Source organism: Pantoea sp. GM_Pan_4 (assembly GCF_026541005.1).
In the GTDB taxonomy this organism is placed as follows: Bacteria; Pseudomonadota; Gammaproteobacteria; order Enterobacterales; family Enterobacteriaceae; genus Pantoea; species Pantoea dispersa.
This window is the reverse complement of record NZ_JALNUZ010000003.1, coordinates 106557-164227: the sequence shown is the minus strand read 5'-3', so window position 1 is coordinate 164227 and position 57671 is coordinate 106557. Positions and strand designations below refer to the sequence as shown.

The window sequence follows — 57671 nt, the reverse complement described above, 5'->3', positions numbered from 1 at the left end:
TAATGAAAATGCTGGCACATCAGACTGCCACACCGGTTTCACCTGCATCCACGTGCCATTACGCCCTTGAGGTGAACGGTGCGACTCACCCCATCAGCAGCTATCGCGATACCTCGCTGCTGCTGGTGCTGCGTAATCAACTCCAGCTTAACGGACCCAAATATGGCTGCGGCCTGGGCGAATGCGGCGCCTGCACCGTGCTGATCGATGGCGTTGCCGCGCGCGCCTGCGTGATCCCGGCGTATGGCGTGCGTCAGCGCGCTATCACCACGCTGGAAGGGCTGGGCAACCGCGAAGCACTGCACCCGGTGCAGCAGGCGTTTATCGAGGCGCAGGCCGCACAATGCGGTTACTGCCTTAACGGCATGATCATGACCACCGCCGCGCTGCTGCGCGCTCAGCCCTGCCCTGATGACCGGCAGATACGTGCGGCGCTGAGCGGTAACCTGTGCCGCTGTGGCACCCATCAGGAGATCCTGTGCGCAGTGAAGCGCGCCATTACCTTATGCCTGCAGCAGGCGGAGGCGGCATCATGAGTACGGCTAACGTCCCCACGCAGCAGCAGTTGCTGGCAGCCAGCGACATCCTGTTAATTGTCGATGAGATTCAGCCGCCGCCCGGGCTGGTACCCAAAGGCCAGACGCCGACGCTGAAAGCCAAAGAGCGGGCACTGTTTCTGGCTATTGACGGTTCCGGCAGCGTCTGGGCCTTCAATGGCCATGTCGATCTCGGCACCGGGGTGAAAACCGCGCTGACGCAAATCGTCGCCGAAGAGCTCAGTCTGCGCATGGATCAGGTGCAAATGGTGCTGGGCGATACGCTGCGCGTGCCCAACCAGGGCGCCACCATCGCCAGCGCCACCTTGCAAATTTCTGCCGTACCACTACGTAAAGCGGCTGCAACGGCGCGCCAGTGGCTGTTACAACAGGCCGCCGCGCGCTGGCAGCTGCCGGTGGAGAGCATCACGCTGGACAGCGGTTTCCTGCAGCACCCCGGCGGTGAGCAATTGTCATTTGCCGAACTGGTGCAGCAGCAGCGCAGCATCGTGCCGATTGATCATCAGGTAACACTCAAGCCCGCCAGTGAATATCGCTTAGTTGGTACCAGCTCGGCGCGGGTAGATATTCCCGCCAAAGCCACCGGCGAACTGACGTGGGTGCATGACCTGCGCGTGCCCGGTATGCTGCACGGCCGGGTCATCCGTCCACCGTATGCGGGCTATGACACCGGCAGCTTTGTCGGCACCTCATTGCTCAGCATTGACGAAAGCTCGATCGCGCATCTCGAAGGCATCGTGAAAGTGGTGCAGATCGCGGATTTTGTCGGCGTGGTAGCCGAGCGCGAGGAGCAGGCCATCGCCGCGATGGACGCATTACAGGTGCGCTGGAAGCCGTGGGAACACAGCCTGCCGGACCTGCGCGATATCGAACAGGCTATTCGTGATAATCCCCGCACTTCGCGCGTGGTGCATGACAGCGGTGAGGTGGATGCCGCGCTGGCGAATGTCGCGCAGCGTTTTACCCGCAGCTATGTCTGGCCGTATCAGCTGCATGCGTCGATTGGCCCTTCCTGTGCGGTGGCCGACTATCAGCCTGATTCGCTGCAGGTGTGGAGCGGTACGCAGAATCCGCACCTGCTGCGCGCCGATCTGGCATGGCTGCTGGAGAGGCCGGAAGAGACCATTGAAGTGAACCGCATGGAAGCCGCCGGTTGCTACGGTCGCAACTGCGCCGATGACGTGGCCGCCGATGCGGCGCTGTTGTCGCGCGCAGTAGGCCAGCCGGTGCGGGTACAGCTGACGCGCGCCCAGGAACACGTGTGGGAGCCGAAAGGCACTGCACAGCTGATGGAGGTGGACGGCGGGCTGGACGCGCAGGGCAATCCGCAGGTGTATGATTTCACTACGTCTTATCCGTCCAACGGCGCACCCACCCTTGCGCTGCTGCTGACCGGCCGCGTCGATCCGGTGGCGCTGGCGTATGAAATGGGCGATCGCACCTCCATTCCACCTTACGATTTTCCCCATCTGCGCGTCACCATTGAGGACATGGCGCCGATTGTGCGCGCCTCGTGGATGCGCGGCGTTTCGGCCCTGCCCAACACCTTTGCCCATGAATCCTATATGGATGAGCTGGCCCACGCGGCAGGCGTCGATCCGGTGGAGTACCGGCTGCGCTACATTCAGGACGATCGCGCCGCCGAGCTAATGCGCTCCACCGCTGCACGTGCAGACTGGACGCCGCGCACCGCCATTCAGCAGACCGCCAGCGAACCCGGCATTTTGCGCGGACGCGGTTTTGCCTACGCACGCTATATTCACAGCAAATTTCCCGGCTTCGGCGCCGCCTGGGCTGCCTGGGTCGCGGATGTCGCGATTGATAAGCAGAGCGGCGAGATCGCCGTTACGCGCATCACCGTGGGCCATGATGCCGGCATGATGATCAACCCGGAAGGGGTAAAGCATCAGATTCACGGCAATGTCATTCAGTCCACCAGCCGGGTGCTCAAAGAACAGGTGACGATTGAAAGCAACCTGATCGCCAGCCAGGAATGGGGCAGCTACCCGATCCTGACGTTTCCGGAAGTGCCGGATATCGACGTGATGATGGTGCCGCGCCCGCACGAACCGCCGCTGGGCGCGGGGGAATCCGCGTCGGTGCCCAGCGCCGCGGCCATCGCTAACGCGGTGTTTGATGCCACCGGTATCCGTTTTCGCGAATTGCCCATTACCGCTGACAAACTGCGTCAGGCGCTGAACGGCCCCGATCCGCAGCCGGAGCCACAGCTGGCGGCACCGGTCAGCACCGCCCGCCGCCGCAGCCGAAAATGGGCGCTGGGTGGCGTAACAGGATTGCTCGGTCTCGCCGCTGGCGTGGCGATTAACGCGCTGCCGTGGCGCGCACCGATTGCGCCCGTGACACCCCCGGCCGCCGGAAGCTGGTCGGCAGAGATGCTGGAACGTGGCCGTCAGGTGGCCGCCGCCGGTGACTGCGCGGTATGCCATACCACGGAAGGCGGCGCGACCAATGCTGGCGGCCTGAAGATGGAGACACCGTTTGGCACGCTGTACACCACCAACATCACGCCGGATAAACAGACCGGCATCGGTAGCTGGTCATTTAACGCCTTCGATCGCGCCATGCGCCAGGGCATCAGCCGCGACGGCCATCATCTCTATCCGGCGTTTCCCTACACCAGCTTTCGCCAGCTGAGCGAAGGTGATATGCAGGCGCTGTACGCCTGGCTGATGTCGCAGCCGGCGGTACAGCAGGCACCAGCAGAAAACCAGATGCGCTTTCCCTATAACCTGCGCTTCCTGATGGCGGGCTGGAACGCGCTCTACCTCGGGCGCGGCGAATACCAGCCTGACCCCCGCAAAAGCGCCGAATGGAATCGCGGTGCCTATCTGGTGAACGGAGCCGGACACTGCGGTGCCTGCCACTCGCCGCGTAATCTGCTGGGCGCGGAAAAACGCGGGGACAATTTCCTCGCCGGTGGCTGGGTGGACGGCTGGGAAGCGCCCGCTCTCAATCAGCTGAATAAAGCCCCGCAGCCGTGGACCGCGCAGTCGCTGTATAACTACCTGCGTAGTGGTTACGATGCGCAGCACGGCGTTGCCGCCGGACCGATGGCACCGGTAGTAAGCCATCTCGCCACCCTGCCGGAAGCCGATGTGCGCGCCATGGCCAGTTATCTGGCGGATATCAATGGTCAGGCAGCGCGCCCTGTCGCTGCGCCGGCGGCAAAACCGGCATGGAACACTGCCGCAGGGGAACGGCTGTTTAAAGGCGCCTGTCAGGCCTGCCACAGCGCCAGCGAGGGCGGACCGCAGTTGTTTGGCGTCAGCCCATCGATGGCCAACAGCAGCAGCATAACCAGCGCGACGGCGGATAATCTGTTACAGGTGGTGCTGCACGGTATCGACAAACCGGCAACCGATGCGCTCGGTTATATGCCCGGCTTTGCCGCCAGTTTGTCGGATAAGCAGGTTGCGGATATTGCTGCCTGGCTGCGCCAGCGCTACGCGCCTGATGAACCGGCGTGGCAAGATCTGACTGAAAAGGTGGCGCAGGTACGCGCTAATCCCGGCAGCCACTGACCCAGTCAGGGGTGCTGCCGGTCAGCGGCTTGCATCGGATCGCGGCAGATCCGCGTCGCGGATCGTGCCCTGATGGGCCGGCAGAGTGATGAGAATGGCCGGGTCGAGCAGCGCGCGGGCACCGCTGTCGCCCTGCAGTTGAGCGAGCGCCGCGCCATAGTGCGCGGCAAATCCCACCGGGTGGCCCGGCTGGTTTTGCCAGCTGAGCCGCACCTGCGGCGCACCGTTGCGCAGCGCCTGCGCCACGCATTGATGATCCTCCGCCCTCACCCACGCCATATCACCCGGTACGATCAGCCAGCCATGCCAGTGGGCGGTGGCCCGCACGCCAGCGGCAATGCTTTCACCGCTACCGGCGCTGGCAATAGTGCAGGTCGCGACGCCGCACTGCTGTGCCAGCTGTTGAATAGCGCGATCTTCCGGCCGGATAATAAGGAGAAGCGGCAAACCGCTGCGCTGCGCCTGCTGCAGCGTCAGCTTCAGCAGCGGCTGAGGCACGCCATTATCGTCAGGATACGGTGCCAGCAGTTTATGCCCGGTACCGCCGGCCTGACGAAAGCGGCTGCCGAGACCGGCAGCAAGGATGAGAATGCCTGGCGTCTGCATACAAGGATTGCTTCCGGAAGTTGGGGCGCACAGTATGGCGCGCCCCGGCCGGGTTAGCGACGGTTTTTCCACACCGTCTGGATGTTACAGAACTCGTGGACGCCGAAGCTGGAGAGTTCGCGGCCATAACCACTCTTCTTCACGCCACCGATAGCGACGCGCGGATCTGAGGCGCCGTTGCCGTTGATAAACACCGCGCCGGTTTCCAGCTGCTCTGCCAGTTCCTGCGCCAGCGCTTCATTGCCGCTCCACACGGTAGCGCTCAGGCCAAACTCGCTGTCATTCGCCAGCTGCAGTGCATGTTGCGCATCGCGCGCGACGGTGATCGCCGCCACCGGCCCGAAGATCTCCTGACGAAAAGCGGTCATCGCGGGCGTGACGTCGGCAAGAATGGTTGGCGCATAATAGTTGCCGACTCCCTCGATCTTGTGGCCGCCCAGCACCAGACGTGCACCCTGCTGCAGGGTTTCCTGCACCTGATGATCCAGTTCATCACGCAGATCGTAGCGTGCCATCGGACCGATATAAGTCTCTTCCTGCAGCGGATCGCCCACTTTCAGTGCCTGCACGGCTGCGCTGAAACGCGCCTCAAACGCCTCTGCGATGCTCTCTTCAATGATGAAGCGTTTGGCTGCCATACACACCTGCCCGCTGTTCTGGTAGCGTCCTGTGACCGCTGAGGCCACTGCCGCATCCAGATCGGCATCGGCCAGCACGATAAAAGGATCGGCACCGCCTAACTCCAGCACGGTTTTTTTCAGTACCGCACCGGCCTGAGCGGCGATCGCGCCACCCGCGCGCACGCTTCCGGTTACGGCGATAGCCGCGACGCGCGGATCTTTAATGGCGGCAGAAACACCGTCGTTATCGACGTTGATCACATTGAATGCACCGCGCGGCAAATCGGTTGCGGCAAACAGCTCCTGCATCAGCAAGGCGCAGCCCATGACGCTCGGAGCGTGTTTCAACAGGTAGGTATTGCCCGCCAGCAGCATGCTGACTGCGCCACGCAGAACCTGCCAGTAGGGAAAATTCCACGGCATCACCGCCAGGATCACACCGAGTGGACGAAACGATTGCCATGCCTGCTGGTTTTCCACCAGCGTGGGCTGATCGGCCAGCATTGCCGGTCCGTGTTCGGCATACCAGTCACACAGGCTGGCGCATTTCAGGACTTCGGCACGCGCCTGCGCAATGGGTTTACCCATTTCCAGCGTAGCGAGCGTAGCCAGTTGCTCCTGACGCTGGCGCAGCTGCTCACCCAGCTGACGCAGTACCTTCACGCGCTGTGCCATCTCTGTGTTACGCCACTGCGCAAAGGCGCTGGCGCTTTGCTGTAAAGCCGTTTCCAGCTCGGCTGCACTCTGCAGGGGATAAGTGGCAATGATTTCGCCGCTGGTGGGATTACGTGAAATAACGTGATCAGTCATAAGATGCCTTCGTCAGATAATCGGGTTGATCAGAGTGGGATCTACCTTACGCCAGCCATCAGGTGATGAAAAATGAATAGATGAGAGCAAGTTGTTCACCTGAAATGAATTGAGAGACAGCGCAGGCTGAAGATTTTCACTTTCCACCCTCACAGGGTAATTTAAAGACGTAAGCGAATATTCTGCAGGTTACGCTTATCAGCATCAGTCGCCTCAACGGGTTATCCACTTATACAGTGATTAGATCTTAAAGAAAGATCATAAAGAGATCTAAAAGAGATCCTAAGAGATCCCCGATCGCGGCAGGCCGCACCCGACAAGGGCTGAGAAGGTGATCGTGTTCACTATAATCAGTAAAGTATCCACTATAGTCAGTACTTTATTCACTATAGACAGTAGAATGTTCACTATAAACAGTGTTAATGTTCACTGTAATCAGATACCGATCCTTTTCATCCACAGAATGAAGATCTCAGGCTATGGCAGATAAAGAGAGTGAAAACAAGGCGTTACTTGAACCTTTTCTGTCGGTGACGAAAAACAGTGGTGAAGTTATTCAGCTTCATCCCAATAAAAATAACACCGTACAACCGGTCGCACTGATGCGCCTGGGTCTGTTTGTTCCTACCCTGAAGTCAACGGCGCGCGGGAAATCCGGCGCGATGGCTTCAACCGATGCCACCAAAGAGCTCAAAAACCTGTCGCTGGTGAAAGCGGAAGGCTATGAAAAGATTACCATCACCGGCGCACGGCTGGATATGGATAATGATTTCAAAACCTGGGCCGGCATCATTCAGTCTTTTTCGCGTTATCCGTCGAAGGGCGACACCGTCACGCTGCCGTTTATCGACTTCGTCAAGATGTGTGGTATTCCCTCAGCCAACTCGTCCGCGGCGCTGCGTAAGCGTCTTGACGCCTCGCTGCGACGTATCGCAACCAATACCCTGTCGTTTGAGGGGAATGGTAAAGCCTACCACACGCACCTGGTGCAGTCGGCTTACTACGATCGTGAGAAAGATCTGGTGCGTATTCAGGCCGATCCTAAGCTGTTTGAGCTGTATAACTTCGACCACAAGGTGCTGCTGCAGCTGCGTGCTATCTCGCGCCTCAAGCGTAAGGAGTCGGCGCAGGCGCTGTATACCTACCTGGAAAGCCTGCCCACTAATCCGGCGCCTATCTCCCTGGCGCGCTTACGTATGCGTCTTAATCTCGGTTCAAAAACCACCACGCAAAACCATGTGGTGCGGCGCGCCATGGAGCAGCTGAAAGAGATTGGCTATCTGGATTACTCCGAAGTGAAACGGGGCCGTTCGGTATTTTTCATCATCCACAGCCGGACACCCAAACTCGATGGTATCAGCAATCTGGAAAGTATCGATTCGCTGGAAGACCTCGATTTCGAAGACTGACTTCACCCATTCACTGTAATCAGTCAGCCCTCTTCCCGCAGTGTCACTGAGCCTAAAAGTGACACTGCCGCTTTCCCCTCATTCACTGTAATCAGCGCAACCTGAATTGTTCACTGTAATCGGTAGCATTCACTGTAATCAGTAGTCGCTGCCGGTATTGCCTGTTCCGTAAAAATCCTCCAACCTTCCTTTTCATGCCTAACAGCGCTTTTATTGATAGTGGGTACTTACCAGGTGGGTTGACAGACATCTTGTCTGTGCCTTAAGAGCCAGGCTGGCTGATTACAGTGAATGTCTGGTCTGCAGGGCGATTCTGCTGACCACAGTGAACACGTAAGCATACGAGCTAACTGATTACAGTGAACGCTTTATCGTATCTCACTGAAAATTAAACGTAATAAGCGATATACAGTAATACATTCACTGTATTCAGTAATTATGCTGTAAAAGTAACCAGTAAAAGTGACAGGGTTGGTCACTATCACTGATTACAGTGAATCGTGGGAGGGATTACCGATTATAGTGAACGTCATTTCATGACGAAACGGCTCTCTGGGTCGTCTGACTTTTACTGATTACAGTGAACGTTCTCAACACTCCCCTATCCTCACCGCAGGCACTGGCCTGCAAGGGAAGGAAAGCCAGCTACTGACTACAGTGAACGTTATCGAGCTGAGGCTAAGCGGGCATGTACTGATTACAGTGAACGTGTTCGTCAGGTACTGCTGCTTCAAAACACATCGCGGGCGAACCCGGCTACTGATTACAGTGAATGTTGTTAGCTGAGTGCACTTCTCTGTGCCGCACGACCCTACCTCGTTCTGGCGCGATAAAGATGATCGGGTTTACTGATTACAGTGAATGCTTTGTGAGGCAGCTCAGCAAGTCAGGCTTAAACACGCTTTTCCTTTTACTGACTACAGTGAATGCGCCGCAGCGATCAGGTTATGAATATCTGATAAGGGTCACATTACTGATTACAGTGAACATTGACGAAAAGGCATTCATAGTTTACTGACTACAGTGAATGTGGGTGGCATCGACGTCGCAGTTTACTGATTACAGTGAATCTTATACCTGCATCAATCGATGCGCTGGCAGATTGCCGCCAGTAAGGCGGCCCTTAACATGGCACTGCACGGCGCTCGCCGCGGCGCAGCCCAATCTTCCTGCAGGCAATACTCGCCAGCCCGCAATCGCACACCGCGTAATTCTCATCGTGTGCAGCTTCTCCCCTTCTCACTGGCTGGCAGCACCCTCTCACACCGTGCATTGCAGGCAGTCAGTGAGGGAAGAATGTAGTGGGCTTGTGCTGACTACAGTGAATCTGACCATTTGGTGAGCGGATGATGCGCGGAATCACTGACTACAGTGAACATTTACTTTTGCGCACTTGCTCACCTGGCGTCGGTAGCGCTGTCCCTGCGCTAAAGAGTTACTGATTACAGTGAATCTTCCGGCAGGGTTACTGATTGCAGTGAATGTTACGCTGAGTACAGTAAACGCATTCCATTTCTTTACGCCACCCGCTGATTACAGTGAACGTGCGGGCTGCTCTGTCAGGTAACGGCGCGCAGTATTTCACCGTAATCGCCCGCTTCTGCCAGACATGCCGGTTACTGATTACAGTGAACAGTGGCAGAGGGCCGCCCTTACGCCGAGCACATTTTCATCAGTTGATGGGTAATCAACCAGCGCGCGCTACTGACTCCAGTGAACGTCTGGTTTAAGCCTCTCTTGCAAAAGGTCTTTTTACAACGCGAGCCGATGATGAACAGATGAGATAGATTTGCCTCATGTGCAGGATTTCGGTATAAAGTCATAAATCCTACATGTGTGGAGCAAGTATGGCTAACGATGAGAAGCAAGTTCTGAAAGTCGCTCAACGCTCAGAAAGAATGCTGATGAGCCTGACGGAGCAGATTCAGGCGCAAAAAGAAGAGTTGCACGAGAATACTTTTTACCAGGTTTATGCCAAAGCGGCGTTAGCCAAGTTGCCCAAGCTAACGCGCGCCAGTGTCGATTACGCGGTTAACGAGATGGAAGAAAACGGCTATCCGTTTGATAAGCGTGCGGCCGGCAGTTCCACCAAGTACGCGATGTCGATCCAAAATATTATCGACATCTACCATCATCGCGGCGTCCCGAAATACCGCGATCGCCATACTGAAGCGTTTACGCTTTTTGTCGGTAACCTGAAAGGCGGCGTGTCTAAAACTGTTTCAACAGTATCGCTGGCGCACGCGCTGCGCGCGCATCCGCACCTGCTGTTCGAAGATTTACGCATCCTGGTTATCGATCTCGATCCGCAGTCTTCGGCCACCATGTTCCTGAATCATGAACGTTCGGTCGGTTTGGTTGAAGCCACCGCGGCTCAGGCGATGCTGCAAAACGTCAGCCGCGACGAGCTGAAAAGCGAATTTATTGTGCCGTCGATTATTCCTGGCGTTGACGTACTGCCCGCCTCAATCGATGACGCTTTCATTGCTTCACGCTGGGAAGAGCTGTGTGCGGAGCATCTGCCGCAGCAAAACGTGCATGCGGTGCTGTATGAAAACGTGGTGGCTAAGCTGAAAAAAGACTACGACTTTATCTTTATTGACAGCGGCCCACATCTGGATGCCTTCCTGAAAAACGCCATTGCCGCTTCCGATTTGCTGATGACGCCGGTGCCGCCGGCACAGGTTGATTTCCACTCCACGCTGAAGTATCTGACGCGCCTGCCCGAGCTTATCGACATCATCGAAGAGTCGGGAGCCACCTGCAGGTTGCAGGGCAACATTGGCTTTATGTCCAAGCTGTCGAATAAAGCGGACCACAAGATGTGTCACAGCCTGGCGAAAGAGATATTTGGCGGCGATATGCTGGATGCGGCGCTGCCTCGGCTGGATGGCTTTGAACGCTGCGGTGAATCGTTCGATACGGTTATCTCCGCTAACCCATCTACCTATGTTGGCAGCAGCGAAGCCCTGAAAAACGCGCGTTCGGCGGCAGAAGACTTTGCCAAAGCCGTCTTTGATCGTATTGAATTTATCCGCCTGAACTGAGGTTATTATGAGCGCAAAAAGAATCACTATTGGCCGCACCTTCAGCCAGAGCCCGTTACAAAATGAACCCAGCGAGGATGGTCACTCCCAGACGTTTATCCTTTCCACCGGTAAACGCGCCCTGTTCACGCTGGAACACATCACGGCTAAAGAGATAGAAGAACGTACGTACGTGGTGATGGAAACCAACGGCCGTGACCAGTCCGGTCTCACGCCAGAGTCACTGCGCGATATCATCCGTACCATTAAACTGCAGCAGTTCTTCCCGGCCATCGGCGTGAAGCGTGGCGATCGGATTGAAATCCTCGATGGTTCGCGTCGTCGGGCGGCCGCGCTGCACTGTAAAACCGGGCTGGATGTGCTGGTTACCGACGTTGCCATCTCTGCCGAAGAAGCCCGTCGTCTGGCGCAGGATATCCAGACCGCGCGTGAGCATAATCTGCGTGAAGTCGGCATGCGTTTGATGTCACTGAAAGACAGCGGCCTGTCGCAAAAAGAGATTGCGCAAAGTGAAGGGCTGTCACAGGCAAAAGTGACCCGCGCGCTGCAGGCTGCCAGTGTGCCGCTGGAGCTGGTCACCCTGTTCCCGAACCATTCAGAGTTGACCTATCCTGACTACAAAACGCTGTTGCAGGCCTACGAAAAACTGCAGGAAACCGGTCAGACGGTAGACGCTCTGATTGAAACCATCGGTATGGATGTGGACAGCGTCTGTGCGCGTGAAGGCCTGGCGGAAGATGAAGTCAAGAATGGCATCCTGCGGCTGGTCCGTAACGGCAGCCAGACACTGGTGCAGGCGCCGGCTAAAGATAAAGTGGTGGCGACACCGCTGTGGACCTTCGCGGATAAAGACCGTTACGCCCGCAAAAAAACGCGCGGACGCATGTTTAGCTACGAGTTTAACCGTCAGTCCAGAGAGTTACAGGAAGAGCTGGATCGCGTTATCACCGAGACGCTGAATAAGTATCTCAATCAGTAATAGCGCTTCACCTCTGATGATAAGCAATCTGTAGCAGCACAATCCCGTACATCCTGTACCGTGCCGCTACAGATTGTTACCTCACCCACCTGATTTCCCCCCCAAAATTTCATCCTTCGCCAGCATGATTTCAGCGCTAAGTGCATGAAATCAAATCAACCTTAGCCGGAATTTCAGGCTGAAATCGCCAGCTCAGCAATGTAATACGGTGAAACCGCGCCATCGCCGGTTGAAGCTTTGATGATGGCCAGCTTTGCTGGATGCTAAAGCAACAGTGAAACCAGCAGGGAGAATCCTTAACGAGATTTGCCGGAATCAGGTGACATTCGCCATGGCGATTTCACCCCTAACCGTTTGAAAATAGGGTTTTTATCTGCAGGATTTCAGGCTGAAATCGCCCGAATTTCACAGCAAATCTTCATGCTGTCGTGAGAAAACGGGGATTTAGCCAGACGATATTCAATGTGTTATCCACAGAAAACGTGGATAACTTTCACTATAGCCGCTATGCCATAAGCGCCGTCTGGCTGGGCGACTGCCACACTGCATCACGCACGCGCACCGGTTTATGAATCAAACCGAGCGCATAAAAGCGGTCAGCGATAGTTTGCTGTTCTTTGATGACGTGGAAAACCATGGCCCGCGTCTGGTGGCTGCGACGAGATAAGGCACGTTCCACGGCTGCGAACTCCAGCCCCAGTTCCTGCGCCAGCATAGTGGCGGCTTCATGGCGATGATTATCGATAAAGGTCCCGGTTTGCTGCAGGCTCGTTACCAGCTGCTGCACGATATCGTCATGCTGCTGCACATAATCATGGCGCGCCAGATAAAACTGGTGGTTGCGCACCCGGCCTTCGCCCTTCTCCAGCACGCGCAAATCGGCGTTGCTTTCTGCGGCACTCAGCAGCGGATCCCACATCATCCATGCATCGACGGCCAGATAATCGCTGGCTGTGAGCGGATATTTCGGCGGCGTGTACACCACTTTAATTTCATCCAGACCGATGCCGGCTTCCTCCAGCAGCTGCAACAGCAGCCAGTGAACATTCGATCCTTTATTGACCGAGATACGCTTACCCCGCAAATCTGCCAGGCTGTGGATAGTACTGTCGTGTGGCACCACAATCCCGACGCTGCCCGGCGCGGGTGGCTCCCAGGCGATATAAGTCACGGCGTTACCACTGGCCTGAGCGAAAATGGGCGGCACCTCACCGGTGGTGCCAAAATCAATCTCATTATTTTGCAGCGCATACAACAGTTGCGGACCGGCAGGAAACTCGCTCCACACCACGCTGATACCCTGCTGATTGAAGCACTGTTCCAGCGTCTGGCGCGCTTTCAACACGCCAAGATTGCCAAATTTTTGAAAGCCGATGCGCAACTCGCGTTCAGGGCGCGCGGCCCCGCTGGCGTGCACGAAGGCCATGACGGCAGACTTACGCCGCCCTTTTATGATGCCCATCTGTGCCAGATGCGTGCGCAGCGTGTGCCGGCTAATGCCCAGCAGCGTGGCGGCCTGCGTCTGATTGTTGTCCGCAATTTCCAGTGCGTTACTGATCAGACTCTGAATCACCCGATCAAACAGCTGTTGCGGTTCGCGCGTAATCTGCTGGCGCAGGAAACTATCCAGCGTCGAATCGTCCGTTTCGCTGTATCCGCGTTCACTGTAACCTGCCAGCCGCAGCTGCGTCGGCGTCAATGTCTCATCGCGACTGAGCAGCACCGCATTGTGCAGCGTATTCTCCAGCTCACGAATATTGCCGGGCCAGCTGTAGTCGCGCAGGGCTTCCAGCGCGTCAGGCGACAGGCGACGCGCCGGACGGCCAAGGCGGCGTGCGTACAGGGAGAGGAAATGCTGTGCCAGCAGCGGGATGTCCTCGCGACGCTGGCGCAGCGGTGGCAGGGGAACAACGGCGATGTTCAGGCGATAAAACAGATCTTCACGAAAACGCCGTTCGCGAATTGCCTGGGCCAGATCGACATGGGTTGCGGCGATAACGCGCACGTCGATTTTAATGGCCTTGCGTGAACCGACGCGCGTAATTTCACGCTCCTGAAGGACGCGCAGCAGTTTAACCTGCAGCGGCAGGCTCAGTTCACCTATCTCATCCAGCAGCAGCGTGCCGCCCTGCGCCGCTTCAAACCAGCCGGGGTGCGCCTGAGTCGCGCCGGTAAAGGCGCCTTTCTCATGTCCAAACAATTCAGCTTCTGCCAGGCTTTCTGTCAGGGCGCCGCAGTTGACGGCGAGAAACGGGGCATGCCGGCGTGGACTGTGGTGATGCAGATAACGGGCGACCACTTCTTTGCCGGTGCCGGTTTCGCCCACAATCAGCACCGTGGCGTCGGTGGGTGCGAATTTATCCAGCAGCGACTGGAAAGCCAGCGATGCCGGGTCGACCAGGCGAGGTGAATCCGGTTGATTGTAAGGTGTCAGCATGAGATGGCTCCTGTAAAGGTCTGCCATCACGCTAAACCCGGCAAGTGGCAATGAACAGCAGGAAAAAAGCATAAGCAGTTGCATATGCAGCAAATGCTGTTGGCGTTGCGTTGCAATTGCAACAGACATTACGCGCTCTGATGACCTAACTGACTGAAAATGCACAATCTCTGTTTCGTTAAAAGCTGGCATGCTTTTCGCTTACGCCTATATAACCAAATAGAAAGTTAAGAATGAACATTTTCTCATAAAGTTATATAGGATAAGCATAATGGCCGATTCTGCGCACGAGAGCATAAATGTCTTCTGGTTCCTGCCGACGCACGGCGATGGCCGTTACCTGGGTACCACAGAAGGCGGACGCCCGGTTGATTTAGCCTATTTACAGCAGGTCGCGCTGGCCGCCGACAATCTGGGCTTTTACGGCGTCCTCATTCCGACAGGCAAAAGCTGTGAGGATTCCTGGCTGGTGGCTTCCGCGCTGGCACCAATGACGCGCCGGCTGCGCTATCTGGTCGCCGTACGGCCAGGGTTGCAGCCACCCACACTGGCAGCGCGCATGGCCACCACGCTGGATCGTCTGTCGGAAGGCCGTCTGCTGATTAACGTGGTCACCGGCGGCGATCCGGTGGAGAACAAAGGCGACGGTATCTTCCTCAACCACAGTGAACGTTATGAAGTGACTCGCGAGTTTCTGGATGTGTATAGCCGGCTGATGCGCGGCGAAAAAGTGGATTATCAGGGCGAGCATATTCAGGTTGAAGGCGCTGAGGTGCTGTTTCCACCGGTGCAGGAAAACGGTCCACCGCTCTACTTTGGTGGCTCATCGGAGGCAGCAATCGACGTGGCGGCGCAGCAGATTGACACCTATCTCACCTGGGGAGAGCCACCGGCGCAGGTAGCAGAAAAACTGGTGGTCGTGCGTGAGCGCGCTGAGTCACGCGGCCGGAAACTCGAATACGGTATCCGCCTGCATGTGATTGTGCGTGAAACCGAAGAAGAAGCCAGAGCGGCGGCGGATAAACTGATTGCCCATCTGGATGACGACACCATCGCTCAGGCGCAGAAGATTTTTGCCCGCATGGATTCCGCCGGTCAGGCGCGCATGAGTGCGCTGCACAACGGTTCGCGTGATAACCTCTACATTGCGCCGAATCTGTGGGCAGGCGTCGGACTGGTGCGCGGCGGTGCCGGCACCGCGCTGGTGGGCAGCCCGCAGCAGGTCGCTGAACGCATCCGGGAATACCAGGCGCTCGGCGTGACTAACTTCATTCTTTCGGGCTATCCGCATCTGGAAGAGGCCCATCGCGTGGCTGAATTGCTGCTGCCTCTGTTACCGCTGGCCCACGGTCAGCAGCAGCGCGCCCGTACCATTAACACTGGTCCGTTTGGTGAAACCATCGGCGGCGATAAGCGCCCATCGGCGAAACAGACGAGCGCCAGCTGATGCAGGAGAAGGCGATGGCAACAGCGCACATCATTATTGTCGGCGGGGGCTTCAGCGGCACAGCGCTGGCGATGCACCTCGCCCGCACGTCGCTCGCGCCGCTACTGATTACAGTGGTCGAACCGCGCGCCAGCCTCGGCGCCGGTGTTGCCTATTCCACGCCGGAACCGGCACACCGCATCAACGTGCCGGCTGCGCGTATGCAGCTCAGCGGAGAAGAGCAGGGCGCCTTTGATCGCTGGTATCGTCAGCAGCCGGAATGTTCACTGGACTCAGCAGCACACTGCGCCGATGGCGCGGTGTATCCGCAGCGTGCGCTGTTTGGTCGCTATCTGGCGCAGCAGTTTGCCGCCGCCGCTGAGGCGCATCCGCATGTCACTCTGCGTCACGTTCAGGCGCGTGCGCTGGCATGGGAAGGGCAACAACTGCTGTTGAGTAACGGTGAAACCCTGACTGGCGACATCCTGGCACTGGCCATCAGCCATCCACCGCCGTCGCTGCCACGCATGCTACAGCCGTTTGCCGACCATCCGGCGCTGATTGCCAACCCGTGGCAGCCAGGCGTGCTGGATAGCGTTGAGCCTGATGCATCGGTGGCGATTGTCGGCACCGGCCTGAGCATGGCTGATGTGGTGGCTTCGCTGGCGACGCGTCAGCATCAGGGGCCGCTGCTGGCGTTCTCACGGCGCGGACAACTGTCACGCGCCAATCTCAGCGGCGAATGGCCGGAGTGGACACTGGCCACGCAACCTCAGCCCAGCGCGCGTTGCTGGCTGCGGCATATTCGTAATGAAGTCGCTCGCGCCGCCGCGCAGCAGCTGCCGTGGCAGCGTGTGCTTGATGAGGTGCGTGTGCAGGGACAAACCATCTGGCAGTCACTCCCGCTGCCTGAACAGCGACGCTTTGCACGTCATCTGCGTTCATGGTGGGATGTGCATCGCTATCGCATTGCCCCGCAGGTCGCCGCCGTCATCGCCCGGCGACAGCAGCAAGGTAGCCTGCAGGTATTGGCCGCTCGCCTCGTGGCGATTCACGCTCACCCGCAGCAGCTGGAAATCACCCTGCGTCAGCGCGATGGCACCCGGCAAAACCATGTGCTGGATAAACTGATTGTCACGACCGGACCGGGACATGAAGCGCTGACGACCAGCCAGCCGCTGCTGCAATCGCTCAGCGAGCAGGGCCTGATCCGCGCCGATGCGCTCGGCTTCGGCATTGATGTGGATCACCGCTCGCGCACCCTCAACCGGCACGGCCAGCCCAACGCACGCCTGTTTGTCGTGGGCCCGGCGGCGCGCGCCCGATTTGGTGAGCTGATGGGGTTGCCGCAGGTGGCCGATCACGCGGCCGCCGTAGCGGATGAAATTCTTAAGGTATTGCCTGTCGCTCACGCTGAGCGATGTCCCCCTTCCGCCTCCTGAACACTCAACATCCTGAAAATTAACTGACGAACGCCGGGTCGCTGCACGATCACGGCCTCGCTATGGAGATTGCTATGCCATCGCAACGCGAAATACGCCTGAATGCCTTTGATATGAACTGTGTCGGTCACCAGTCGCCCGGACTCTGGGCCCATCCCCGTGACCGCTCATGGCAGTATAAAGATCTGGAATACTGGGTTGATTTGGCGCGCCTGCTGGAGCGCGGCAAGTTTGACGGCCTGTTCATAGCCGATGTGCTCGGCATTTACGATGTGCTGAACGGCAACGGTGACGCGGCGATACGCCAGGCTACTCAGGTGCCGGTGAACGATCCGCTGGCATTGATTACGCCGATGGCGCTGGTCACAGAGCACCTCGGTTTCGGCTTAACCGCCTCGCTGTCGTTTGAGCATCCATATCCGTTCGCGCGCCGTTTGTCGACGCTGGACCATCTGACCAAAGGCCGCATTGGCTGGAACATCGTTACCTCCTATCTGGAGAGCGGCGCGCGCAACATTGGTCATAAAGCGCAAACCGATCATGACAGCCGGTATGACTATGCCGATGAGTACCTGCAGGTGGTCTACAAACTACTGGAAGGTAGCTGGGAGCAGGATGCGGTGCTGCGCGATCGTCAGCGTCGTATTTTTAGCGATCCCGGCAAAATCCATCCGATTAACCATCAGGGTACCTTCTTTAACGTACCGGGCATCCATCTGTGTGAACCCTCGCCGCAGCGCACGCCAGTGCTGTATCAGGCCGGTGCATCGAGCCGCGGCAAACAGTTTGCGGCTGAGCACGCAGAATGTGTGTTTGTCGCCGCGCCGTCCAAAGTGCTGTTGAAGAAAACCGTGGCCGACATCCGGCGTCGTGCTGCCGAAGCCGGTCGCGATCCGCGCAGTATTTTGATCTTCAACCTGCAGACGGTGATTGTCGGTGAAACCGATCGGGCGGCGCAGGCGAAGTGGCAGGAGTATAAAAACTGGGTCAGCTACGAAGGCGCGCTGGCGCTGGTTTCTGGCTGGACCGGCATCGACTTTGGACAATATCAGCCGGACCAGGTGCTGAAATACCTGCACACCAACGCCATTCAGTCAGCAGTTGAAACTTTCTCTACTGCCGATCCCGATCGTCAATGGACGGTGAAAGCCCTGGCTAACTGGGTGGGCATCGGCGGTTTTGGCCCGCTGCTGGTAGGCAGTGCGGCAACGGTGGCGGATGAGCTGCAGAGCTGGGTAGAGGAGACCGACGTGGATGGTTTCAACCTGGCGTATGCGCTGACCCATGAAACCTTTGAGGATGTGGTCGAGCTGCTGATTCCGGAGCTGCAAAAACGCGGCGTTTACAAACAGGATTACGCCGCGGGCACGCTACGCGAAAAGCTGTTTGCCGCCGGGCCGCAGCTCAGTGCGCCGCATCCGGGTGCTGGCTATCGCGTACGCAGCGCGCAGCAGCAGGAGGTTATATGATCGAAATCGAGCGCCTGAGTAAACACTACCGTGCGCCGGACGGTCGCGTCACCGACGTGCTGAAAAACATCACGCTGCAGGTGCCGGAAGCCAGCATCACCGCGGTGGTCGGACCGAGCGGTGCCGGCAAATCTACGCTGGCGAAATGCATCAGCCTGCTGGAGCAGCCGAGCGGCGGCAGCATCCGGGTTAACGGCAGCGATTTATCCCGGCTGGATGGCGAAGCGCTGCGCTGCGCGCGTCGCGCTATCGGCACGGTATTTCAGTCTTCCGCGCTGCTGCAGCGTAAAAGTGCCTGGGAAAATATCGCGCTGCCGCTGCGCTATCTCGGCGTGGTCGAGCGCGATATCCGTGCCCGCGTCGGCGAGCTGCTGGAGAGTGTCGGGCTGAGCCACAAAGCCAGCGCCTTTCCCGCCCAGCTCTCCGGTGGGCAGCGGCAGCGCATCGGTATTGCCCGCGCGCTGGCGCTGCGTCCGTCTGTACTGCTGGCCGACGAAGCCACCTCCGGCCTCGATCCGGAAGCGACGGTCACCATCCTTGAGCTGCTGAAAAAACTGCGTGACGACTACCGGCTGGCAATCGTGCTAATCACCCATGAAATGGATGCCGTACGTCAGGCGGCGGATGCGGTTGCCGAGATTCGCGATGGAGAGATAGTGCAGTATGGCACCGTCAGTGCGCTGCTGGCACAGCCGGACAGCGCGCTCGGCCAGCGGCTGCTGCCGCTGACGGCACAAGTCAGTGATGCTGGACTGGTGCTGCAGCTTAGCTACCGTACCGATGTCGCGGTGGCCAGCGACTGGATTTCGCGCATCAGCCAGCAGTTCGCTTTAAAGGTGGATCTGCTGGGTGCGCATGTCGAGCGGGTCAATGGCATCCAGGCCGGACGGTTGCAGGTGGGCATTCATTTTCAGCAGGAGCAGGTGCCGCTGGCACGGTTGCTGACGCAGCTTGAGCAGTATGGCCTGGCGGCCAGCGTTGCTGTCAGCGTGCCGCCGTTACGGGAGGCGGTATGAGCGTATCCGTGATAAGTCAGGACACGCCCTGGCCTGAAATTCCGGCACTGATGCTGCCGGCGCTGGGTGAAACCGCGCTGATGGTCGGCATCGTGATGCTGTTTGTGGTGAGCCTCGGTGGCGTGGTTGGCGTGGTGCTGTTTAACACCTCGCCGCGCGGCCTGTTTCCGCAGCGCGGCGTGCATCGGGTGCTGAGCTGGATCGTCAATATGGGGCGCTCGTTACCGTTTCTGGTACTGATGGCGGCCATCATTCCGTTTACCTTCTGGCTCACCGGCACCACCATCGGCATTCCGGCGGCGGTGGTACCGATGATCGCCGCCGGGATTCCTTTCTTTGGCCGTCTGGTCGACAACGCATTACGCGAGCTGCCCGGAGAAGTTACCGCCGTGGGGCTGGTGTGCGGCGGTTCGCGCTGGCAGATCATCCGCTCCGCCCAGCTGAGTGAAGCGCTGCCGGCGATTGTCGCAGCCATCACGCTCAACCTGATCTCCATGATTGAGTACTCGGCCATCGCCGGCACCATTGGTGCTGGCGGCATTGGCTACCTGGCGGTGGTGTATGGCTATCAGCGGTTCGATAACCACATCATGATCGCCACCATCATAGTGTTAATTGCACTGATTCAGACCATTCAATTTTTCGGCGACCGGCTGGTTGTGGCCTTGCGCCATCCTCAGGGGACATCGTTATGACAACACAAGAATTTGAGTTACGTAAAACACGCCGCTGGCCGTGGCTGCTGCTGATTATAGTGGTCATTTTGCTGGCCGTCGCTGGCTGGTCCTGGCGCAGCCAGCAGCCGCAGGCGGTGGTGTTTGGCACCACGCTGAAAGTGCATTATGAGCCGGCAATGGCCGGGGAACAGAAGCTGATTGACTATGTGGGTGAGCATATCGCGCCGGACTACGGCCTGAAGCTGGAGGCGGTCGGTGTGCAGGATCCGGTGCAGGCGGACCGTGCGGTAGCAGAAGGGCAGTATGCTGCAACGGTCTATCAGCATCAGTGGTGGCTGAAGCAGGTGGTCGATGCTAACGGCTTCCAGCTCACTTCCAGCCTGCCTCTGTTCCAGTGGGCCTTTGGTATTTACTCCGATCGCTACCACTCTGTGGCCGATCTGCCGCAGGGCGCAACCATTGTGGTGCCCGACGATGGGGCGAATCAGGGCCAGGCGCTCTGGCTGCTGGCGCGCCAGGGATTGATCACCCTCGATCCGACGGTAGAACCGCGCACCGCCAAACTGAAAAACATTGTCGGTAATCCGCACGGTTTCGTGTTTAAAGAGCTGGATCTGCTGACCATGCCGCGGGCGCTTAATTCGGTCGATGCAGCGATTGGTTATGTGTCGCAGTTTGACGCCGGTAAAGTCCCGCGTGACAAAGGTATTCTGTTCCCGCCCGCGCCGCGCACCTTTGCCTCGCAGCTGGTGATCGGTACGCCTTACCTGGAGCAGGAGAACATCGTCAAACTCAGGCAGGCTTTTGCCGATCCGCGCGTGCAGCAGTGGCTAAAAACCACCGATGACCCGCTGGTCAAAGGCGTGCTGGTGCCGGTTTCTGCTGAATAACTTTACTGCCGAATACGCTACCCGGACCCGCACTGCGCGTCCGGGTTTTAGCGTTGGTGTCTTTATTATCTTATTGATTATATTGTAATTAATAGCAAATATTGTTGCTTTGGTTCCCTGCATAAAGCGCTTATAACCACCTCACCTGCACAACAAAAACAGACGTGAGGCGTTATGAGTACTCTTCCTTTAGAAAACACCTTGCCGGCTTCGCAACCGGTACGTTCGGTCAGTGATGTGGCAAGGCTGATCAACACCCGCAGTAGCAAAAACAACTATGCGCGCATGATTGTGTTTCTCGCGTTGGGTGGCGTGTTCCTCGACGCCTACGACCTGACCACACTGTCGTACGGCATCGATGACGTGGTGCGCGAGTTCCAGCTATCGCCGTTCACTACCGGGCTGGTCACCTCATCCATCATGGTCGGCACCATTGTCGGCAACCTGATTGGTGGCTGGCTGACGGATAAGTACGGCCGCTATTCGGTGTTCATGGCCGACATGCTGTTTTTTGTCGTATCGGCGATTGCGGCGGGCTTAGCACCCAACGTCTGGGTGCTGATTGGCGCGCGTTTCCTGATGGGCATTGGCGTGGGCATCGATCTGCCGGTGGCGATGTCTTATCTGGCGGAATTCTCTAAATTTGCCGGCAAAGGCAACAAAGCCGCACGGCTCGCGGCCTGGTGCCCGATGTGGTATGCGGCTTCCACTGTGTGTTTCCTGCTGATTTTTGGCCTCTATTTTCTGCTGCCTAAAGATCATCTCGACTGGCTGTGGCGCGCCTCGCTGCTGTTTGGCGCGGTACCTGCGCTGTTGATCATCGCGGTACGCAGCAAGTTTATGAATGAATCACCGTTGTGGGCCGCGAATCAGGGCGATCTGACCTCGGCGGTGCGTATCCTGCGTGATTCATACGGTATTCATGCACACGAAGCAGAACCGGAATCGCCACCCGCGGCGGCGCCGAAGGTGAGTTTTCGCGTACTGTTCCAGAAGCCGTGGCGTGAACGCACCATCGTTGCCGGCGTAATGAATATCTGTATTTCGTTTGAGTACACCGCCATCGCCTTCTTCCTGCCGTCGATACTGGCACAATTTCTTGGTGCCGGTGTGTTCGAGACTATCTCAGCTTCGCTGGGGCTGAACGCGCTGTTTGCCTTTACCGGCGGGCTGCTGGGGATGCGCCTGGCGTGGAAATATCCGTCACGCCACGTGGCGATCGCTGGCTTTGCGCTGCAGTTTTTGGCGCTGGTGGCGCTGGCGTTGATTGGCCACCCGCAGGCGCTAGTGGGCATCGTATTCGCGGTGCTGATGCTCGGGCTGTGGCTGTTCGCTGAAGGCTTTGGCCCGGGCGCACAGCTGATGGTCTATCCGGCGCTCTCGTATCCCACCTCGATTCGCGCGACCGGCGTCGGCTTTAGCCGTGCGCTGTCGGGCATCGGCAGTGCGCTGGCGCTGTTCATTCTGCCGATTCTGCAGGCGGCGCTCGGCACCAACATGTTCTGGGTGGTATCGCTGGCCGCCATCATTCCGATCTTTTTCCTGCTGGTGGTGCGTCACGAACCGACCCACCACGACATCGACGACCTTTCCCCTCAGGAGTAAAACATGAGCATTCTCTCTACCGGTACTGACTATGACACGCTGGCGGCGCACTTCCGACCGCTGTTTGCCCGCATCGCGGCCGGCGCAGCGGAACGCGAGCGTACGCGTACCTTGCCTTATGAACCACTGCAGTGGCTGAAGGAGGCCGGCTTTGGCACGGTGCGTATTCCACAGCAAAAAGGTGGCTGGGGCGCCTCGCTGCCGCAGCTGTTTCAGCTGTTAATTGAGCTGGCGGAAGCGGATTCCAACCTGCCGCAGGCGCTGCGCGCGCACTTTGCGTTTGTCGAGGACCGGCTCAACCAGCCGGACAATGTGGAGCGCGATGCGTGGTTTCGCCGTTTTGTTGATGGCGAGTTGGTGGGCAGCGGCTGGACGGAGATTGGCAACGTCAGGCTGGGCGACGTGATCACCCGCGTCACGCCTGCCGCCAATGGCTGGACGCTGAATGGCGAGAAGTTTTACAGCACCGGTGCGCTGTTCGCCGACTGGATAGATGTTTACGCGCGTCGCGATGACAATCACGGTGACGTGATCGCGCTGGTCAATACGCATCAGCCGGGCGTCACGCGTGAAGATGACTGGGACGGATTTGGCCAGCGCCTGACTGGCAGCGGCACGACGCGCTTCGAGCACGCGCATGTGGAGACGCAGCACGTGTATGATTTTGCCACGCGCTTCCGTTATCAGACCGCGTATTACCAGCACGTGTTGCTGGCGACGCTGGCGGGCATTGCGCGCGCGGTGGCGCGGGACGGCGCGGCCGCCGTTGCCGCACGCAACCGCGTTTACAGTCACGGTAACGGAGCTGCCTCGCGGCAGGATGCACAGGTGCTGCAGGTGGTGGGCGAGATCACCAGTCTGGCATTTGCCGTCGAAGCCACGGTGATTCGCGCTACCCATTCACTGCAATCAGCGTATGAAGCGCACGTCAGTGCCGATGAAGCGGCCATCGCCGCCATCAACAACCTGGCGGAAGCCGAGGCCGGACAGGCGCAGGTAATCGCCAGCGAGCTGGTGCCGCGTGCCGCCACCGAATTGTTTAATGCGCTTGGCGCATCGGATACGCGCGTCAGCAAAGCGCTGGATCGTCACTGGCGCAATGCGCGCACCGTCTCGTCGCATAACCCGGTAATCTACAAAGCGCGCGACATCGGTGACTGGAAAGTCAACGGCACGCCACCAACCGGCATCTGGCAAATCGGCAGGGGAGAGGGGTAACCAGTCTTGGTGAGCAAACGGCGCCGTTATCGGGCGCCGTTTAATGGCGCAGAACCCGGCTGCGTCATGGAATTAGCACCTCATAAGCCGCAACCAGGCGGCTTAAGAGCGGTATTCAATAATATTGAAACCTTCATCAGCCGCTGGCGCTGAGAAATAACGGCTTATGATTTCAAACTGTTCATCTGAAGCGGCAAAATCGTGAGTGCCTGCTGCGTTACGGGCACGTAATCGGCTCTTACACACCTCATCAGGGACGTTAAGGAAATGCAGGTGGTTAGCAGCACCTGATGCTTTAATGATACTCATCATCCATTCACGACTGGCGGGTGTATTAGCCGGAAAATCCAGCACTACCGACATCCCCGCGTTAAGTAATGACACCAGATGCGGTTTCATGGCATTTCTGAGCTTAGAGGAATACTGCACGTAATCCGCGACCGTGTGCATTTCATCGGCATAGAGCGCAGCAAGCCAGCGATCCTCACTGATAATGAGAGTATGTGGTGCAGCGCCTAATTTTGCGGATAACGTAGATTTACCCGACGCAATTTTTCCACATAACAGGTGAAGCGTGGCTTTTTCAGGTGATGCGACATCGGTGGTGTTCATGGCTGACCTCACTGGTTGATTACCGGTAAGGCCCGCCTTACCGGCGGGAAAATGGCAAACGTTATCCCACCTGAACGTGCAAGGTGATAATAATGATTGCGGAAGACAGGGCTGAGCAAGTTTTCATCGTTTTAAACTAACAGGTTAAGTCTCAATAATCACCTGATGCTTTGCTTTAGCTGTGATGGCAGCTTGTTGTTGATAACGGAGTTCGCAGGGGGGAGGGCCGTTTGGTGCCAGGAGCGGACATTATTTAGGTGTCAGACAGGTATCTCAGGGACAGATTATCCCCGGATGGCTGGCTTAATATCTGTTAAAGATTTCACACCCACAGGCCGATAAAAACAGGAGCGACAGAAACGTAAGGAGATGCGCATGTATGGAAAACTGGTTATTACGGGAATAATAGTAACGTTGTTAAGTGGATGTTCGGCTGGGTTTAGGCCTTCTCTGGAAGACTATAAAGGTTCAGATGCAGCCAGGGTTCGTGCTGCATCTGAGGGCAATACAGCCCTGCAATTTTACGAAAAACAGCCGAGTGGCTGTTATAAAAAAGTTTTAGAGCGCCGGGTTACGGCTGGTCTGGCTATTCTCGGTATTCCTGTGTCAGGAAATAAAAAAATCGGAATGCCAGAATCAAGTAACAATAAGGGGGTTTTCATTAATGAATTTACTATCAAGCCGGGGCAACTGATAAGTATAATTCATTACTGGACTCAGCCGGGCTACTACCAAAATACAGAACGATCTGTCTCCACCAGATTCATTCCTCAGCCAAATCATGATTACGATATCGTCGTCACTGGCTCAGAATTTGGCGGGGATAGCGTATCGGTGAGAGATCTGGATCCAGGCGCTAAGATAGTTGGCTGGGAAGGTAATTACTGCCCCTCCGGTATATTTGATTAATTGCATGACGCTGGTCACCGTGTGTACGCTTAAGCCCACCCTGGAGTGGGCTTTTTTATGTGGTAATAAAAGCGCCTGCTTATGCTGGAAGTGCGTCGGGGTTCAGGAAAAATCAATGACGATTAACGCACGGCAAATACTGAACTCAGGATGAAGTGCAGAAAAATAATGATGTAAGCCGTGGCACTCAGCAAGGTGCGCTTTTCCATCAGGATAAACGTCAGTCCGGACAGCGCCGCACCTGGTCGCTGGATAAAAAGCAGGGAATAGCAGGGCGGATGTTGAGGGCAATAGCGGTTACGGGATTCAGCACAAGGCTAAGTCAGCGTAGCGGTGTGGTGCGCCAGGGGCCTGGAAGAAGGGGGAGATAAAGGGCGTTTAGCGAAACGGTGCTTACAATTCATAGAGTTACATAATATTAATGCTCCCGGGCGACTTCATGGGCTGTTCTACACTTACACATTCAATCGAGCAGTTTGATTGAAAAAGCAGCATCACTGAGAGGGAGGCGACCGCAAAGCGTCACGCAGCCGCAGCCTTCATAACTGATCATGCACGTGAGGAGAACATCATGAAAGCAGTTGTCTATAACGGACCTTTTGACGTTTCAGTCAAAGAGGTTCCGGATCCCAAAATCGTTCGCCCTACCGATGTGCTTGTCCGTATTACCACCACCAATATCTGCGGTTCGGATCTGCATATGTACGAAGGACGAACCAGCTTCGAACAGGGTCGCATCTTTGGCCATGAAAACCTGGGGCAGGTCATTGAAATCGGCAGCGCGGTTGAGCGGGTCAAAGTTGGCGATTATGTCTGCCTGCCCTTTAATGTCGGCTGCGGATTCTGTGAAAATTGCGAGAAAGGGTTAACCGGCTATTGCCTGACGGCAAATCCGGGTACGGCCGGTGCCGCCTATGGCTTTGCTGAAATGGGCGAATGGGATGGCGGACAGGCGGAGTTACTGCGTGTTCCCTATGCTGACTTTAACTGTCTGGTGCTGCCGCCGGATGCGGTTGAAAAAGAGGAGGACTACGTTTTACTTTCCGACATCTTCCCCACCGGCTGGCATGCCACTGAACTGGCAGGATTGCGCCCCGGAGAGAGTGTGGCGATTTACGGCGCAGGCCCGGTCGGCTTGATGGCCGCTCACTCGGCGATGATCAAAGGCGCATCGCAGGTGTTGGTGGTTGATACCCATCCGGACAGGCTGGCGCTGGCCGAACAACTGGGCGCTGTGGCGATCAATGGTGTGGGCGATGAGGCCGTAAATAAAATTCTCGAGTTAACCGACGGGCGCGGCACGGATTGCGGTTGCGAGTGTGTGGGATATCAATGCTGCAATAAACATGGCCACGAGGATAACTCTGCCACGCTTAACAGCCTTGTCGCGTCAACTAAGGCCACGGGCGGCATCGGTGCGGTCGGCGTTTTTGTTCCGCAGGATCCCGGAGGCGCGACCGACCTGGTCAAAGAGGGTAAAGTGCCATTCGATTTTGGGAATTTCTGGTTCAAAGGTCAGTCAATCAAGACCGGTCAGTGTAATGTCAAAGCGTACAACCGCCAGCTCGCAAGGCTTATCCATCAGGGCAGAGCCAATCCGGCGCAGATCATCTCACATCGTCTCGCTCTGGCAGATGCTGCCGAAGGCTATAAGCATTTTGATGATCGTGATAATGGCTGGACAAAAGTCATTCTGAAACCCTGAAAGCCAGGTAACTCAGAAGAGCTAAGACACATTCAGGCGGTGGGAAGAGGGAGAACGAAAACTGCCTGTCTGTGGCTGGCTATATCTGGCATCACCACGCTTATGAAACATCAGCGCAAACCCGATAAAGCGCTTAAGCAGTCCCGCTGTTAAGCGCCATGAACTGAGCTGCAAGACGCCAGATATCTGCATACTGGGGTTAGTTGAACACACCGTTAATCACAGCGGTCACGACTGCAGTGCTTAACGCAATAAGCACTAAATCATCTCCCACCGCGCGCCACTCGTAGCCGGGGTAGTAAGGCAGCGCATTGATCATCGATGCCGGCAAATTTTTCTTAGCGATGCCCGGCGGCAATGCTTTCCCACGCGCCACTTTCTTAGCGATTCCCGGCGGCAGAGACTCATAGCCGACAAGGCCATAGTTGACGGCGAGCGCTCGTGCCTGAGAGAAGCTGATATCAGATTGAACATGATCGGGGTGTCGGCCGTTCTTGCGATGTCCATGTTCGTTTTTCGACGATGCGTAACCCTGCTCTTTATTTCCGTGCGCGCCATTATTACCGTGATTGCCATTGCCAGGGTTTGCATAAGCCGGTGCAACAAAAACGGCGAAACCAATCATCAGAGCAAAGGTTGTTTTGAGCGTGCGTTGCGTAAGCATGACAAATGTCCTTAATAGTATGTATTGCCTTATTGAAATATAGAACGAGGCGGCAATCTTAACCATCACCTCATTTCTGAAATATCAATAATGTAATAAGCCGGACATGTCTGGAACTCACTCTGAACGCGGGCATTCCACTGCTCATCCTCTGAATCCAGGGAGGTACCTGCCGGCTCGTGACTATTGAGAGAAACGTCCGCTCGTCGCGCAAAGCGGACATTGACGCTTCGAATCAACTTAGAGACGAATCAGGACAACCGTTAGGTCGCCCTGAAAAGGGGGCTAAAGCGGTAAAACGGTTTCCACGGTGTGCTGAAAAACGTATGGATCGGAAAGTAACTCAAATTGTTCGTCATCCGGATACGTCACTGCCACGTGATAGTTTTCTCCCGCGAAGGTCTTTACTGACTGCAGATCCTTCCAGTAAGTTGCCAGAAAGAAATGCTCCCAGTCGCCCTGTGTTTCTCTGCGCACATAAGCGCCTATATTCCCTGCAATGCTTCGTGAATGTTTCACACCTGTCTTCTCAAGGTGTTTCGCAAAATCTTCAGCGTGTTTGAGTGGAACACAACCGTGCCAGGTCCTTACAATCATTCGTTTTTCCTCTTAATGTGGCAAGGATGTCACCCTAACATCGCAAGCCACTTAACGGTGTAATTTCTGAAGGCCGTGTTCGATAATGCAAAATAAATTTATGACGACAAAAGCCTATTTACTCTTACCTGTAGGTCCGTTTTTCGCTCATCGAGGCATTCGTCGGTGGGGAAGTCCGCTCCGTGCCGACCCGTTATTTCTGCAGTCTGCCTGCGGCTTTCAACGTTGCCTGTCGCCGCTTTTCAATAAATGGCGCAACCTGTTGCTGAGCTTTTTTTAGCTGTTCTTCAGATGCGGAGCGGGGCGAGCCACAGTCAAAGGGCGGGGCAGGGTCATATTCCATATGCAGCTGAATGTTTTGCGCGATATCCGGTCCGAACATCTCTGATACGACGCTGAGGGCAAAATCGATACCTGAAGTCACACCGGCGCCCGTTATGCGATTGCGGTCGCGTACAACGCGCTCATTTACCGGCTCTGCGCCCAATAGCGCCAGCTGATCCAGCGAAGCCCAGTGTGTCGTCGCTTTATATCCCTCAAGAAGCCCGGCCGCGCCCAGCACAAGCGATCCGGTGCATACCGACGTTACCAGCTTCGCCTGTTTACTTTTAGCCCGGATAAACGAAAGGACTTCTTCATCCTCCATCAGGTTTATCTGCCCCGGCCCGCCGGGAATACATATGATATCCAGCGCGGGACACGCGTCGAACGTGGTGGTTGGCTGAATCGCCATCCCCCGGTCTGACACCACAAGCTCCAGATTTTTCCAGATGAGATGCACCTTCGTGTCTGGTGCCCGCGCAAAGACTTCAAACGGACCGGTCAGGTCAAGCTGCGTAAGCGCAGGGAACAGCAGCAGACCGATGGATGTAGATGCAGAATCATTCATAAATAATGCCTTCATTGTGTGCCAGCAGCCGACATCGCTGCGGTAAGTTATGAATCACTGCAACAGACGATGCAGAGAAACCGCCATCAGCAATAGTGGCATATTTCCCCAGCATCAATGAGTTTGTTTTATTCGCGAAAAATACTCGTGTTTGGATGACGGCGACAAGCCAAATGTCCATAAGCCTGAATGGCCGCGCTGGCATCGTCGCCATCCAGTGAAAGCATAATCACCCGATCGGAATCTCATCTATGTCAGTATAAATTTTTGACCCGCGTTCTCTGCCAATCCGTATATCGTTATCGGCGCCGTGCGACGCGCCCGGCATACGTAAGATCGCGTCGCAATGTTGAATAAGCCGATGTGCAACCGGATAAAGATAAGCCTCACGGATTTCATCACCGATTGCCTTTGAACCTGCGGCGGCGGCAAGAGGTAATGCCAGCCATTCTCCAATCACCGGCGTATGCCCTCTGTGATAAACCTGCAGAGCGGCTTCATCTAATTTTTGTATATTGGCGTGAATTAAGACCGGGTCTCCTTCGGTGCCGCTGCGCACAGGGCCGGCAATCAGGATCAGCATGGTATTGGCTCCTCAAAATGGACATTCATGGCAACGTATTGCAGTAACATTATGGTTTTCGCATCCATAATCTCCCCGCTGCGAATTGCGCTCAGGGCCTGAGTCAAAGGCCATTCCAGTACTTCAATATCCTCGCCCTCATCGGCAAGGCCACCGCCTTTGCTCTGGCGATCGTCATCAGCATATTCGGCGATAAAGAAATAGAGTTTCTCGGTAACCGAACCCGGACTCATAAAGGCTTCCATGACTTTTTCAATATGCTGCACCCGGTAACCGGTTTCTTCTTCTGCCTCCGCGACAATGCGGGTTTCCGGCGAAGCGTTATCGAGCAGCCCGGCAGCCGCTTCAATCAAAAAACCTTGGTGACCATTAATGAAAACCGGCAAACGAAACTGGCGGGTCAGCACCACGCTGCGCTTTTGGCGATTATAGAGAAGCACGACGGCACCATTACCGCGGTCATACGCTTCACGTTGCTGCTTCTGCCACGAGCCGTCACGGCGCTGCAATTCAAAGGTGTATTTTTTCAGGGTGTACCAGTTGTCGGACAACAGCTGCTCACGGATATTGCGTATTTTCTGCTGCATAGCTTGCCTCCTGAAGATGACAAAACAGACGCTATCATGCATAATCGTGCAAATTCAAGAAAAAACGTGAGCGGGTAATTATGCTATCGAGCCAGCGTAAACAACAGATTCTGAAGATTCTGGCGGCTGAAAATCAGGTGATGTCAGGTGAACTCAGTCAGCGTTTCGGCATATCCGAGGACTCAATACGCCGCGATTTGCGGGAGCTGGCCGCTGAAGGACTGTTACAGCGCGTGCACGGCGGCGCGCTGCCGGTTTCAGCCGCGCTGGCATCCTTCGAAAAACGCAAAAACGTGCAAATGAGTTCCAAGCAGTGTGTGGCGCAAAAGGCGGTGAAGCTGATTCAACCCGGTCAGGTGGTGATTATTGACGGCGGAACCACCACAGCAGAACTGGTGCAGTTACTGCCAGCAGACCTGGCTTTCACGGCGATCACCCACAGCCCCGGTATTGCAGTTGCGCTGGTGGATTTTCCGCGGGTAGAAGTGATAACCCTGGGCGGGCTGCTCTATCGCCACTCGGTGGTCGCGGTGGGATCGGCTGTCCATGAGGCGGCTGCGCGTATTAATGCTGATCTGTTTTTCATGGGCGTTACCGGCGTGCATAAAACCGCCGGTCTTACGACCGGCAACTATGAAGAGGCCGGCATAAAACGCGCGCTGGCGGGGAGAGCCGCCGAGACCGTTGTCATGGTGTCAAAAGAGAAACTCAATTCCGCCTCTGCCTTCGCGATTGGGGATCTGGATCTGGCCAGTACGCTGATTGTCGATGGCGAGCCTGATAAAGAGCTGCGCATGGTTTTAAAGCAGAAGCATGTCTCGCTGTTGTAGTGCTAATCAGCGTGTTTTTGCAAAACAGATCGGTTCATGATCTTCTATGGCCTGCCGGGTAAAGCGATCAATGTCGGCTGTGTGTCAGAAGCGGACGTCGAAAACGTCACTGTTTTAATTAGTGGATAACAGATCGTAGTTTATGGGCTTCAATGACTAAGCTCCATTAATTCAAGCGTCTGACCATCAGGGCTTTGTAAATATATTACTCTGGTTCCCTTCATCGGCCCTGACAACACTGTCTGAGGTTTACCCGGCGTCTTCCAGCCATAGTCTGATACTTTGCTCAACAGTGTATCAAGATCTTCAACTGTAAAAGCAAGGTGAGCGTAGCCTGGGATATAAGGTGCTGAAGGTTCTGCTGGCTGCTCAATATTATTATATTGTAGTAATTCAATTTTGATACCAGCCAGTTCAAGCAAAGCCATCCGTACATCAGCTCCCCTTGCACCTGTGACTTCATCGATTATGGGTCCAGACATTTTTCCTTCGCGTAATAATTCACCTCCAAGGATATGAGTCCAGAAGAATACGGAGTCTTCAATGTTTTTAACTGAAAAACCAACGTGATTAACACTTAAGATCATTCGATTACCTGCTGAGTTTCGAAAGTTGACCATCCAACTATATGAAAAGAAAGCTTTATTGCTACACAATAAATGCGATGGGATTTGTACAGGAACAAGCACTATGCAATTCGGTTTAAACTATGTATTTACGATTCATACACAGCAACAGATGTACAGAAACCAGCTCCCGTTAATAAATAAGCAACCATGCTATAAGCCTTAATGCCGTTCAGTTAAGTCCCAAATTCACTTACCGCACATTTCGTAGCGGCGCGATTAATCGCGCCTACTAATAGCAGCACCGTGCCCATCAATGCTTCGCGCAATAAATTGCGCCGCTACAAAAAAGTGCCTGCTGTTTACTCTCAATTGATAAGCATTATGCTATAAGCCTGCATTTTTTGTCGATAAATAGCTGATGACCGCTTCGCGCTCATAGCAGAAATGGACTTGTGCTAAGTCCTCTGTAGGCTAAAAGCGGACATTATTATTGATGGCCGCCGATAAAATGCTGACCTTTTGCCTGATCTTACAGCACTTCTACCACTTCAAATTCTTCAGCAATCAACTCCATATCTTCTGAAAAATGACCTTCACGGCTAAAAAAGCGCTGGTGTTCTTTCTGCCAGAATTCAAGACTTAAATCGCCTTCACCTTCTTTGCGGGCAAACGCTTCTGTAACATCACAAAAACGCACCAGCCGCAGTGAAATCAATCTGATCACACAGACCGGGGTATTCTGACCATCAAGAATAATGTTATAGCTCCCAATCTTCGGAGCAGACTCCTCCTGCTGGTAAGCGGTAAACGATCCGCAGGAAGCTGTTTTGATGCCTTTTTTTACCAGTTCTGCCAGCTTGCTGGCCAGTTCCGCGCTGTCACCCATTTGCCAGGCATCTGCGCCAGGATACTTCACTTTTATTTCCTCAACCGCAAACATGAAAATTCCCTCAATCGTCGGTGAATGAAAAGTTAAATCGTTTATAGCATGAACTGTTCCGGTATTGAGAATCAGGCTGATCGTCGCATATCGTGGTTCACTTTTTGCCCAACGCGGACACTTACGTAAATCCAGACGACAGGAGGCTAAGGACTAATCTGCAAACCTGCGCGAGCCAACGACACACAGGATCACGCCCAGTGTTATGAGAATCATCATCGGCCTTACCGTTTCAGACAGTAATGTTGCTGAGAGTCCGAGACCAAAGAATGGCTGCAGCAACTGTAATTGTCCCACAGCGGCGATGCCGCCTGCAGCCAGTCCCCTGTACCAGAAAATGAAACCAATCAGCATACTGAACAGCGATACATATCCCAGTGAAAGCCACGCCTGCAGGCTTATTTCGCCCATGTTCTCCGGCAAGGTCTCCAGGGTGGCAACAAGCATCAGCGGCAGGGAAATAATCAGTGCCCAGCAGATAACCTGCCATCCTCCCAATTCACGCGAAAGCTTTGCACCTTCGGCATAGCCGAGGCCACACACAACCACGGAAGCCAGCATCAGAAGATTGCCGGTTACTGATACAGAACTCTTCTGGAGTAGGGCAAATCCCATCACCAGCAGACTGCCGACAACAGAAAAAATCCAGAAAGCCAGCCTGGGCCTTTCGCCTCCTCTGAGAACGCCGAAAATAGCCGTCGCCATGGGCAACAGGCCGAGGAAGACAATAGAGTGAGCCGAGGTAACGTGTTGCAGCGCCATGGCTGTCAGAAGAGGAAAACCAACCACTACACCTGCAGCAACGACAACCAGAGAAATCAGCTGATGCCGCTGAGGACGAGCCTGACTTAAAAAGAGAATCAGCATAATGGCCAGTACACCGGCAATTGAAGCGCGTGAAAAAGTCAGAAAAAAGGGATCCATTTCCCGCACTGCTATGCGTGTTGCGGGCAAAGAGCCACTGAAGATGATCACGCCGGTCAGCCCGTTCAGCCAACCTGATTTCAGGCCAGAATGTGTATTTTTTACCTTGGTAACTGTCACAACAGACCTCATTAAGTTCGATAAATGATTTAACAGATAACGTTGACAGCCCCCATGCTAAGTACCAGCATTCAGGACAATCAAATAATTGTCATAGATACAATTCATGAAAGCTCGATACAAAGTCATCGTGGATGAATTCGCTTCCGCGATACGAACAGGCGCGCTCGTGCCGGGCACCCGCCTGCCTACCCACAGAGCGCTGTCGGCTGAAAAGCACGTGTCTCTGGCAACGGCTACCCGCGTTTACGCTGAGCTGGAAGCCATGGGATTGGTGAGCGGAGAAACCGGAAGAGGAACGTTTGTCAGGGAAATTTCGCTGCCCGAAGGGCTGGGTCTGGATCAGCACGCAGTGGCGTCAGACGTGCTGGATCTGAACTTCAACTATCCTTCGCTACCGGACCAGGCGGAACGGTTACGCGAAGCAATGCGACAGCTGGCCACATCTGGCGATCTGGCTTCACTGTTGCGTTACCAGCCGCACGCTGGCAGGCAAAGCGACAGGGAGACAATCGCGCTATGGCTTAATGACTCCGGCCTGACCGCATCTGCTGATGAGGTTTTAATTGTAAATGGCGCGCAGCACGGTCTTAGCGTTGCTGTCATGGGGCTGCTGAAACCCGGGGATGTGGTGGCAGTAGATGCTCTGACCTATCCTGGCTTCAAAGCCCTGGCCAGCCTCTATCATCTTGAACTGGTAGCAATACCCGCTGATGCCAGTGGACCTGACCTGACGGCATTCAGGCAAATCTGCCAACGCAGGCGCCTGCGCGCGGTGTATACCATGCCAACACTGCATAACCCGCTTGGCTGGGTTATGAATGATGCCCAGCGCAGGGAGCTGGCCCGTATTGCCAGAACGTTCGATCTTCTTATCATCGAAGACGCGGCCTATGCATTTCTTGTCCGTCGTCCACCGCCGCCGCTTGCCACTTATGCGCCTGAAAGAACCGTTTATGTTACCGGTTTTGCTAAAAGCGTTGCCACTGGCCTGCGCGTCGGTGCTGTGGTGTGTCCCGCTGAAATGCGAATCGCCCTGGAGCGAGCCATCAGGGCAACGACCTGGAATACTCCCTCCCTCATGGTTTCGATTGTCTGCGACTGGATTAAAGATGGCACACTTAAACGCTTTGAGGCGCTGAAAAGACGGGACGCGCGTCAGCGGCAGGCGCTGACGCGCAAAATACTCGTGAACAGTGAATGGGTAAGCCATGCCAACGCTTACTTTATCTGGTTATCACTGCCTCAGGAAGTGAGGGCTGACAGGCTTGTACATCGATTGATGCAGCAAAATATCTCTGTTTCCACAGCAGAGCCCTTCAGCACCTCAAACTGTGTGCCGCATGCTATTCGTCTGGCTCTTGGCTCAGTCACGATGAGTCAGCTGAGCGAGGCCCTGGCGAAAATTAAAGAGGCTATTGAGTATGAGATTGATCTTTGAGCGCTGTCCGCTCCTCGCTCATAAGGAACCATAGCTGCGTGCATGCCCGATCTGCCTCTGGTGCGGATGTGGTTTCATCGTGCCCGGGCATCTGCACAGGCAGTGCAAAACCTCTGCGCCTGCTCCCGTGACGCTGTTCACAATCCGTGCAATTTAAAAGACACCGCGGTGACTTTCCAGTCGTAAAACCCTTAGCGTGGTGTTTTGTATGTAACATTATTGTTAATTTATGGGTCTTTTAATGTTGCAAAATGGCAGTGGAAGCCATCATGAAGCTCAGAATCGTGCCACAACCTTCGATTAATTAACTTTTATTTAACATATATTATCATTAAATTTAACATTTATGGGCTTTGCTCACATTTCCATCATATCTGCGCGAAAACCTATGTACGGGTAAGTTAATCTCTGAGCGTGAATTAAATAGCAACCGCCTGTTCCCTATATCAGAACCTCATCAGAAAGGTACCAAAATGAAATTTAACCTCGCATTAGTCAGTGCATGTGTGGTTTCAGCGTGCATGTTATTCACAACACCCTCATTCGCTGCCAAACCTTACGATATCGCCGTGGTGGCCAAAGTTACCGGTATTCCGTGGTTCACCCGCATGGAAGTCGGCGTAAAAGAAGCCGCGCAGAAACTGGATGTTAACGCCTATCAGGTTGGCGCCTCCACGCCCGATCCGGCGCAGCAGGTCAAGGTGATTGAAGATCTGATTGCCAAAAAAGTTGACGCCATCATTGTGGTGCCAAACGATGCCAAAGTACTGGAGCCGGTACTGAAAAAAGCGCGCGACCAGGGCATCGTGGTATTAACCCATGAATCGCCGGACCAGCAAATTGGTCAGTGGGATGTCGAAACCATCGACAGCCAGAAATATGCGGAAGCCAATATGGACGAGCTGGCAAAAGATATGGGTGGCAAAGGCGGTTATGCCATTTATGTCGGCTCTTTGACCGTGCCATTACATAATGCGTGGGCCAATGCGGCGATCAAATATCAGAAAGAAAAATACCCGGACATGCATGAAGTCACGTCACGCCTGCCGGTGGCAGAAAATATTGATAAATCATACTCCACCACGCTGGATTTAATGAAAACCTATCCTGATCTGAAAGGGATTATCGGTTTCGGTTCCCTTGGTCCGATTGGTGCCGGTCAGGCGGTTCAGCAGAAGCGGGCGAAAAATAAGATCGCGGTTGTCGGGATCGCTATGCCCGCTCAGGCTGCGCCATACCTGATGCGCGGTGACATTAAGAAAGTCCTGCTGTGGGATCCAAAAGATGCCGGTTACGCCCTGGTTTCGGTTGCCGATCAGCTGCTGCAGGGTAAAGAAGTCACTAAAGACCTGAGCATTGAAGGTCTGGGCAAAGCCGACGTCGATATGGATAAGAAAGTGATTCGCTTTAATAAAATTCTTGAAGTAACGCCAGAGAATGCGAAATCACTTGGCTTCTGATCAGAATGTTTAACACCTTAATTTAACGGAGATAGATTATCTCCAGCGCCACACCAGGCAAATAGAAACAGATACGGCGTTGTATGTTGTGCTGTATCTGAACTTCTACTCAGAGATTGAAAACATATACCCTGAATAATTCGCGTCAGGCGCGGCGAAACTCAGTGAAATTCGATGAGATATAAATGATTCGGATAAGCGAGCATCGCCAATACCCGACTGGAAATAGGATGGGCAGGCTTAAGGATCTATGATGAATACGCTCAGCACGTACCCCGCCAATGCTGAGGCCTTTATCAGCCTCGAAAAAATAAGTAAAAAGTTCCCCGGCGTATTAGCACTGGATAATGTCAGCCTGACACTGAATAAAGGTGAGGTGCATTGTCTGGCCGGACAGAATGGCTGTGGCAAAAGTACCATAATCAAAGTCATTTCCGGGGTTTATCAGCCAGAAAAAGGCGCGGCTATTACGCTGGATGGAAAACTCTTTCATACCCTGACGCCGCAGTTATCTTCCTATTACGGTATCCAGGTTATTTATCAGGATTTATCGTTATTTCCCAATCTGTCGGTGGCCGAAAATATTGTCATTCACCGTTATTTACCGGGCGGTGATTTCTGGGTTCATCGTGAGTCAATGCGCAAAAAAGCGCTGGCGGCAATGCAACGGGTTGGTGTTGCTCTGGATCCGGATCGTAAAGTTGAAAAGCTGTCGATCGCCGATCGTCAGTTAGTGGCAATATGCCGTGCCATCGCCGCTGACGCCAGTCTGGTGATTATGGATGAACCGACCGCGTCACTGACCCGCACCGAGGTGAATGGTCTGCTGCGGGTAGTGAATGAACTTAAAGCCGCCGGTATCTGCGTGGTGTTCGTCAGTCACCGTCTCGATGAAGTGATGGAAGTCGCCGATCGCATCAGCGTGATGCGCGACGGCAAACTGGTCGGCACCTATCCGGCCAGTGAACTCGACAGTCATGAACTGGCGTTCCTGATGACCGGGCAGCGCTTTACCTACAGCCACCTGCCACACCGGGCGCCGGCCGATGTGACGCCGCTGCTGGAAGTCAGCCAGCTGAGCCGTAAAGGGCAGTACCACGATATTTCGCTATCGCTGCGCCAGGGAGAGATCACGTCGATTATTGGCCTGCTCGGTTCGGGCCGCACGGAACTCTGTCTGAGCCTGTTTGGCATGAGCCAGCCGGACAGCGGAGAGATTCGCATCAACGGCAAAGTGGTGAAATTCCACTCTAACCGCGACGCCATCCGTCACGGCATCGCCTATGTGTCGGAAGACCGGCTGACGCAGGGGCTCATCATGGATCAATCGATTTATGACAACACGCTGGTATCGATTTTCGACAAGCTGCATACCGGCGCTGGATTGATGGATCACCGCAAAGCGGCGTCGGTGGTCAAAGACCTGATCCGTGACCTGAACATCAAAGTGCCGGACAGCCGTTTACCGGTGAAGACTCTTTCCGGCGGGAATGCGCAGCGTATCGCCATCGCTAAATGGGTGGCGACGCGGCCCCATATCCTGATCCTCGATTCGCCAACGGTGGGCGTGGATATCGCTAACAAAGAGGGGATTTACCGCATTGCACGCGATCTGGCGGAATCCGGCATGGCGGTGCTGATGATTTGCGATGAAATCCCGGAAGCGTATTACAACAGCCATCGCGTGCTGGTGATGCGCAAAGGCGAACTGGTAGCGGAGTTCGCGCCGCACCAGAGCAGCGAAGCGCAGATTGCGGAGGTAATTAATGGGTAACAAATCGCTATCGAAACTGTTTACCCAGCACGAATTCTGGCTGGGATTACTGGTGCTGCTGCTGGTGGTGGGTCTGAGCGCCAGCAGCAGTGAATTTATGACGCTGGGTAACCTGACTGACGTCGCCACCAGCTATGCCATTCTGGGCATTCTGGCCTGTGGTCTGTTTGTGGTGCTGATTGCCGGCGGCATCGACATCTCCTTTCCCGCTGTCACCTCCATCGGGCAGTACGTGATGGCGAGCTACATCATTCATCACGGTGGCAGCTTTCCGCTGGCGTTTGCCATGTCGATGGGGATCGGGTTGCTGCTCGGCCTGGTCAACGGTTTTCTGGTGTACTGGCTGCGCGTGCCGGCCATCATTATCACTATCGCGACGCTGAACCTGTTTTACGGTTTGCTGGTGTATCTGACTAACGGTACCTGGTTGTACGGTTTCCCCGACTGGTTTATGAACGGGATCAGCTGGTTCTCCTTCACCGCCGCCGACGGTTACGACTATGGCCTGACCCTGCCGCTGCTTTGCCTGCTGGGGGTGATCATCGTTACCGGCGTCCTGATGAATCGCACCCGCGTGGGCCGCCAGATTTACGCCATGGGCAGCAACCGTGACGCCGCATCGCGTCTTGGTCTGAACATCCTGCGACTGCATTTTTACGTTTACGGTTTTATGGGATTGCTGGCGGGTATTGCTGCCGTGGTACAGGCGCAAATTACCCAGTCGGTGGCACCTAATTCCCTGCTCGGTTATGAACTGACGGTGCTGGCGGCGGTGGTACTAGGCGGCACCAGCATGACCGGCGGGCGCGGCTCGCTAACCGGCACCATTCTGGGCGTGATGCTGCTGGCCTTCCTGCAAAATGGCATGACCCTGCTGAGCATTTCATCTTACTGGCATCAGGTGTTCAGCGGCGCGATCATTCTGGTCAGCATTAGCAGCACCGCGTGGAACGAAAAACGCAAACTGGCGAAGGGGATGTGACATGACAACCTTAAACCGCTTCTTACCCGGCGACCGCATCATCCGTTTGCAGTTGCTGATCATCGTGGCCGTTGCCGTGCTGTTCTCCTTTACGCTGGGTGGCAGCTTTTACAGCGTCGGCAATTTCCAGTCGATCTCCTCGCAGTTACCGATTCTGGGCATGCTGGCGCTGGGGATGGGCATTACCATGCTGACCGGCGGGATCAACCTTTCGATCATTGCCGGTGCCAACGCGTGTTCGCTGGTGATGGCGGCGATTCTGGTGGCGCATCCGAACCAGCCGGAATATGTCGCACTGGCGCTGCTTGCGGGTCTGGGTGTGGCGCTGGTGATTGGGGTGCTCAATGGCGCGCTGATCGCCTTTATCGGGGTTTCACCGATTCTGGCAACCCTCGGCACCATGACGCTGATCGCCGGACTGAATATTCTGCTGACCAACGGCGCGGTCATTTCCGGTTTCCCGCCGGTGATTCAATACCTCAGCAACGGCAGCCTGCTGGGTATTCCGGTCGCCCTGGTGTTATTCCTGCTGGTGGCGCTGCTGCTGTGGGTGTTTCTGGAACACACTACGCTCGGCCGCAGCCTGTATCTGATGGGTTCCAGCGAGCAGGCGACGCGGTTCAGTGGGGTCAACACGCATAAAGTCACCATCGCGGTGTACGTGCTTTCAGCTCTGCTGGGGTGGGGCGCGGCACTGCTGATGATGTCCAAATTTAACTCGGCACAGGCTGGCTACGGCGACTCCTATTTGCTGGTGACCATTCTGGCCTCGGTGCTTGGCGGCATTAACCCTGACGGCGGTTTTGGCCGGATTATCGGGCTGGTGCTGGCGCTCATCGTGCTGCAAATGCTGGAAAGCGGCCTGAATCTGATGGGCGTCAGTAGTTACCTGACCATGGCGCTGTGGGGTTGTGTCCTGATCCTGTTTATCGCTCTGCAAAACAGAAAATCATAAGCGAAAGCTTTTCAAGAAAGGAAAGAACATGGCGAGTTATTTTATTGGCGTCGACGTAGGAACCGGCAGCGCCCGCGCGGGCGTCTTCGATATGACTGGCCGTATGCTCGGCCAGGCCAGCCGGGAGATCACGCTCTACCGCCCGAAAGCTGATTTTGTTGAGCAATCCTCTGATGAGATCTGGCAGTCCGTGTGTAACGCGATTAAAGACGTGGTCAGTCAGGCGGATATCAACCCGATTCAGGTGAAAGGCATCGGTTTTGACGCCACCTGTTCGCTGGTGGTGCTGGATAAAGAAGGCAAACCGCTGACCGTGAGTCCGACCGGGCGCAGCGAGCAGAACATTATTGTCTGGATGGATCACCGCGCTATCACGCAGGCAGAACGCATCAATGCCACTGGCCATCGCGTACTGGAGTTTGTCGGCGGGATTATCTCGCCGGAAATGCAGACCCCCAAACTGCTGTGGCTGAAACAGCACATGCCGACCACCTGGAGTAACGTCGGGCATCTTTTCGACCTGCCGGATTTCCTCACCTGGCGTGCCACCCAGGATACTACGCGATCGCTGTGCTCAACCGTCTGCAAATGGACCTATATCGGCCATGAAGACCGCTGGGATCCGAGCTATTTCCGCCAGATTGGCCTGGAGGATTTACTGGAAAACAACGCGGCAAAGATCGGCAGCGAAGTGAAAACCATGGGTGAGCCGCTGGGGCATGGCCTGACGCAGCGCGCCGCTGCAGAGATGGGGTTAATGGCGGGCACGGCGGTCAGCGTTTCGATTATTGATGCGCACGCCGGCAGCCTCGGTATTCTTGGTGCCAGCGGCGCATCTGGCGAATCAGCGGATTTTGACAACCGCATTGCGCTGATTGGCGGCACGTCCACGGCCCATATGGCGATGTCGCGCAGCGCGCGCTATATCGGCGGCATCTGGGGGCCGTACTATTCGGCGATTTTGCCGGATTACTGGCTGAACGAAGGCGGACAATCCACCACCGGCGCGCTGATTGACCATGTGATTCAGTCGCATCCGTGTTATCAGGATCTGCTTAAGCAGGGTAAAGACAGCGGCAAAACCATCTATGAAGTGCTGAACGGCATTCTGCGCAAGATGGCGGGTGAACCCGAGAATATTGCCTTCCTGACCAAAGACATTCATATGTTGCCTTATTTCCATGGCAACCGCTCACCGCGTGCCAATCCGACCCTGACCGGCACGCTGACTGGCCTGAAACTGTCGCGCACGCCGGAAGACATGGCGCTGCATTATCTCGCCACTATTCAGGCGCTGGCGCTTGGCACTCGCCATATTATTGAAACCATGAACCAGAGCGGTTACTGCATTGATACCATTATGGCCAGCGGTGGCGGCACCAAAAATCCCATCTTTGTACAGGAGCACTCCAACGCGACGGGCTGCGCGATGCTATTGCCGGAAGAGAGTGAAGCCATGTTGCTCGGCAGCGCGATGATGGGTACTGTGGCGGCGGGCGCATACGACTCTTTGCCCGAAGCGATGGCCGCCATGAGCCGCATCGGTAAGACCATCACGCCGCAGACCAACAAAATCAAAGAGTATTACGACCGTAAATACCGCGTATTCCATGAGATGTACCATGACAGCATGAAATACCGGCAGCTGATGCAGGGAAAAGCCGAATAAATGCGGAAGAAGCAGGGCTGTAATCACAGCCCTGTGACGTAAGCGGCGGTTGCGGTTATTTTTGTCCATCTGCCTGAAGCACCCTTTTCGCCACAATCCGCATTTCTACCAGGGCGTTTTCCGGAATGAACTCTGACACGCCGATGGCAGACCATGCCGGGTAGGGGGCTTTGATATACACATCTTTGACCTTAGAAAATACCCCGATGTGTTTTTTAAGATCGATATGAAAGGTGGTCATCTCCAGTATATGTTCATAGTCCAGTCCGGCAGCGTTTAAATACACACCCAGCTTATAAAACGCATCATGGAATTGCTCTTCAGGGTGGGTACTTATCGGTTTGTCTTTCCGCGCTGCCGTCACCCCGGAAAGATACAGGGTGCCATCGGCTTCGATAACGGGAGAGAAGTGCCAGTCATGGTAATAGTGCTGAAATTCTTCAGGAACGATCGATTTTTTCATGGTTTTTTCTCTGGTTAATGACCTGGGCAATGGCCGCCTGTTTAAAACCGCATGTCTGGCGAACTGCCCGATCGGGTACTCTTAACATAAAACGGCGCAGAAGATCCCCAGCAGGTCGGTGTCATCGCCTTTTTTATTTTTTCACAGGTGATACCGCTGAGCGAAATCGGGTTATTGTCATGGCTCACCCTGCTTAACATCAGGCCGGACACAGTGTGGCAGACGGTGCCGGACGACTGAAGGAGACGACGATGCACCGGGTAGGTTTACTGATTTCCGATCATTTCCAGGTTCTGGGATTATCAACTCTAAGTATTTTTGAGTTTGCCAATCAGGTAAACGGCGAACCCTTTTACCACTGCACGGTTTATTCAGAGCGCGGTGGCACGGTGCAGTCCTCTTCCGGCTTCGGCGTAGACAGCCAGCCGATCCATGCAGAGATGGAAATGGATACCTGGCTGGTCGCAGGCGTAATGACGCCGCTGGAGATGCCGGCCACAGCGGGCATCGTTGATTTTCTGCAGGTGCACGCACCCCGGGCCCGCCGGGTGGCCGGGATCTGTACCGGCGCATTCGTGCTGGGGCAGGCCGGTCTGTTATCGGAGCGCCGTGCCACTACGCACTGGGTACATGCCCAGAGTCTGCAACTGCTGCACCCGACGACGCGGATAGAAGAAGACCGCATCTTTATTATTGACGATCACATCTGGACCTCGGCGGGACTCACCGCCGGGCTGGATATGGCGCTGGGAATGGTAGAGAAAGATCTCGGTGCCGAAGTGGCGCGCAGCGTGGCGCACCTGCTGGTCATGCATCACCGCCGCTCCGGCGGACAGACGCAGCACTCTGAGATGCTGATGCTCTCTCCGCGCAGCGACCGGCTGCAGTCGGCGCTGGAATATGCGCGCAACAATCTCAGCAAAGCGCTGACCATCGAAGACCTTGCGGATGCGGTTCACCTGAGCGCGCGGCAGCTCAGCCGCCTGTTCCGTTCTGAGACGGGCAAGTCGCCGGCCAAAGCCATTGAGGGATTACGACTGGAAAACGCCCGCTTGCTGATCGAGCAGAGCAGGCTGCCGATGGAGGTGATAGCCCGAGAATCCGGCTTCCGCGATCGCCGCCATATGCGGGAAGTGTTCATTCGCGGTTACGGCATCCCGCCGCAGTCGCTGCGTACCGGTAAAGCCTGACGCGCTCTGTCCCGCCTGAACGCCTTCTGATCACGATGGCCGGAATCCCGGTCATCATGTTGTCCGAAATCACGACCTTTCTCGTCAGCCGCGCCGGTGCGCGACTGCGTACTATGAATTCACCAACCCGATAACTGACAAGGTGAATATCATGACGCAGCAGACACACACCAACCGCGGCACTGCCGTTGTCACCGGCGCCTCTACCGGTATGGGCGCACTGTACGCCGGCCGACTGGCACGCATGGGCTATGACCTGATCATCGTGGCCCGCAATCACAACCGCCTGAACCAGCTGGCTGAACACATCACCACCGACAGCGGCCGCAGCGTGGAAGTCATCACCGCGGACCTGGCCGATGCCGCACAGCTGAACGCGCTGGAAGAGAAGCTGCGTCAGGACGCGAGCATTACGCTGCTGGTGAATAACGCCGGCATCGGCACCCATACCCCATTGCTGTACAGCGACGTGGCGCAGATGAACGCCATGATTAACCTCAACGTCATCGCGCTGACCCGCCTGACCTATGCGCTGGTGCCGGGCATGGTGGCGCGCGGACGCGGCGCCATCATCAACATCGCCTCGATCGTCAGCATTGCGCCTGAGCTGCTGAACGGTGTCTACGGCGGCAGCAAGGCTTACGTGCTGGCGTTCAGTCAGTCGCTGCACCATGAACTGGCCGGTAAGGGGATTCAGGTGCAGGCCGTACTGCCTGGCGCTACCGCGACGCCGTTCTGGGATAACGGCGGTCTGCCGGTTGACCAGCTTGACCCGAACATCGTCATGAGCGCGCAGGAGATGGTTGATGCGGCGCTCACCGGCTTCGCCCGCGGCGAGCTCGTTACCATTCCGTCCCTGCAGGACGAAGCGCTCTGGACCCGCTATGAGCAGGCGCGTCAGGCCATGATGCCGCACCTCGGCAGCGACGCGCCGGCTGAACGCTATCGGCCCGTCTCTGTGCACTGAACGCCCCCTTATTCAGAATCGCAATCTCAATAACTGTCCCATTAAGGAATCAGATCATGAAACTGACCGATAACACCATCTTCATCACGGGCGGCACTTCTGGCATCGGCCGCGCAATGGCAGAAAAATTTCATCAGCTGGGCAACCAGGTGATTATCTCCGGACGCCGCGAGGCGCTGCTGCAGGAAGTCACCGCCGCCAGTCCGGGCATGGACTATGTGGTGCTGGACGTCACGCGCGCCGACAGCATTCAGGCCGCCGCACAGAGCGTGCTGGAGCGCTATCCGGCCCTGAACGTGGTCATCAATAATGCTGGCATCATGCCGTTTGACAACGCGGCGGGCGAACTGGATGACGCGCAGGCGGTGACGCTGCTCAACACCAACATTCTGGGCCCGGTGCGCGTCAGTGCAGCTTTCATCGAACACCTGAAGCAGCAGCCGGACGCGGTGCTGATTAACAACAGCTCGGTGCTGGCCTTCCTGCCGCTGGCGACCAACGCGCTTTACTCGGCCACCAAGGCCGCAATTCACTCCTATACCCTGTCGCAGCGCTTCCTGCTGCGTGATACCGGCGTGCAGGTCATTGAAATTTCACCGCCGTGGGTGGATACCGATCTGATTTACAAAAGCGGCGACCCGCGCGCCATGCCACTGGACGCCTTCATCAGCGAGACGTTTGAAAAGCTGGGTACCGACACCATCGAAGCGATTGTCGACCGCGTGCTGCCGGTGCGCGATAACCCGGGCGCGAACGAGCATACGCTGGTGAATCAGTTCAACCAGTCTGTAGCGGATAACCCGATTCCTGTTCAGTAAACATTTCAGGGGCAGCGCCCCTGAAGTTTATGCCGGAGAGAAATAATGAACGCTGTCATCACCTCTTCCCAGCGCCGCGCGCTGCGTGCGCTGAGCATTGCCTACTTCGTACAGGCTACCGGCGCGCTGTCTGTCGCTGGCAGTCTGCCGGCCATCTCTGCAGCCTGGCAGCTGACTGATGCGCAGAGCGCGCGCTTACTGAGTGTTTTCGGACTCACCTTCGCGCTGGCGGCTCCGCTGGTGCAGGTGCTGTTTGGTCACCTGCACCGTCGCCGGCTGGTGCTCACCGGCATTGCACTGTTTAGCCTGGGCGCCTTCGCGTTTGTGCTGTCGCCGGGCTACAACGCACTGCTCGCCTCACGCATCCTGATGGGGGCAGGCGCCGGGTTCATCGGTCCGGTGCTGGTTGCGCTGGGCTCCGAACTGGTCCATGAACAGCAGCGCGGCCGGGCCATCGGCATGGTACTGCTCGGAGTATCGATGGCAAGCCTTGCCGGTATTCCGCTCGCCGCCTGGGTAGCCAGCCTGTGGGGCGCGAAAGCCCTGTTTGTGCTGGTCGGATTGCTAAGTCTGCTGAGCGGGCTGAACATTTTGCTGACGGTGCCGGATGACAGTGCCGGGACGCGCATCCGCCTGCGTGAGATGGCCGGCGTGCTGGCCGATGGTAAATACCTGACGGCCTTCCTGGTGGTGTTTTTTATTACTTCCGGCGTTTACAGCTTTTACGCTTTTATCGCGCCGCTCATTCGCGACACCTACACTGGCGGCACGCATGCGGTCTCCGCAGCGCTGGCCGTGCTGGGCGTTGCCGGCGTGCTGGGCAATCTCTGGGTCACCCGCGTGGCGACACGCTTTACCGCTGAGAAGCTGCTGCTGAGCGGCATGACGTTGCTCATCGTCGATACGGCCTTGATCGCCGTGCTGCCGAAAGCGCTGGGCGTGCTGCTGGCGGCACTGGTGGTCTGGGCGTTTGCCACCGATCTGCTCTGGCCCAGCCAGCAGCGCCGGATCGTCGAGCTGGCATCAGTCCGCCATCGCGGCATTGCGCTGGCGCTGACCAGTGCCTTCATGTTTGGTGGTATCGGCTTTGGCTCGGCGGTCGCATCATGGATATATCCGTTAGCCGGATTTTACGGGCTGATCGGCATGTCGGTGGCCTTTATTCTACTGGCGATGCTCAGTCTGCAGCTGTCAGAAAAGCGCAGGCAACCGGTAAACATCGCTGAGTGCGGTCAGCGTCAGGCCTGAATCGGTGGACGCCTCTAACCCGGTGCCGCGAAGCGAATGCTGGCCTGGCATGCTCTGCGTATTAAATACGTGACGCCAGCAGGGAAGGGGACCGGCTGGCTGCGGGCAGGCTTTTACAGAACGTCCGGTATGCGATCCTGGCAGGGCCATAACGATGATAACTCAGGGAAACAATCTCCCGTTGACACCTTAAAGTGCCCATTGTATAAAAGCCCGCTTCGTTAATGAGTTTCATTTGCATTAAAGCGGCGCGGGCTTCTCAAAACAATATCAATGGGGATAGGGGTTAATGAAAAAGGTCATCTGCACGTTATGTTTGGTGTTTGCATCGGTTAGTTCTGCGCTAGCGACCACCTATCCTCTCACGATTGAAAACTGCGGCTATAAAGAGACCTTCACCAAACCGCCTGAGCGCGTGGTGGCGCTGGGGCAAAATACCGCAGAAATTTTGCTGCTGCTCGGCCTGCAGGATAAGGTCATCGCCAGTGCGTTCTGGCCAACCAAAGTGTTGCCACAGCTGGCCGAACAGAATGCAAAAATCAAAACGCTGACGGTTGAAATCCCCACCCTTGAATCCGTGCTGGCGCAAAACCCGGACTTCGTTCCTGCCCAGACGCCGCTGCTGCTGGGACCCGAGAGCAAGGTGGCAAAACGCGAAGATTTAATCACCCTTGGCGTAAACAGTTATGTGTCGCCAGGAATGTGCGCCACCAAAAAAGCCGCAGGGGATATGTATGGCAGTCGCCAGCAGTTGTGGGATATGACGTACCTGTATCAGGAGATTCAGGACTTCGCCAAAATTTTCAACGTGGAAGATCGTGGCCAGGCGGTGATTGCCGATTTCAAAAAGCGTGAAGCGGCACTGCGTCAGGAGTTTGGTAGCAGCAAAAAAGATCTCTCGTTTGTGTTCTGGTTCTCAAGCTCGTCACCGTCTGCGGATGCCTATGTGGGCGGTAAAAACAGTCCATCCGGATTCATCGCCAGCGTGCTGGGCGGGCACAACGCCATCACTTCAGAGACCGAATGGCCGACGGTCAGCTGGGAGAGCATCATTGCTGCCAATCCGGATGTGATCGTGGTCTCCAGTCTCGATCGCAATCGCTGGGCGCTGGATAAAGCCGAAGAGAAAATCAAATTCCTGAAAAGCGATCCTGCCGTCAGCCAGCTGGATGCGGTGAAAAAAGGCCACATTGTGGTGATGGACGGCCAGGCCATGAACCCGACCATCCGCACTATCTACGGGGCCGAACAGGTGGGTGAGCAGCTGAGAAAACTGGAACTGAACTGATGACCATCGCTGTTGTTCAGGCGCGACAGGGGCTGTTCCTGACCGCCTCGCTGGTGGCTGCCGTCGCGTTATTATTGCTGGTGATTGCGACCGGTGTCAGCGTCGGAGAGCTGTCGATCCCGCTGAAAAGCGTCTTTTATGCCATCAGCAATAAAATGGGGCTCACGCACGTTCCCCTGAGCCGCATCTACGAGAGTGTGATTTGGGACTTTCGCCTCAGCCGGGCGCTGGTGGCGGCGTGCTGTGGCGCCGGGTTAGCGATTTGCGGTGCCGTTTTGCAAAGCCTGCTGAAGAATGCGCTGGCTGAGCCTTATGTGCTCGGTGTCTCTGCCGGTGCCTCCACCGGGGCGGTTTCTGTCGTGGTGTTGGGCATCGGCAGCGGGGCCGTCTCGCTGTCGGCGGGAGCCTTCGCCGGCGCCTTCACCGCCTTTGCCTTTGTCGCTTTTCTGACGAAAGGGGCACGCGGCGGTAATGAACGCACCATCCTGGCTGGCGTTGCGGCTTCCCAGCTGTTTAATGCCATCACCGCTTATACCATCAGCACCTCTGCCAGTGCGCAGCAGGCGCGCGATGTGATGTTCTGGTTGCTGGGCAGCTTCAGTGGCGTGCGCTGGCCGGAACTCCAGTTGGTGCTGGTGGTAGTGACCATCGGACTGGCCATTTGCCTCTACTATTCCCGGGCGCTGGATGCGTTCACTTTTGGTGACGATGCGGCTGCCTCGCTGGGTATTGCGGTGCCTCAGGTGCGCCTTGCGCTCTTTATCACCACAGCGCTTATCACCGCCACCATCGTCAGCATGGCCGGTTCGATTGGTTTTATTGGCCTGGTGGTGCCGCATGTCATGCGTTTCTTCTTTGGTCCGCTGCATCGCACGTTGCTGATTGCCAGCGCATTGGCCGGTGCCATTCTGATGGTGCTGGCAGATATCGCGTCGCGCCTGCTGATTGCCCCGCAAAGCCTGCCGGTAGGCGTGGTGACCGCGCTGGTTGGCGTGCCGTTCTTTGCGGTGATTATCTGGCGTTCGGGGAATAAATAATGAGTATCTCCGCTGACAACATTAGCTGGAAGGTCGGAAAAAAGGTCATCGTCGATAACGTGTCGCTGCACATTTCCCGTGGTGAAACGGTAGGGCTGATTGGTCCAAACGGCTGTGGTAAATCTTCCCTCCTGCGCATCCTTGCCGGCCTGCGGCGCCCGGATACCGGCTGTGTGACGCTGGACGGGCAAAATATCGTCCGCATCGCCCGCAAACAGCTTGGCCGCCGGGTGGCATTCGTCGAGCAGCACGGCATGACTGACGCCAATATGCGTGTGCGCGATGTGGTGAAACTGGGGCGCATTCCGCATCATTCGCCATTCTCCAACTGGAGCGCGCACGATGACGAGACCGTGACGGCCGCTCTGCAGCGCGTGGACATGCTGGAGAAAAGTGAGCAGGGATGGCTGAGTCTCTCCGGTGGCGAACGTCAGCGTGTGCACATTGCCCGCGCACTGGCGCAAACGCCGAGCGAAATTCTGCTGGACGAACCGACCAACCATCTGGATATCCATCACCAGATGCAATTAATGCAGCTGATCAGCGAGTTACCGGTTACCAGCATTGTCGCCATTCACGATCTCAACCACGCATCGATGTTCTGCGATTCGCTGATCGTGATGCAGAACGGTCAAATCATCGCAACCGGCACGCCGCAGGATATCCTGACCGAGGCGCTGCTTTGGGAGGTGTTCCGGGTGAAAACCAAAATTGAGATCTCCCGTTTCCATGGCAAGAAGCACATTCATTTCATTCTTTAGGGTCAGGTAGCATGCTTTCGTTCTCGCTGCGTCCTGTCTCTACCCTGCGCCCGGGTGTTTTGCTGGGCAGTCAGTTTGTTTTCAACATTGGCTTTTACGCGGTCGTTCCCTTTCTGGCGATATTCTTACGCGATGATATGTTGCTCTCCGGCGGCGTTATTGGGCTGATTCTGGGATTACGCACGTTCTCCCAGCAGGGGATGTTTCTTCTCGGTGGGGCGCTCTCTGACCGGTACGGCGCAAAGATCATTATCCTGTGTGGCTGTCTGGTCCGGATTGCGGGTTATCTGTTGCTGGCGCTGGGGCAATCGCTGTGGCCGATCATTCTGGGTGCATGTCTGACGGGCATCGGCGGTGCGCTGTTTTCTCCGTCAATTGAAGCGCTGCTGGCCAAAGCGGGAACGCAAAGCGAGGCGCAAGGAAAGCGCGGCCGCGCGGAGTGGTTTGCGCTGTTTGCGGTGTGCGGCGAACTCGGTGCCGTACTGGGCCCGGTGGCTGGCGCACTGCTGACCGGATTTGGTTTCCGCCAGGTGGCGCTGGCAGGGGCCGCGGTATTTGTCATCGCGCTGATGGTGCTGTACTTTTTTCTCCCTGCTACAGGTAACAGCAAACAGGCGCTAAAAATTGTCCCCTGGTGGATGACCTTCCGCCAGCCGCGTTTTGTCGCTTTCATCGTGGCTTACAGCTCGTGGCTTTTGAGCTACAACCAGCTGTATCTGGCGTTGCCAGTGGAGATTCGGCGAGCAGGCGGCAGCGAGAAAGATCTCGGCCCGCTCTTTATGCTGGCCTCGGTGTTGATCATCGCTTTTCAGCTGCCGCTGGCGCGCTTTGCACGACGCGTGGGGACGGTAAAAGTTTTACCGGTGGGTTTTTTGCTGCTCTCCGCCGCGTTTGCCAGCGTGGCCCTGTTCGCGTCAACCACGCCGTCTGACGGCTGGCTGCGGTTGATCCCTGCGGTGTGTCTGGTGACGTTTCTGACATTCGGCCAGATGCTGCTGGTGCCGTCGGCCAAGGATTTGATTCCCCGGTTTGCCGACCCCGCGACGCTGGGTGCACATTACGGCGCCCTGGCCACCGCCGGCGGCTTCGCGGTGCTGGCCGGAAATTTAATGTTTGGACCGCTGCTGGACAACGCGCTTGTTCCTTCAACGCAGGCTATTTATCCCTGGCTGCTGCTGGCGCTGTTTCCCCTGTGCAGCGCCGTTGCCATGACCGTGATTTGTCGCCCGCTGCGCAGTGCGCCGATCGGGAAACCTGAATAACCGTTGCTGCCATCCGGGTTATAACGGCGCGGAGCATAGCCAGACGCGCACAACGCGGGCAGGGCAGGTTGCGCAGGCTCTCATCGACAAATGACCAGCCCGATCATGTGTAAACTCTACCTGGTTAACAACACCCAGAAAAACGTTTTCAGGAGTCTAGCCAGATGTTTACGCACATGCGCATTGCCAGACCCGTCACCCAGCTTGAACGATCGATGCTGATGTTTAGTCAGGGACTGGATCTGCAAAAAATTGCCGAATTCCACGATCACGACGGTTTCAATGGCGTGATGCTGGGGCGAAAAGACCTCGACTGGCACCTCGAATTCACCTGCTGCCCGGGACATCCCGTTATACCCTCGCCAACCGAAGACGATCTCCTCGTCCTCTATTATCCGGATGAAAATGCATGGAAGCTGGCATGCGAAACCATGATTGACGCGGGTTTTAAACGGACGAACTCTTTCAATCCTTACTGGGATGTGAGTGGGCAAACCTTCGTCGATCCCGACGGGTACCGGGTGGTGATGCAAAACAGGGCGTGGGAATAACGGAGAAAGCCTCGTGCAATGGTTCAGTCAGGAAAAATTTGCGGTTCGTCTTGAGTGGGGCCTGCCTGCGGTAGAGCATCTTGCCGGGGAGGTCGACTGCGTTGTCATTGTTGACGTTATGTCGTTCTCAACTTGCGTCAGTATGGCTGTCAATAATGGTGCCTGTGTCTATCCGTACCCCTGGAAAGATGCTTCTGCTATTGAATATGGTTTGAAAATGGGAGCCAGCACAGCGAGTCCGGACAGACGATTCAGCGGTGAAGGTTATAGCCTATCGCCGGCTTCGCTAAGAAACATAAGCGAGGGTGAAAAACTGGTCCTCCCATCGCCTAACGGTTCAGCCGTTTCATTCAAAGCAAGGGATGCTGGAATAGCAGTGTTGAGCGGCTGTTTCAGAAACATATCTGCGACCGCGAATGCCTGCCGTTCCTTCGGCCGTGTGCTGGTAATTCCCTGCGGAGAACGCTGGCCCGATGGGAGCCTTCGCCCCAGTATTGAGGATTATGTGGCTGCTGGCGGAATTATCGCTGCAATGGGGCGTCAAAATTGCTCACCAGAAGCAGAGGCTGCGGTGGCTGTCTGGCAGCATTACCAGAAGCAAAACCTGGTGCTTCTACGGGAGTGTTCGTCTGCAATAGAGCTGATGCAACGTGGATTCGCCGCGGATGTCGATCTCTGCCTTGAAGTAGACAAGTCCAGCCTGGAATGTCGGCTTTGGGGTGATGCCTATATGTCAGCATTGACCGGGCAAAATAGTTTCTAACCTGACCAGACGGCGCGCTTTGTGCCAGGAGCCGACATCAATGAATATTGCTGTGGATTTCACTCAGCGATGTTTCTCTAATCTGATATCTGTGTCATTGATGTCAATTTTATTGCCCCAGCCGAGCTGTATGTAAAATTTTGCTGCACGACTTTGTTTGTCAGTTTCAAGCCAGGCAATCTCATGATGCCTGAATAATTCCTTTTCCGCGATTTCAACAAGCCTGCGGCCTATACCCCTGCCTTCGTACTCCGGGAGAACAAAGGCAGCAAAAAGGCAGCCTTCATCAGGTAAAATCATAGAAAAACCAATAATTTTTTCGTTATCAGTCGCAACCCATGCACAGCAACTCTTTTCAATCAAATCAGCTACTACGTTTTCGGTAATCCCGATTCGCTGCATTTCCTCACGACTTAAATGATTCTCGATAACTGAGATTCTGACATGAAACATGCCATCGATATCAGCTGCCTGGGCGGTTCTTATATTTATGTTCAGAGGTATAACTCCATTCCAGGATAAGCATAAATTTTAGTATTGATGCCATTTTTATAAAGCCATCAGGGTGTAAGTTTTAAACTGCTTGTCATGTCTGTTTTTCGCTTACACCAGACATCGAATTGTATCCGGGTCCGCTTTGTAGCAGAAGCGGTCATTGCCAGTGGATCCCCATTCCCGCCTTTTAACTCCTGAGCTTGCTATTTATCGCTTATTCATGCCGATGGCTTCGCTAACAAACACACTTCGGTACTGACCGAAGCAACATGGTTTCGTCTTCATTAAGCTGCCCGAAAATAAACGACGGAGCGGAACATGATTGCAGTACTTTTTGAGGCAGAAGCCCTGCCAGCAGCTCAGGAGCGATATCTTCAGCTCGCTTCTGAGCTGAAACCTCTGTTATCCGACACGCCTGGATTTATTTCCATTGAGCGCTTCCAGAGCCTGACCACGCCCGGCAAGATCCTCTCTTTGTCCTGGTGGGAAGATGAGGATGCTGTCGCCGGGTGGAAACGCAATGTGATGCATCAGGCCGCGCAGCAAGAAGGCAGGCAGTCGATTTTTTCATTCTACAGAATACGGGTAGCCAGCGTGTTCCGTGATTACTCTTCTGATAAGGGAACCAATCAGCATGCATGACATTCACGTTATTCTCAAAAATAGCCCGGGCTCACTGGGTTTTCTGGGAAGTGTATTGGGGAAAAACGGTGTGGGTCTCGAAGGGGGTGGCGTGTTTACAACGCCTGAAGGCGGGCATGTACACTTCCTCGTTGAAGACGGCTATAAAGCGCGCACGGTATTAACTGAAGCCGGTTTTGAAGTCGGCAACGTATGTCGTCCTCTTGTCAGAAAATTAGCGCAGGAACGTCCCGGCGAGCTGGGCGAAATAGCTGATACTCTTGCCCGGAACGGCATCAATATTCTGGTACAGTACAGCGACCACAGTAACCGGCTCATTCTTATCACGGATGATGATGTCAGGGCAGGTGAAGTAACCCGAAAATGGGCAATACCTTCTGAATGAACCTCCTTAATACAACGCGCGCAAGTGAGCCGGATAATGTGCCTGAAACATCGATGGCAATGGTGGCGTCTGCGCTGGCGGACCCGTCAAGGGTGACTATTCTTTGCGCGCTGATGGACGGGCGCGCATGGACAGCGACCGAACTTAGCGTAGTGGCTGGCATAGCAGCGTCGACAACCAGCGGGCATCTGAACCGACTCCTTAGCAGCGGTCTGGTCATTTGCCTGATGCAGGGGCGTCATCGCTATTACAGTCTGGCCGGTCATCATATCGCCGGATTGCTCGAAAACCTGATGGGGGTTTCCATGTGGACAACTAAGGCCCCCGTTTCAAGTACGCCGGTTCATCTGCGTTACGCACGCACCTGCTATGACCATCTGGCCGGCGAGCTTGCTGTCAATATTTATGACTTTATGCTCCGGGAAAATTGGCTGGAAGCAGAGGGATCGAGACTGACATCAGCCGGCAAAATCCATTTTGAGAACATGGGCGTTTTACTTAACTCCCGCACACGGCGCAAGCCCTGTTGCCCCTGTCTGGACTGGAGTGAAAGGCGTTTCCACCTCGGCGGTGACGCTGGCTCAGCCCTGTTTACGCTTTTCCTGCAAAAAGTATGGGTAAAGCGTATACAGGGATACCGTGAAGTCAACGTAACCGATTCAGGCCGGGTGGCAATGAATCAGCTGTTTAAGCTGAAAATCAGCTGAATAAACGTCAGATACCGGTCGATGTGATCAGGTGAGCCGGCATGCCTTCATTGTGAAAGGTTAAGCGGAGGGCGATACGTTTTCCCGCAGAACGCAGTAACTTACCGTCCGGCCGTGGAAAACGGGCTTACTCCGCTTCAGGTCAGGCGCCAGATCGCCCGACCTTTCAGATTTAATAATGAGGTTATTTTTTATCCAGCGACCAGGTCGCGCTGCGCACATCAACCTTCACCGGCAGCAGGCCGACGCGGGTGAAGGTGTCCGCCAGTGCCTGCTGTTCCGCAAACACCTGCGGTGACATGCGTGACGCGCCATAAGGCAGGCGTTGCAGCGTGGTCTGCCAGATAGATTTATCGAGGCCGGTGGATTTCGCCAGAATCGCGGCGGCTTCATCCTGATGCTGATTGGCCCAGTCGCTCAGCTTGCTCAACTCGTCAATCACCTGCTTAGCCGTTTGCGGGTGGTTTTCGGCAAACGGGCGGCTGGCAAGATAGAAAGTGTAGTGCGGCACCAGGCCTTCGGCGTTGCGCACTTCACGCGCGCCGGCGTTGGATTCGACCTCAGCCAGATAGGGATCCCAGATCACCCAGGCATCGATTGCGCCCTTCTGGAAGGCGGCGCGCGCATCGGCCGGCGGCAGGTACACCGGCGTGACATCTTTATAGTTCAGCCCGGCATCTTCCAGCGCTTTCACCAGCAGATAATTGACGTCTGAACCCTTGTTCAGGCCAACGCGTTTGCCTTTGAGATCGGCCACGCTTTTGATGGGTGAGTCTTTCGGTACTACGATAGCTTCGGTTTTGGGGTTAGCGGGTGAATGTCCGAGATAAATCAGATCGGCTTTTGCCGCCTGCGCGAAGGCGGGTGGCGCATCGCCGGTGGCGGCCAGATCGATACTGCCCACGTTCAGCCCTTCCAGCATTTGCGGGCCGGCGGGAAATTCCACCCAGCGCACCACGATACCCTCTTTTTTGAATGTCTCATCCAGCGTGCCGCGATATTTCAGCAGCGCAAAAATGTTGGCTTTCTGATAGCCGATGGTGACGGTTTCCGGATTGGCGGCAAAGGCGTGCGTGGCGAGCAGGCCGAAGCTGAGTGCCAGTGCGCTCAGGGCAAAACGTTGTGCTTTCATGGGACGTCTCTCGTGGTTTTTCCTCCATCCTGGCAAAGTTGTTATATAACCAATAAATAACTTTTTAATATCGCTTATAACTCTAATTCCAGCCTGCATCAGCATTCACTGTAATGGGCAAGTTGCATAGAGAACCGGATAATTAGCACGGTAATAATTTGTATAACAAATCAAAATGTCATCGCCGCAGGCTTCTGTCAGGATAAGCGATAACGTTGCCTGCTATAGGTTGCTCCCGTTCTATGAAGTGGTTTTCCCGAAGCGCCGTACTGTTCTCTGCCAAAACCTGTCTGGCCGCCTTTCTGGCTTTTTATCTTGCGCTGGAACTCAACCTGGACAAACCCGCCTGGTCACTGACCACCGTGTATGTTGCCTCGCAGCTGTATTCCGCTTCGACGGTGTCCAAATCGGTGTTTCGCTTTTTTGGCACCGTGCTGGGCGGACTGTTTACTCTGTTGATCTATCCGGCTACGGTCCAGTCGCCGATGCTGTTCAGCCTGTGTATTTCACTCTGGGTTGCCGTCTGCCTGTATCTCTCGCTGCACGACCGAACGCCAAAAAGTTACGTCTTTATGCTGGCCGGCTACAGCGCCGCCATTATGGGCTTTCCCGATGTGACCTCGCCCGGCGCCATTACCTATACGGTGATTTCCCGCATTGAGGAAATCACCGTGGCGATTGTCTGCAGCAGCCTGGTGCATCGGCTGATCTTCCCGGTTTCGATGCGCCATCTGCTCGAACAGAGCGTCGGGCTGTGGTATCAGAACGCGCGTAAATTGTGTAGCGAGCTGATGACGGCGATGCCCGCGGCAAAATCACTGGAGCGCGAGGATATTCTGGTGCAGATGGCCAACTATCCACTTAACGTCGAAACGCTGATCACCCACTGCGTCTATGAAGGGGATGCCGCGCGGCGGCTGGTGCGGCTGGTCAGCGTGCAGTATCAGCATCTGTCGTACCTGATCCCGACGCTCACCGCCATTGAATCGCGTCTGAATCTGCTGGCACAGCAGCAGATCCGCTTTCCCGATTATGTCGCGACGGCCTTTCAGCAATTTTTACAATGGCTGAACGGCGACGCGCAGCAGCCGGTGCGCGATCGCCTCACCGACGCTCAGGAACAGCTGCAGCAGGCCTGGCGCGCAGGGCGGCTTAACAGTGAAGAGAGCATTTTGCTCATCGGTCTGCTGGAACGGTTACTCAACTTTGTCCGTATTGCTGATGCTTACCACAGCGTCAGCGAGCGCGTCAGTGACTGGACGCCAGCGGTTAAACCGGGCAAGGCTTCACGCGCGCACAAACATGTCGATAAAGGTCTGCTGTTGCTGTCGTGCTTTACTGCCTTCATCGCTACCTTTGCCAGCTGCCTGTTCTGGATCGGCAGCGGCTGGCGTGATGGTTCAACCGCGCCGATGATGGCGGCGGTGCTGTGTTCGTTCTTCGCCGGGCTTGATAGCCCCATCGCGCCGATGAAGCTGTTTCTGAAGGGCGTACTGATCTCCATGGCGATCAGCCTGATTTACGTCACGCTGCTGATCCCGCAGGCGGTGACATTTGAAGCGCTGGTGATATGCCTTGCGCCGGGGTTGTTTGCTTTAGGGCTGGTGATCGCCAATCCGTCAACCAACCTGATCGGTCTCATCGTTGCCACGCAGATCCCCGGTTTGATCGGCATGAGCCACCATTTCAAACCCGATTTGCAGCTTATAGTGAATGCCATGATCTCCACGCTGGTGGGCATTGCCGTTGCGCTGGTTCTGACGCTGCTGATTCGCAACAAACGTCCGGCGTGGACGGCCACGCGTGCGCTGCGTAAAGGCATTCGCGATCTGCTGCAGTTTATTACCGCGCTGCGCATGAACACCGCCACGCTGACGGCGCGGCAGCAATTTGTCGCACGCACGCTGGACAGGGTAAACGTGATTCTGCCGCGTAAACGCGTCGATCCGGCACCGGAGCTGGTGGCGGGCGGTAATCTGATTGCGGAGGCCTGGCTCGGTGC

51 protein-coding genes (1 of these 51 only partly in view) are annotated in these 57671 nt (G+C 55.8%); 36 read left to right on the top strand and 15 right to left on the bottom strand.

All coding sequences use genetic code 11. The annotated features are described in order from the left end of the window. The first annotated feature begins 2 nt into the window (after positions 1–2). Positions 3–536: a (2Fe-2S)-binding protein gene (locus OXR61_RS09705; RefSeq protein ID WP_021508806.1), complete on the top strand. Its 534-nt coding sequence runs from the start codon at positions 3–5 to the stop codon at positions 534–536. Further along, positions 533–4099 carry a molybdopterin cofactor-binding domain-containing protein gene (locus OXR61_RS09700; protein ID WP_021508805.1) on the top strand — a complete coding sequence of 1189 codons (3567 nt, stop codon included), beginning with the start codon at positions 533–535 and terminating at the stop codon, positions 4097–4099. The genes OXR61_RS09705 and OXR61_RS09700 overlap by 4 nt, the downstream gene beginning before the upstream one ends. A gap of 21 nt (positions 4100–4120) precedes the next feature. Here OXR61_RS09700 and OXR61_RS09695 read toward each other — a convergent pair whose 3' ends face one another. Together OXR61_RS09695 and OXR61_RS09690 are read right to left on the bottom strand one after the other, a co-directional pair. Continuing rightward, on the bottom strand, positions 4121–4705 hold the full coding sequence (locus OXR61_RS09695; protein WP_021508804.1) for an NTP transferase domain-containing protein: 585 nt from the start codon (positions 4703–4705) through the stop codon (positions 4121–4123). A gap of 53 nt (positions 4706–4758) precedes the next feature. Next, positions 4759–6135, bottom strand: a complete 1377-nt coding sequence (locus OXR61_RS09690) for an aldehyde dehydrogenase family protein (protein WP_021508803.1) — start codon at positions 6133–6135, stop codon at positions 4759–4761. Between the two features lie 479 nt (positions 6136–6614). Here OXR61_RS09690 and OXR61_RS09685 point away from each other — a divergent pair, with 479 nt between their 5' ends. From OXR61_RS09685 to OXR61_RS09675, 3 genes are all read left to right on the top strand, one after another. Continuing rightward, positions 6615–7544, top strand: coding sequence for a RepB family plasmid replication initiator protein (locus OXR61_RS09685; RefSeq protein ID WP_021508802.1), 930 nt, complete (start codon positions 6615–6617; stop codon positions 7542–7544). A gap of 1847 nt (positions 7545–9391) precedes the next feature. Further along, positions 9392–10591: an AAA family ATPase gene (locus tag OXR61_RS09680; protein ID WP_031279948.1), complete on the top strand. Its 1200-nt coding sequence runs from the start codon at positions 9392–9394 to the stop codon at positions 10589–10591. A gap of 7 nt (positions 10592–10598) precedes the next feature. After that, positions 10599–11570 (top strand): ParB family protein, encoded by a 972-nt coding sequence (locus OXR61_RS09675; protein ID WP_021508799.1) that lies wholly within the window; start codon positions 10599–10601, stop codon positions 11568–11570. A 505-nt stretch (positions 11571–12075) separates the two neighbouring features. On the opposite strand, the gene OXR61_RS09670 is transcribed toward OXR61_RS09675, so the two are convergent. Next, positions 12076–14007 carry a sigma-54-dependent Fis family transcriptional regulator gene (locus OXR61_RS09670; RefSeq protein WP_021508798.1) on the bottom strand — a complete coding sequence of 644 codons (1932 nt, stop codon included), beginning with the start codon at positions 14005–14007 and terminating at the stop codon, positions 12076–12078. Between the two features lie 271 nt (positions 14008–14278). Here OXR61_RS09670 and ssuD point away from each other — a divergent pair, with 271 nt between their 5' ends. From ssuD to OXR61_RS09630, 8 genes are all read left to right on the top strand, one after another. Then, positions 14279–15454, top strand: coding sequence for an FMNH2-dependent alkanesulfonate monooxygenase (gene ssuD / locus OXR61_RS09665; protein WP_021508797.1), 1176 nt, complete (start codon positions 14279–14281; stop codon positions 15452–15454). 14 nt (positions 15455–15468) lie between these two features. Further along, a complete protein-coding gene (locus OXR61_RS09660; RefSeq protein ID WP_021508796.1) occupies positions 15469–16875 on the top strand; it encodes an FAD/NAD(P)-binding protein in 1407 nt (468 codons plus the stop codon). A 74-nt stretch (positions 16876–16949) separates the two neighbouring features. Continuing rightward, the gene (locus OXR61_RS09655; protein ID WP_021508795.1) at positions 16950–18344 is read left to right on the top strand and encodes an LLM class flavin-dependent oxidoreductase; all 1395 of its coding nucleotides are present in this window, start codon (positions 16950–16952) and stop codon (positions 18342–18344) included. Beyond that, the gene (locus OXR61_RS09650; protein ID WP_021508794.1) at positions 18341–19360 is read left to right on the top strand and encodes a methionine ABC transporter ATP-binding protein; all 1020 of its coding nucleotides are present in this window, start codon (positions 18341–18343) and stop codon (positions 19358–19360) included. The genes OXR61_RS09655 and OXR61_RS09650 overlap by 4 nt, the downstream gene beginning before the upstream one ends. Continuing rightward, positions 19357–20055: a methionine ABC transporter permease gene (locus tag OXR61_RS09645; protein WP_021508793.1), complete on the top strand. Its 699-nt coding sequence runs from the start codon at positions 19357–19359 to the stop codon at positions 20053–20055. The genes OXR61_RS09650 and OXR61_RS09645 overlap by 4 nt, the downstream gene beginning before the upstream one ends. Further along, entirely contained in the window at positions 20052–20927 is an 876-nt protein-coding gene (locus tag OXR61_RS09640; RefSeq protein WP_021508792.1) for a MetQ/NlpA family ABC transporter substrate-binding protein, read from the top strand. Before OXR61_RS09645 ends, OXR61_RS09640 begins: the two co-directional genes overlap by 4 nt. Before the next feature lie 174 nt (positions 20928–21101). After that, a complete protein-coding gene (locus OXR61_RS09635) occupies positions 21102–22532 on the top strand; it encodes an MFS transporter (protein ID WP_031279946.1) in 1431 nt (476 codons plus the stop codon). A gap of 3 nt (positions 22533–22535) precedes the next feature. Further along, positions 22536–23750 carry an acyl-CoA dehydrogenase family protein gene (locus OXR61_RS09630; RefSeq protein WP_021508790.1) on the top strand — a complete coding sequence of 405 codons (1215 nt, stop codon included), beginning with the start codon at positions 22536–22538 and terminating at the stop codon, positions 23748–23750. A gap of 102 nt (positions 23751–23852) precedes the next feature. Here the strand turns inward: OXR61_RS09630 and OXR61_RS09625 are convergent, their stop codons facing one another. Next, a complete protein-coding gene (locus OXR61_RS09625) occupies positions 23853–24362 on the bottom strand; it encodes an ATP-binding protein (protein ID WP_021508789.1) in 510 nt (169 codons plus the stop codon). A 375-nt stretch (positions 24363–24737) separates the two neighbouring features. Here OXR61_RS09625 and OXR61_RS09620 point away from each other — a divergent pair, with 375 nt between their 5' ends. Beyond that, on the top strand, positions 24738–25271 hold the full coding sequence (locus tag OXR61_RS09620; RefSeq protein ID WP_021508788.1) for a hypothetical protein: 534 nt from the start codon (positions 24738–24740) through the stop codon (positions 25269–25271). Positions 25272–25842: 571 nt separating this feature from the next. Next, positions 25843–26976 (top strand): glutathione-independent formaldehyde dehydrogenase, encoded by a 1134-nt coding sequence (locus OXR61_RS09615; protein WP_267411953.1) that lies wholly within the window; start codon positions 25843–25845, stop codon positions 26974–26976. A gap of 199 nt (positions 26977–27175) precedes the next feature. Here OXR61_RS09615 and OXR61_RS09610 read toward each other — a convergent pair whose 3' ends face one another. The 5 genes from OXR61_RS09610 to OXR61_RS09590 all read right to left on the bottom strand — a co-directional run bounded on the left by OXR61_RS09610 (position 27176) and on the right by OXR61_RS09590 (position 30296). Continuing rightward, on the bottom strand, positions 27176–27640 hold the full coding sequence (locus OXR61_RS09610) for an anti-virulence regulator CigR family protein (RefSeq protein ID WP_021508786.1): 465 nt from the start codon (positions 27638–27640) through the stop codon (positions 27176–27178). A gap of 285 nt (positions 27641–27925) precedes the next feature. Beyond that, positions 27926–28237: a hypothetical protein gene (locus OXR61_RS09605; RefSeq protein WP_021508785.1), complete on the bottom strand. Its 312-nt coding sequence runs from the start codon at positions 28235–28237 to the stop codon at positions 27926–27928. Between the two features lie 193 nt (positions 28238–28430). Further along, on the bottom strand, positions 28431–29126 hold the full coding sequence (locus OXR61_RS09600) for a DJ-1/PfpI family protein (RefSeq protein WP_021508784.1): 696 nt from the start codon (positions 29124–29126) through the stop codon (positions 28431–28433). A gap of 229 nt (positions 29127–29355) precedes the next feature. Beyond that, complete coding sequence (locus tag OXR61_RS09595) at positions 29356–29709, bottom strand: hypothetical protein (protein ID WP_021508783.1); 354 nt, start codon at positions 29707–29709, stop codon at positions 29356–29358. Continuing rightward, positions 29703–30296 carry an NUDIX domain-containing protein gene (locus OXR61_RS09590; protein ID WP_021508782.1) on the bottom strand — a complete coding sequence of 198 codons (594 nt, stop codon included), beginning with the start codon at positions 30294–30296 and terminating at the stop codon, positions 29703–29705. Before OXR61_RS09590 ends, OXR61_RS09595 begins: the two co-directional genes overlap by 7 nt. 80 nt (positions 30297–30376) lie before the next feature. Between OXR61_RS09590 and OXR61_RS09585 the strand changes: the two genes are divergently transcribed. After that, positions 30377–31126, top strand: coding sequence for a DeoR/GlpR family DNA-binding transcription regulator (locus OXR61_RS09585; RefSeq protein ID WP_021508781.1), 750 nt, complete (start codon positions 30377–30379; stop codon positions 31124–31126). 149 nt (positions 31127–31275) lie between these two features. On the opposite strand, the gene OXR61_RS09580 is transcribed toward OXR61_RS09585, so the two are convergent. From OXR61_RS09580 to OXR61_RS09570, 3 genes are all read right to left on the bottom strand, one after another. Continuing rightward, positions 31276–31713 (bottom strand): VOC family protein, encoded by a 438-nt coding sequence (locus tag OXR61_RS09580; RefSeq protein WP_071813625.1) that lies wholly within the window; start codon positions 31711–31713, stop codon positions 31276–31278. Positions 31714–32224: 511 nt separating this feature from the next. After that, the gene (locus OXR61_RS09575) at positions 32225–32635 is read right to left on the bottom strand and encodes an ASCH domain-containing protein (protein ID WP_021508779.1); all 411 of its coding nucleotides are present in this window, start codon (positions 32633–32635) and stop codon (positions 32225–32227) included. 153 nt (positions 32636–32788) lie between these two features. Then, on the bottom strand, positions 32789–33679 hold the full coding sequence (locus OXR61_RS09570) for a DMT family transporter (RefSeq protein ID WP_021508778.1): 891 nt from the start codon (positions 33677–33679) through the stop codon (positions 32789–32791). Between the two features lie 106 nt (positions 33680–33785). Here OXR61_RS09570 and OXR61_RS09565 point away from each other — a divergent pair, with 106 nt between their 5' ends. The 6 genes from OXR61_RS09565 to OXR61_RS09540 all read left to right on the top strand — a co-directional run bounded on the left by OXR61_RS09565 (position 33786) and on the right by OXR61_RS09540 (position 41960). After that, on the top strand, positions 33786–35120 hold the full coding sequence (locus tag OXR61_RS09565) for a PLP-dependent aminotransferase family protein (protein WP_021508777.1): 1335 nt from the start codon (positions 33786–33788) through the stop codon (positions 35118–35120). 473 nt (positions 35121–35593) lie between these two features. After that, entirely contained in the window at positions 35594–36580 is a 987-nt protein-coding gene (locus OXR61_RS09560) for an autoinducer 2 ABC transporter substrate-binding protein (protein WP_031279943.1), read from the top strand. 253 nt (positions 36581–36833) lie between these two features. Beyond that, the gene (locus tag OXR61_RS09555; protein WP_021508775.1) at positions 36834–38354 is read left to right on the top strand and encodes a sugar ABC transporter ATP-binding protein; all 1521 of its coding nucleotides are present in this window, start codon (positions 36834–36836) and stop codon (positions 38352–38354) included. Beyond that, complete coding sequence (locus OXR61_RS09550) at positions 38347–39336, top strand: ABC transporter permease (RefSeq protein ID WP_021508774.1); 990 nt, start codon at positions 38347–38349, stop codon at positions 39334–39336. Before OXR61_RS09555 ends, OXR61_RS09550 begins: the two co-directional genes overlap by 8 nt. Before the next feature lies 1 nt (position 39337). Beyond that, the gene (locus OXR61_RS09545; RefSeq protein WP_021508773.1) at positions 39338–40291 is read left to right on the top strand and encodes an ABC transporter permease; all 954 of its coding nucleotides are present in this window, start codon (positions 39338–39340) and stop codon (positions 40289–40291) included. A 28-nt stretch (positions 40292–40319) separates the two neighbouring features. Next, entirely contained in the window at positions 40320–41960 is a 1641-nt protein-coding gene (locus tag OXR61_RS09540) for an FGGY-family carbohydrate kinase (protein ID WP_021508772.1), read from the top strand. 55 nt (positions 41961–42015) lie between these two features. Here the strand turns inward: OXR61_RS09540 and OXR61_RS09535 are convergent, their stop codons facing one another. Continuing rightward, positions 42016–42423, bottom strand: coding sequence for a Rid family hydrolase (locus OXR61_RS09535; protein ID WP_021508771.1), 408 nt, complete (start codon positions 42421–42423; stop codon positions 42016–42018). A 251-nt stretch (positions 42424–42674) separates the two neighbouring features. Between OXR61_RS09535 and OXR61_RS09530 the strand changes: the two genes are divergently transcribed. The 10 genes from OXR61_RS09530 to OXR61_RS09485 all read left to right on the top strand — a co-directional run bounded on the left by OXR61_RS09530 (position 42675) and on the right by OXR61_RS09485 (position 52308). Further along, positions 42675–43613: a GlxA family transcriptional regulator gene (locus OXR61_RS09530; RefSeq protein WP_021508770.1), complete on the top strand. Its 939-nt coding sequence runs from the start codon at positions 42675–42677 to the stop codon at positions 43611–43613. Positions 43614–43764: 151 nt separating this feature from the next. Continuing rightward, positions 43765–44580: an SDR family oxidoreductase gene (locus OXR61_RS09525; RefSeq protein ID WP_021508769.1), complete on the top strand. Its 816-nt coding sequence runs from the start codon at positions 43765–43767 to the stop codon at positions 44578–44580. Positions 44581–44636: 56 nt separating this feature from the next. After that, a complete protein-coding gene (locus tag OXR61_RS09520) occupies positions 44637–45398 on the top strand; it encodes an SDR family NAD(P)-dependent oxidoreductase (protein ID WP_021508768.1) in 762 nt (253 codons plus the stop codon). Between the two features lie 45 nt (positions 45399–45443). Next, positions 45444–46646, top strand: a complete 1203-nt coding sequence (locus OXR61_RS09515) for an MFS transporter (RefSeq protein ID WP_021508767.1) — start codon at positions 45444–45446, stop codon at positions 46644–46646. Between the two features lie 289 nt (positions 46647–46935). Next, complete coding sequence (locus OXR61_RS09510; protein WP_021508766.1) at positions 46936–47934, top strand: ABC transporter substrate-binding protein; 999 nt, start codon at positions 46936–46938, stop codon at positions 47932–47934. After that, entirely contained in the window at positions 47934–48971 is a 1038-nt protein-coding gene (locus OXR61_RS09505; protein WP_021508765.1) for an iron chelate uptake ABC transporter family permease subunit, read from the top strand. Before OXR61_RS09510 ends, OXR61_RS09505 begins: the two co-directional genes overlap by 1 nt. Continuing rightward, entirely contained in the window at positions 48971–49732 is a 762-nt protein-coding gene (locus OXR61_RS09500; RefSeq protein WP_021508764.1) for an ABC transporter ATP-binding protein, read from the top strand. The genes OXR61_RS09505 and OXR61_RS09500 overlap by 1 nt, the downstream gene beginning before the upstream one ends. 11 nt (positions 49733–49743) lie before the next feature. Beyond that, positions 49744–50994: an MFS transporter gene (locus OXR61_RS09495; RefSeq protein WP_021508763.1), complete on the top strand. Its 1251-nt coding sequence runs from the start codon at positions 49744–49746 to the stop codon at positions 50992–50994. A 164-nt stretch (positions 50995–51158) separates the two neighbouring features. Then, the gene (locus tag OXR61_RS09490) at positions 51159–51545 is read left to right on the top strand and encodes a hypothetical protein (RefSeq protein WP_021508762.1); all 387 of its coding nucleotides are present in this window, start codon (positions 51159–51161) and stop codon (positions 51543–51545) included. Between the two features lie 13 nt (positions 51546–51558). After that, the gene (locus OXR61_RS09485; RefSeq protein WP_021508761.1) at positions 51559–52308 is read left to right on the top strand and encodes a 2-phosphosulfolactate phosphatase; all 750 of its coding nucleotides are present in this window, start codon (positions 51559–51561) and stop codon (positions 52306–52308) included. 63 nt (positions 52309–52371) lie between these two features. On the opposite strand, the gene OXR61_RS09480 is transcribed toward OXR61_RS09485, so the two are convergent. Beyond that, positions 52372–52806 (bottom strand): GNAT family N-acetyltransferase, encoded by a 435-nt coding sequence (locus OXR61_RS09480; RefSeq protein WP_031279940.1) that lies wholly within the window; start codon positions 52804–52806, stop codon positions 52372–52374. A 315-nt stretch (positions 52807–53121) separates the two neighbouring features. Here OXR61_RS09480 and OXR61_RS09475 point away from each other — a divergent pair, with 315 nt between their 5' ends. The 3 genes from OXR61_RS09475 to OXR61_RS09465 are packed head-to-tail and all read left to right on the top strand — an operon-like array spanning position 53122 to position 54537. Continuing rightward, positions 53122–53445 (top strand): antibiotic biosynthesis monooxygenase, encoded by a 324-nt coding sequence (locus OXR61_RS09475; protein WP_021508759.1) that lies wholly within the window; start codon positions 53122–53124, stop codon positions 53443–53445. Further along, positions 53438–53830 (top strand): amino acid-binding protein, encoded by a 393-nt coding sequence (locus tag OXR61_RS09470; RefSeq protein WP_021508758.1) that lies wholly within the window; start codon positions 53438–53440, stop codon positions 53828–53830. Before OXR61_RS09475 ends, OXR61_RS09470 begins: the two co-directional genes overlap by 8 nt. Then, positions 53827–54537, top strand: coding sequence for a helix-turn-helix transcriptional regulator (locus tag OXR61_RS09465; protein ID WP_267411940.1), 711 nt, complete (start codon positions 53827–53829; stop codon positions 54535–54537). The genes OXR61_RS09470 and OXR61_RS09465 overlap by 4 nt, the downstream gene beginning before the upstream one ends. Positions 54538–54721: 184 nt before the next feature. On the opposite strand, the gene OXR61_RS09460 is transcribed toward OXR61_RS09465, so the two are convergent. Continuing rightward, positions 54722–55669, bottom strand: coding sequence for a sulfonate ABC transporter substrate-binding protein (locus tag OXR61_RS09460; protein ID WP_021508756.1), 948 nt, complete (start codon positions 55667–55669; stop codon positions 54722–54724). Between the two features lie 242 nt (positions 55670–55911). Here OXR61_RS09460 and OXR61_RS09455 point away from each other — a divergent pair, with 242 nt between their 5' ends. Then, on the top strand, positions 55912–57671 hold the 5' portion of the coding sequence (locus OXR61_RS09455; RefSeq protein WP_021508755.1) for an FUSC family protein. The gene runs 295 nt beyond the window's last position; 1760 of the gene's 2055 nt are visible here — the first part of the coding sequence; it begins with the start codon at positions 55912–55914; its stop codon lies off the right edge, out of view.

Excerpts from the sequence above, each read along its gene's own strand:
- OXR61_RS09705 (WP_021508806.1), top strand. The coding sequence starts at position 3 with ATGAAAATGCTGGCACATCAGACTGCCACACCGGTTTCACCTGCATCC.
- OXR61_RS09700 (WP_021508805.1), top strand. The coding sequence starts at position 533 with ATGAGTACGGCTAACGTCCCCACGCAGCAGCAGTTGCTGGCAGCCAGC.
- OXR61_RS09695 (WP_021508804.1), bottom strand. The coding sequence starts at position 4,705 with ATGCAGACGCCAGGCATTCTCATCCTTGCTGCCGGTCTCGGCAGCCGC.
- OXR61_RS09690 (WP_021508803.1), bottom strand. The coding sequence starts at position 6,135 with ATGACTGATCACGTTATTTCACGTAATCCCACCAGCGGCGAAATCATT.
- OXR61_RS09685 (WP_021508802.1), top strand. The coding sequence starts at position 6,615 with ATGGCAGATAAAGAGAGTGAAAACAAGGCGTTACTTGAACCTTTTCTG.
- OXR61_RS09680 (WP_031279948.1), top strand. The coding sequence starts at position 9,392 with ATGGCTAACGATGAGAAGCAAGTTCTGAAAGTCGCTCAACGCTCAGAA.
- OXR61_RS09675 (WP_021508799.1), top strand. The coding sequence starts at position 10,599 with ATGAGCGCAAAAAGAATCACTATTGGCCGCACCTTCAGCCAGAGCCCG.
- OXR61_RS09670 (WP_021508798.1), bottom strand. The coding sequence starts at position 14,007 with ATGCTGACACCTTACAATCAACCGGATTCACCTCGCCTGGTCGACCCG.
- ssuD (WP_021508797.1), top strand. The coding sequence starts at position 14,279 with ATGGCCGATTCTGCGCACGAGAGCATAAATGTCTTCTGGTTCCTGCCG.
- OXR61_RS09660 (WP_021508796.1), top strand. The coding sequence starts at position 15,469 with ATGGCAACAGCGCACATCATTATTGTCGGCGGGGGCTTCAGCGGCACA.
- OXR61_RS09655 (WP_021508795.1), top strand. The coding sequence starts at position 16,950 with ATGCCATCGCAACGCGAAATACGCCTGAATGCCTTTGATATGAACTGT.
- OXR61_RS09650 (WP_021508794.1), top strand. The coding sequence starts at position 18,341 with ATGATCGAAATCGAGCGCCTGAGTAAACACTACCGTGCGCCGGACGGT.
- OXR61_RS09645 (WP_021508793.1), top strand. The coding sequence starts at position 19,357 with ATGAGCGTATCCGTGATAAGTCAGGACACGCCCTGGCCTGAAATTCCG.
- OXR61_RS09640 (WP_021508792.1), top strand. The coding sequence starts at position 20,052 with ATGACAACACAAGAATTTGAGTTACGTAAAACACGCCGCTGGCCGTGG.
- OXR61_RS09635 (WP_031279946.1), top strand. The coding sequence starts at position 21,102 with ATGAGTACTCTTCCTTTAGAAAACACCTTGCCGGCTTCGCAACCGGTA.
- OXR61_RS09630 (WP_021508790.1), top strand. The coding sequence starts at position 22,536 with ATGAGCATTCTCTCTACCGGTACTGACTATGACACGCTGGCGGCGCAC.
- OXR61_RS09625 (WP_021508789.1), bottom strand. The coding sequence starts at position 24,362 with ATGAACACCACCGATGTCGCATCACCTGAAAAAGCCACGCTTCACCTG.
- OXR61_RS09620 (WP_021508788.1), top strand. The coding sequence starts at position 24,738 with ATGTATGGAAAACTGGTTATTACGGGAATAATAGTAACGTTGTTAAGT.
- OXR61_RS09615 (WP_267411953.1), top strand. The coding sequence starts at position 25,843 with ATGAAAGCAGTTGTCTATAACGGACCTTTTGACGTTTCAGTCAAAGAG.
- OXR61_RS09610 (WP_021508786.1), bottom strand. The coding sequence starts at position 27,640 with ATGCTTACGCAACGCACGCTCAAAACAACCTTTGCTCTGATGATTGGT.
- OXR61_RS09605 (WP_021508785.1), bottom strand. The coding sequence starts at position 28,237 with ATGATTGTAAGGACCTGGCACGGTTGTGTTCCACTCAAACACGCTGAA.
- OXR61_RS09600 (WP_021508784.1), bottom strand. The coding sequence starts at position 29,126 with ATGAATGATTCTGCATCTACATCCATCGGTCTGCTGCTGTTCCCTGCG.
- OXR61_RS09595 (WP_021508783.1), bottom strand. The coding sequence starts at position 29,709 with ATGCTGATCCTGATTGCCGGCCCTGTGCGCAGCGGCACCGAAGGAGAC.
- OXR61_RS09590 (WP_021508782.1), bottom strand. The coding sequence starts at position 30,296 with ATGCAGCAGAAAATACGCAATATCCGTGAGCAGCTGTTGTCCGACAAC.
- OXR61_RS09585 (WP_021508781.1), top strand. The coding sequence starts at position 30,377 with ATGCTATCGAGCCAGCGTAAACAACAGATTCTGAAGATTCTGGCGGCT.
- OXR61_RS09580 (WP_071813625.1), bottom strand. The coding sequence starts at position 31,713 with ATGATCTTAAGTGTTAATCACGTTGGTTTTTCAGTTAAAAACATTGAA.
- OXR61_RS09575 (WP_021508779.1), bottom strand. The coding sequence starts at position 32,635 with ATGTTTGCGGTTGAGGAAATAAAAGTGAAGTATCCTGGCGCAGATGCC.
- OXR61_RS09565 (WP_021508777.1), top strand. The coding sequence starts at position 33,786 with ATGAAAGCTCGATACAAAGTCATCGTGGATGAATTCGCTTCCGCGATA.
- OXR61_RS09560 (WP_031279943.1), top strand. The coding sequence starts at position 35,594 with ATGAAATTTAACCTCGCATTAGTCAGTGCATGTGTGGTTTCAGCGTGC.
- OXR61_RS09555 (WP_021508775.1), top strand. The coding sequence starts at position 36,834 with ATGAATACGCTCAGCACGTACCCCGCCAATGCTGAGGCCTTTATCAGC.
- OXR61_RS09550 (WP_021508774.1), top strand. The coding sequence starts at position 38,347 with ATGGGTAACAAATCGCTATCGAAACTGTTTACCCAGCACGAATTCTGG.
- OXR61_RS09545 (WP_021508773.1), top strand. The coding sequence starts at position 39,338 with ATGACAACCTTAAACCGCTTCTTACCCGGCGACCGCATCATCCGTTTG.
- OXR61_RS09540 (WP_021508772.1), top strand. The coding sequence starts at position 40,320 with ATGGCGAGTTATTTTATTGGCGTCGACGTAGGAACCGGCAGCGCCCGC.
- OXR61_RS09535 (WP_021508771.1), bottom strand. The coding sequence starts at position 42,423 with ATGAAAAAATCGATCGTTCCTGAAGAATTTCAGCACTATTACCATGAC.
- OXR61_RS09530 (WP_021508770.1), top strand. The coding sequence starts at position 42,675 with ATGCACCGGGTAGGTTTACTGATTTCCGATCATTTCCAGGTTCTGGGA.
- OXR61_RS09525 (WP_021508769.1), top strand. The coding sequence starts at position 43,765 with ATGACGCAGCAGACACACACCAACCGCGGCACTGCCGTTGTCACCGGC.
- OXR61_RS09520 (WP_021508768.1), top strand. The coding sequence starts at position 44,637 with ATGAAACTGACCGATAACACCATCTTCATCACGGGCGGCACTTCTGGC.
- OXR61_RS09515 (WP_021508767.1), top strand. The coding sequence starts at position 45,444 with ATGAACGCTGTCATCACCTCTTCCCAGCGCCGCGCGCTGCGTGCGCTG.
- OXR61_RS09510 (WP_021508766.1), top strand. The coding sequence starts at position 46,936 with ATGAAAAAGGTCATCTGCACGTTATGTTTGGTGTTTGCATCGGTTAGT.
- OXR61_RS09505 (WP_021508765.1), top strand. The coding sequence starts at position 47,934 with ATGACCATCGCTGTTGTTCAGGCGCGACAGGGGCTGTTCCTGACCGCC.
- OXR61_RS09500 (WP_021508764.1), top strand. The coding sequence starts at position 48,971 with ATGAGTATCTCCGCTGACAACATTAGCTGGAAGGTCGGAAAAAAGGTC.
- OXR61_RS09495 (WP_021508763.1), top strand. The coding sequence starts at position 49,744 with ATGCTTTCGTTCTCGCTGCGTCCTGTCTCTACCCTGCGCCCGGGTGTT.
- OXR61_RS09490 (WP_021508762.1), top strand. The coding sequence starts at position 51,159 with ATGTTTACGCACATGCGCATTGCCAGACCCGTCACCCAGCTTGAACGA.
- OXR61_RS09475 (WP_021508759.1), top strand. The coding sequence starts at position 53,122 with ATGATTGCAGTACTTTTTGAGGCAGAAGCCCTGCCAGCAGCTCAGGAG.
- OXR61_RS09470 (WP_021508758.1), top strand. The coding sequence starts at position 53,438 with ATGCATGACATTCACGTTATTCTCAAAAATAGCCCGGGCTCACTGGGT.
- OXR61_RS09465 (WP_267411940.1), top strand. The coding sequence starts at position 53,827 with ATGAACCTCCTTAATACAACGCGCGCAAGTGAGCCGGATAATGTGCCT.
- OXR61_RS09460 (WP_021508756.1), bottom strand. The coding sequence starts at position 55,669 with ATGAAAGCACAACGTTTTGCCCTGAGCGCACTGGCACTCAGCTTCGGC.